Origin of the sequence: Isoptericola variabilis (assembly GCF_050311655.1) — a bacterium.
Taxonomy (GTDB): Bacteria; Actinomycetota; Actinomycetes; order Actinomycetales; family Cellulomonadaceae; genus Isoptericola; species Isoptericola variabilis.
In genome coordinates this window covers 251,252-308,922 of the sequence record NZ_JBNOZM010000007.1, presented here as the reverse complement: position 1 = coordinate 308,922, position 57,671 = coordinate 251,252, and the positions used below count along the sequence as shown (strand labels likewise).

Annotated in this window: 46 protein-coding genes (2 of these 46 running past the window's edge); 22 read left to right on the top strand and 24 right to left on the bottom strand. The window is 73.9% G+C overall.

Annotated features, from left to right (window positions below; genetic code table 11):
• The 7 genes from ACQP60_RS16795 to ACQP60_RS16765 all read right to left on the bottom strand — a co-directional run.
• Window positions 1–301, bottom strand: the 5' portion of a protein-coding gene (locus ACQP60_RS16795) for a hypothetical protein (protein ID WP_429734930.1). 107 nt of this gene lie to the left of the window's left edge; the window shows 301 of its 408 coding nt (coding positions 1–301); its start codon is at window positions 299–301; the stop codon falls past the left edge of the window.
• Between the two features lie 822 nt (window positions 302–1,123).
• Window positions 1,124–1,849, bottom strand: a complete 726-nt coding sequence (locus ACQP60_RS16790) for a ZIP family metal transporter (protein WP_429734928.1) — start codon at window positions 1,847–1,849, stop codon at window positions 1,124–1,126.
• Window positions 1,850–1,866: 17 nt separating this feature from the next.
• The gene (locus ACQP60_RS16785) at window positions 1,867–2,460 is read right to left on the bottom strand and encodes a DNA-3-methyladenine glycosylase I (protein ID WP_429734926.1); all 594 of its coding nucleotides are present in this window, start codon (window positions 2,458–2,460) and stop codon (window positions 1,867–1,869) included.
• Window positions 2,461–2,524: 64 nt separating this feature from the next.
• Complete coding sequence (locus ACQP60_RS16780) at window positions 2,525–3,409, bottom strand: carbohydrate ABC transporter permease (protein ID WP_429734924.1); 885 nt, start codon at window positions 3,407–3,409, stop codon at window positions 2,525–2,527.
• Window positions 3,406–4,338: a carbohydrate ABC transporter permease gene (locus ACQP60_RS16775; RefSeq protein WP_429734921.1), complete on the bottom strand. Its 933-nt coding sequence runs from the start codon at window positions 4,336–4,338 to the stop codon at window positions 3,406–3,408. Before ACQP60_RS16775 ends, ACQP60_RS16780 begins: the two co-directional genes overlap by 4 nt.
• Before the next feature lie 7 nt (window positions 4,339–4,345).
• Window positions 4,346–5,638, bottom strand: coding sequence for an ABC transporter substrate-binding protein (locus ACQP60_RS16770; RefSeq protein ID WP_429734919.1), 1,293 nt, complete (start codon window positions 5,636–5,638; stop codon window positions 4,346–4,348).
• 265 nt (window positions 5,639–5,903) lie between these two features.
• Window positions 5,904–6,392 (bottom strand): excalibur calcium-binding domain-containing protein, encoded by a 489-nt coding sequence (locus ACQP60_RS16765; RefSeq protein ID WP_429734917.1) that lies wholly within the window; start codon window positions 6,390–6,392, stop codon window positions 5,904–5,906.
• 307 nt (window positions 6,393–6,699) lie between these two features.
• Here ACQP60_RS16765 and ACQP60_RS16760 point away from each other — a divergent pair, with 307 nt between their 5' ends.
• The 9 genes from ACQP60_RS16760 to ACQP60_RS16720 all read left to right on the top strand — a co-directional run bounded on the left by ACQP60_RS16760 (window position 6,700) and on the right by ACQP60_RS16720 (window position 22,783).
• On the top strand, window positions 6,700–7,722 hold the full coding sequence (locus ACQP60_RS16760) for a LacI family DNA-binding transcriptional regulator (RefSeq protein ID WP_429734914.1): 1,023 nt from the start codon (window positions 6,700–6,702) through the stop codon (window positions 7,720–7,722).
• 98 nt (window positions 7,723–7,820) lie between these two features.
• A complete protein-coding gene (locus ACQP60_RS16755) occupies window positions 7,821–9,095 on the top strand; it encodes a sugar ABC transporter substrate-binding protein (RefSeq protein WP_429734910.1) in 1,275 nt (424 codons plus the stop codon).
• Window positions 9,096–9,170: 75 nt separating this feature from the next.
• Window positions 9,171–10,148, top strand: a complete 978-nt coding sequence (locus ACQP60_RS16750) for a carbohydrate ABC transporter permease (RefSeq protein ID WP_429734908.1) — start codon at window positions 9,171–9,173, stop codon at window positions 10,146–10,148.
• Entirely contained in the window at window positions 10,145–10,981 is an 837-nt protein-coding gene (locus ACQP60_RS16745; protein ID WP_429734905.1) for a carbohydrate ABC transporter permease, read from the top strand. Before ACQP60_RS16750 ends, ACQP60_RS16745 begins: the two co-directional genes overlap by 4 nt.
• Window positions 10,982–10,994: 13 nt before the next feature.
• Window positions 10,995–12,995, top strand: a complete 2,001-nt coding sequence (locus ACQP60_RS16740; protein ID WP_429734903.1) for a glycoside hydrolase family 127 protein — start codon at window positions 10,995–10,997, stop codon at window positions 12,993–12,995.
• A 19-nt stretch (window positions 12,996–13,014) separates the two neighbouring features.
• Window positions 13,015–15,084 carry a glycoside hydrolase family 31 protein gene (locus ACQP60_RS16735; protein WP_429734901.1) on the top strand — a complete coding sequence of 690 codons (2,070 nt, stop codon included), beginning with the start codon at window positions 13,015–13,017 and terminating at the stop codon, window positions 15,082–15,084.
• A 166-nt stretch (window positions 15,085–15,250) separates the two neighbouring features.
• Window positions 15,251–17,923, top strand: a complete 2,673-nt coding sequence (locus ACQP60_RS16730) for a LamG-like jellyroll fold domain-containing protein (protein ID WP_429734899.1) — start codon at window positions 15,251–15,253, stop codon at window positions 17,921–17,923.
• Window positions 17,924–18,002: 79 nt separating this feature from the next.
• Complete coding sequence (locus ACQP60_RS16725; RefSeq protein WP_429734897.1) at window positions 18,003–21,938, top strand: LamG-like jellyroll fold domain-containing protein; 3,936 nt, start codon at window positions 18,003–18,005, stop codon at window positions 21,936–21,938.
• Window positions 21,939–22,012: 74 nt separating this feature from the next.
• Window positions 22,013–22,783, top strand: a complete 771-nt coding sequence (locus ACQP60_RS16720) for an alpha/beta fold hydrolase (protein ID WP_429734895.1) — start codon at window positions 22,013–22,015, stop codon at window positions 22,781–22,783.
• Between the two features lie 21 nt (window positions 22,784–22,804).
• Here ACQP60_RS16720 and ACQP60_RS16715 read toward each other — a convergent pair whose 3' ends face one another.
• Window positions 22,805–24,010 (bottom strand): beta-ketoacyl-[acyl-carrier-protein] synthase family protein, encoded by a 1,206-nt coding sequence (locus tag ACQP60_RS16715; protein WP_429734893.1) that lies wholly within the window; start codon window positions 24,008–24,010, stop codon window positions 22,805–22,807.
• A gap of 167 nt (window positions 24,011–24,177) precedes the next feature.
• On the opposite strand from ACQP60_RS16715, the gene ACQP60_RS16710 reads away from it, so the two are divergent.
• Window positions 24,178–25,665 (top strand): APC family permease, encoded by a 1,488-nt coding sequence (locus tag ACQP60_RS16710; RefSeq protein ID WP_429734890.1) that lies wholly within the window; start codon window positions 24,178–24,180, stop codon window positions 25,663–25,665.
• A 68-nt stretch (window positions 25,666–25,733) separates the two neighbouring features.
• Here the strand turns inward: ACQP60_RS16710 and ACQP60_RS16705 are convergent, their stop codons facing one another.
• From ACQP60_RS16705 to ACQP60_RS16695, 3 genes are all read right to left on the bottom strand, one after another.
• A complete protein-coding gene (locus ACQP60_RS16705) occupies window positions 25,734–26,258 on the bottom strand; it encodes an O-acetyl-ADP-ribose deacetylase (protein WP_429734888.1) in 525 nt (174 codons plus the stop codon).
• A 26-nt stretch (window positions 26,259–26,284) separates the two neighbouring features.
• Window positions 26,285–26,533, bottom strand: a complete 249-nt coding sequence (locus ACQP60_RS16700; RefSeq protein WP_429734886.1) for a PspC domain-containing protein — start codon at window positions 26,531–26,533, stop codon at window positions 26,285–26,287.
• An 88-nt stretch (window positions 26,534–26,621) separates the two neighbouring features.
• Entirely contained in the window at window positions 26,622–27,542 is a 921-nt protein-coding gene (locus tag ACQP60_RS16695; RefSeq protein WP_429734884.1) for an aminoglycoside phosphotransferase family protein, read from the bottom strand.
• Window positions 27,543–27,594: 52 nt separating this feature from the next.
• Between ACQP60_RS16695 and ACQP60_RS16690 the strand changes: the two genes are divergently transcribed.
• Entirely contained in the window at window positions 27,595–28,482 is an 888-nt protein-coding gene (locus ACQP60_RS16690) for an endo alpha-1,4 polygalactosaminidase (RefSeq protein WP_429734882.1), read from the top strand.
• A gap of 10 nt (window positions 28,483–28,492) precedes the next feature.
• Here the strand turns inward: ACQP60_RS16690 and hrpA are convergent, their stop codons facing one another.
• Together hrpA and ACQP60_RS16680 are read right to left on the bottom strand one after the other, a co-directional pair.
• Complete coding sequence (gene hrpA / locus ACQP60_RS16685) at window positions 28,493–32,821, bottom strand: ATP-dependent RNA helicase HrpA (protein WP_429734880.1); 4,329 nt, start codon at window positions 32,819–32,821, stop codon at window positions 28,493–28,495.
• 161 nt (window positions 32,822–32,982) lie between these two features.
• Window positions 32,983–33,576 carry a VanZ family protein gene (locus tag ACQP60_RS16680; RefSeq protein ID WP_429734878.1) on the bottom strand — a complete coding sequence of 198 codons (594 nt, stop codon included), beginning with the start codon at window positions 33,574–33,576 and terminating at the stop codon, window positions 32,983–32,985.
• A gap of 189 nt (window positions 33,577–33,765) precedes the next feature.
• On the opposite strand from ACQP60_RS16680, the gene ACQP60_RS16675 reads away from it, so the two are divergent.
• Together ACQP60_RS16675 and ACQP60_RS16670 are read left to right on the top strand one after the other, a co-directional pair.
• Window positions 33,766–36,135 carry an Ig-like domain-containing protein gene (locus tag ACQP60_RS16675; protein ID WP_429734876.1) on the top strand — a complete coding sequence of 790 codons (2,370 nt, stop codon included), beginning with the start codon at window positions 33,766–33,768 and terminating at the stop codon, window positions 36,133–36,135.
• The gene (locus tag ACQP60_RS16670) at window positions 36,132–37,100 is read left to right on the top strand and encodes a DUF4436 family protein (protein WP_429734874.1); all 969 of its coding nucleotides are present in this window, start codon (window positions 36,132–36,134) and stop codon (window positions 37,098–37,100) included. Before ACQP60_RS16675 ends, ACQP60_RS16670 begins: the two co-directional genes overlap by 4 nt.
• A gap of 130 nt (window positions 37,101–37,230) precedes the next feature.
• Here ACQP60_RS16670 and ACQP60_RS16665 read toward each other — a convergent pair whose 3' ends face one another.
• Together ACQP60_RS16665 and ACQP60_RS16660 are read right to left on the bottom strand one after the other, a co-directional pair.
• Complete coding sequence (locus tag ACQP60_RS16665; RefSeq protein ID WP_429734872.1) at window positions 37,231–38,166, bottom strand: aldo/keto reductase; 936 nt, start codon at window positions 38,164–38,166, stop codon at window positions 37,231–37,233.
• A gap of 46 nt (window positions 38,167–38,212) precedes the next feature.
• A complete protein-coding gene (locus ACQP60_RS16660) occupies window positions 38,213–39,073 on the bottom strand; it encodes an aldo/keto reductase (protein ID WP_429734870.1) in 861 nt (286 codons plus the stop codon).
• 111 nt (window positions 39,074–39,184) lie between these two features.
• Here ACQP60_RS16660 and ACQP60_RS16655 point away from each other — a divergent pair, with 111 nt between their 5' ends.
• Window positions 39,185–40,081, top strand: a complete 897-nt coding sequence (locus ACQP60_RS16655; RefSeq protein ID WP_429734868.1) for a LysR family transcriptional regulator — start codon at window positions 39,185–39,187, stop codon at window positions 40,079–40,081.
• A gap of 18 nt (window positions 40,082–40,099) precedes the next feature.
• Here ACQP60_RS16655 and ACQP60_RS16650 read toward each other — a convergent pair whose 3' ends face one another.
• On the bottom strand, window positions 40,100–40,888 hold the full coding sequence (locus ACQP60_RS16650) for a class I SAM-dependent methyltransferase (RefSeq protein WP_429734865.1): 789 nt from the start codon (window positions 40,886–40,888) through the stop codon (window positions 40,100–40,102).
• Between the two features lie 94 nt (window positions 40,889–40,982).
• Here ACQP60_RS16650 and ACQP60_RS16645 point away from each other — a divergent pair, with 94 nt between their 5' ends.
• Entirely contained in the window at window positions 40,983–41,924 is a 942-nt protein-coding gene (locus ACQP60_RS16645; protein ID WP_429734863.1) for a D-2-hydroxyacid dehydrogenase family protein, read from the top strand.
• Window positions 41,925–41,934: 10 nt separating this feature from the next.
• On the opposite strand, the gene ACQP60_RS16640 is transcribed toward ACQP60_RS16645, so the two are convergent.
• Together ACQP60_RS16640 and ACQP60_RS16635 are read right to left on the bottom strand one after the other, a co-directional pair.
• Window positions 41,935–42,402 carry a DUF4190 domain-containing protein gene (locus tag ACQP60_RS16640; protein WP_429734861.1) on the bottom strand — a complete coding sequence of 156 codons (468 nt, stop codon included), beginning with the start codon at window positions 42,400–42,402 and terminating at the stop codon, window positions 41,935–41,937.
• Between the two features lie 43 nt (window positions 42,403–42,445).
• On the bottom strand, window positions 42,446–43,396 hold the full coding sequence (locus ACQP60_RS16635; RefSeq protein WP_429734859.1) for a helix-turn-helix transcriptional regulator: 951 nt from the start codon (window positions 43,394–43,396) through the stop codon (window positions 42,446–42,448).
• A gap of 124 nt (window positions 43,397–43,520) precedes the next feature.
• On the opposite strand from ACQP60_RS16635, the gene ACQP60_RS16630 reads away from it, so the two are divergent.
• Window positions 43,521–44,645 (top strand): epoxide hydrolase family protein, encoded by a 1,125-nt coding sequence (locus tag ACQP60_RS16630; RefSeq protein ID WP_429734857.1) that lies wholly within the window; start codon window positions 43,521–43,523, stop codon window positions 44,643–44,645.
• A gap of 104 nt (window positions 44,646–44,749) precedes the next feature.
• On the top strand, window positions 44,750–45,598 hold the full coding sequence (locus ACQP60_RS16625; RefSeq protein WP_429734855.1) for a siderophore-interacting protein: 849 nt from the start codon (window positions 44,750–44,752) through the stop codon (window positions 45,596–45,598).
• A gap of 18 nt (window positions 45,599–45,616) precedes the next feature.
• On the opposite strand, the gene ACQP60_RS16620 is transcribed toward ACQP60_RS16625, so the two are convergent.
• Window positions 45,617–46,093 carry a hypothetical protein gene (locus ACQP60_RS16620; protein WP_429734853.1) on the bottom strand — a complete coding sequence of 159 codons (477 nt, stop codon included), beginning with the start codon at window positions 46,091–46,093 and terminating at the stop codon, window positions 45,617–45,619.
• Between the two features lie 116 nt (window positions 46,094–46,209).
• Between ACQP60_RS16620 and ACQP60_RS16615 the strand changes: the two genes are divergently transcribed.
• Complete coding sequence (locus ACQP60_RS16615) at window positions 46,210–47,475, top strand: amidohydrolase (RefSeq protein WP_429734851.1); 1,266 nt, start codon at window positions 46,210–46,212, stop codon at window positions 47,473–47,475.
• Window positions 47,476–47,505: 30 nt separating this feature from the next.
• On the opposite strand, the gene ACQP60_RS16610 is transcribed toward ACQP60_RS16615, so the two are convergent.
• Window positions 47,506–48,264: an IclR family transcriptional regulator gene (locus ACQP60_RS16610; RefSeq protein WP_429734849.1), complete on the bottom strand. Its 759-nt coding sequence runs from the start codon at window positions 48,262–48,264 to the stop codon at window positions 47,506–47,508.
• Between the two features lie 98 nt (window positions 48,265–48,362).
• Here ACQP60_RS16610 and hutH point away from each other — a divergent pair, with 98 nt between their 5' ends.
• From hutH to hutI, 3 genes are read left to right on the top strand one after another with little or no spacing between them, the layout of a single operon-like run.
• Window positions 48,363–49,979: a histidine ammonia-lyase gene (gene hutH / locus ACQP60_RS16605; protein ID WP_429734847.1), complete on the top strand. Its 1,617-nt coding sequence runs from the start codon at window positions 48,363–48,365 to the stop codon at window positions 49,977–49,979.
• A gap of 44 nt (window positions 49,980–50,023) precedes the next feature.
• Window positions 50,024–51,709, top strand: a complete 1,686-nt coding sequence (hutU, locus tag ACQP60_RS16600; RefSeq protein WP_429734845.1) for a urocanate hydratase — start codon at window positions 50,024–50,026, stop codon at window positions 51,707–51,709.
• Window position 51,710: 1 nt separating this feature from the next.
• Window positions 51,711–52,958, top strand: coding sequence for an imidazolonepropionase (gene hutI / locus ACQP60_RS16595; protein ID WP_429734843.1), 1,248 nt, complete (start codon window positions 51,711–51,713; stop codon window positions 52,956–52,958).
• Window positions 52,959–52,969: 11 nt separating this feature from the next.
• Here hutI and ACQP60_RS16590 read toward each other — a convergent pair whose 3' ends face one another.
• The gene (locus tag ACQP60_RS16590) at window positions 52,970–53,917 is read right to left on the bottom strand and encodes an arginase family protein (protein ID WP_429734839.1); all 948 of its coding nucleotides are present in this window, start codon (window positions 53,915–53,917) and stop codon (window positions 52,970–52,972) included.
• 420 nt (window positions 53,918–54,337) lie between these two features.
• Between ACQP60_RS16590 and ACQP60_RS16585 the strand changes: the two genes are divergently transcribed.
• Window positions 54,338–55,789, top strand: a complete 1,452-nt coding sequence (locus ACQP60_RS16585; protein WP_429734837.1) for a dicarboxylate/amino acid:cation symporter — start codon at window positions 54,338–54,340, stop codon at window positions 55,787–55,789.
• A 69-nt stretch (window positions 55,790–55,858) separates the two neighbouring features.
• Here ACQP60_RS16585 and ACQP60_RS16580 read toward each other — a convergent pair whose 3' ends face one another.
• From ACQP60_RS16580 to ACQP60_RS16570, 3 genes are all read right to left on the bottom strand, one after another.
• Window positions 55,859–56,350, bottom strand: coding sequence for a hypothetical protein (locus ACQP60_RS16580; protein ID WP_429734835.1), 492 nt, complete (start codon window positions 56,348–56,350; stop codon window positions 55,859–55,861).
• Window positions 56,351–56,423: 73 nt separating this feature from the next.
• A complete protein-coding gene (locus tag ACQP60_RS16575) occupies window positions 56,424–57,122 on the bottom strand; it encodes a response regulator (RefSeq protein WP_429734833.1) in 699 nt (232 codons plus the stop codon).
• On the bottom strand, window positions 57,119–57,671 hold the final stretch of the coding sequence (locus tag ACQP60_RS16570; protein WP_429734831.1) for an ATP-binding protein. The gene runs 1,940 nt beyond the window's last position; only the last 553 of its 2,493 coding nucleotides appear in the window; its start codon lies off the right edge, out of view; it ends in the stop codon at window positions 57,119–57,121. The genes ACQP60_RS16575 and ACQP60_RS16570 overlap by 4 nt, the downstream gene beginning before the upstream one ends.

The window sequence follows — 57,671 nt, the reverse complement described above, 5'->3', positions numbered from 1 at the left end:
GGACACATTCCACGCCGTGCGCGCTGAGGATCGCGAGGTATGGCGGCACACGATCGAGGAGGTGGGTAGCCGACTCCTTGAACCACGCCGTGGCGCGCGGGTGCGCGGTCTCGTTGTAGACGGACGGGTCGGTGTCCATCGGATCGGGGTAGGCAGCGTTGTACCAGTCGTTCCCTGCCCGCCACGTCGCGTGTTCCTCGGGCGTCAGGAGCCCGGCACGTCCGAGCAGGTTGGTGAGCCCGAAGACGCCGGTGTGTACACCGCGCTTGCCGGGGAGTGGCGACTGGAAGCGGACGAACATGACCGCAATCCCACCACGAGCTGCGCCTCGCTGAGCTCCCGTCAGTCCTGTCGGCATGGCCCGCCTGCGGCGGGTTTCGAAACGTCCAGAACCGGATTCTGGCGCAGCGCTGATTCGACTCGACGGCGGGGCGTAGCCCTGACACCGCTCGAGTCAGCTCTGCTGGAGTACATCTGCGCGGGTACCTGGCCAGGGTCTGAGGAAGCCAGGGCGCAACTCGCGCACGCGCGTTGGGGTGGCAAGGACCACGACGGTGACGCGTGCTTCCGCATCGATGTCCCTGCCGGGGCAGACGTGCCGAGGATCCCGTCGCACGCAGCCGGTCCGATCGAAGCTCTCTCTGTCATCGACGGGGACGAGCACCTGGGACTGCTCGAGCTGTGGGTCCACGACGGCCGACTCCACTCGCTGGACTACAGCACCTTCAGCGACACGGCCGGCGAGACACTGCCCGAAGTTCACCTGCTCGACGCAAGCACCGCCCACGACGGCATGAGCCGCCGCCGCGATATCCGCCGAAGGGCATACCGTCAGACATCACGATCTACGGCTGTAGTACTAGGTTTCTAAACATCCAGAACCGGTTATTGACGCGCCTCAGAATCGGTGGTTTCTGAGCGCCGCGACCCTGGAGCCGTGCCGTGCGCCAGCCCCGCAACCCTTGGTCAAGGGTCGTGTTACATAGCCGGAGGTTCGTGCAATCTAGGTTGCATCTCGGCACCAGGGCCGCCCGGAGCCGCGCGGCCTCGGTGCGGAACTCGTCAGCGAACTCCGGGCAGTGCGCCGCGGGGGTGATCATCGCCGCCGAGCCTAGGCAGGCGCCTAGCCCAGCGCCGACAGCCCGAAGGCGGTGGCGAAACCGAGCACGGTGACGAGCCCGGTGACCGGGCCGCCGAACTCGGTGGCCTCGGGGATCATCGTGTCGACCAGCATGGTGAGCAGGGCGCCCGCGGCGAAGGCCTGCACGACGGCGATGGTCGCCGGGTCCGCGGACCCCAGCGCGGCGTATCCCACCCCGGCAGCGACGGCGGAGACCAGGGTGGTGCCGCCCCACAGCAGCGCCAGCCGCGCGGTCGACGCGCCGGCCTGGCGGAGCCCGACCGTGGCGGACATCGCCTCGGGCAGGTTGGAGATGAACACGGCGGCGAGCACCGCGACGCTCACCCCGCCGCCGCCCACCAGCGTGGAGCCCAGCACCACCGACTCGGGGATGCCGTCCAGCACCGTGCCCAGCGCGATCGCGCCGCCCGACCCCTCCGACTGCGCCCCGGTGGACCGCTTGCGATCGCGTCCTCCGCGCCGGTCGATGAGCAGGTCGCCGACGAAGAACGTCAGCGCGCCGGCGGCCAGCCCCGCGAGCAGCACCCAGCCGCTCGCCGACCGCGACGCGTCCTCCACCAGGTCGTACGCGACGGCGCTGATGAGCACCCCCGCGCCGAATGCCATGATGAGGCCGGTCAGCCGCCGGCTCGGCGTCCGCCACAGCACCAGCGCGGCACCGATCAGCAGCGACGAGCTGCCCAGCAGGCCCCACCAGAACCCGGTCACGGGGACAGTCGACCAGGTCAGGCGGGAGGCTGCTCGCCGAGCGCCCCGCCGGTGACCACCGGGCACGTGGCGAGATGGTCGTCCACCAGCCCGCAGGCCTGCATGGCCGCGTACGCCGTCGTCGGGCCGAAGAAGCGAAAGCCCTCCTTCTTCAGCGCCTTGGCGAGGGCCACCGACTTGGGGGTGCTGGCAGGCACGGTGTCCCAGGCGCCCAGCCGGCGCTCGCGGGGCGGGGGAGCGAACGACCAGAACAGCTCGTCGAGCGTGCGGCCGGCGTCGTGCATGGCGAGCACGGCCCGGGCGTTGCCGATCGTGGCCTCGATCTTCTGCCGGTTGCGGATGATCCGGGCGTCGCCGAGCAGCCGCTCGACGTCGTCGGGCCCGAGCGCCGCCACCTTCTCCGGCTCGAACCCGGCGAACACCTCCCGGAACGCGGGGCGCTTGCGCAGCACGGTGATCCACGACAGCCCGGACTGGAACCCCTCCAGCGCGATCCGCTCCAGCAGCGCGGCCTCGCCGTGCACGGGCACGCCCCACTCGGTGTCGTGGTACTCCTCGTACAGGGGGTCGCCGTCGCCGAAGCACCGGGCGGCGGTGGTGGTCGTCGTCATGCCCCCAGCCTGCCCGGTCCTGCCGACACGCGAGGCCCGTCGTCCACAGGCCCGCGCGGCCGGTTCAGCCCTTCACCGACCCGGACATCAGCCCGCCCATGAAGTACCGGCCCAGCAGCACGTACACGAGCAGCGTGGGCAGCGACGCGAACAGCGCGCCCGCCATGGAGACGCCGTAGTCCTGCAGCAGCGCGCCGTTCGCCAGGTTGTTCAGCGCGAGGGTGACCGGCCCGTTCTGGCTGGAGGAGAAGAAGACGGCGAACAGGAAGTCGTTCCACGCCGAGGTGAACTGCCAGATGAGCACGACGACGAAGCTCGGCACGGAGATCGGCAGCACGATCCAGGCGTACGTGCGCAGCATCCCCGCGCCGTCGACCCGCGCGGCCTCGATGAGCTCCTGCGGCACGGTCATGTAGTAGTTGCGGAAGATGAGCGTCGTGATGGGGATGCCGTAGACGACGTGCAGCAGGATCAGCGACGGCACGCCGCTCGGCACTCCCAGCCCGAGCACGAGCTGGTTCAGCGGGATCATCACCGCCTGGTACGGGATGAACATGCCGAACAGGATCAGCGTGAACACGAGGTCGGCACCGGGGAACCGCCACCGTGACAGCACGAAACCGTTGAGCGACCCGAGGAACGCCGAGATCAGCGCGGCCGGCACCACCATCTGCACGGTGCGCGCGATGGCGGGCGAGAGGGTGCTCCACGCCGTCTCCCAGTTGGCCGTGGTCCACACCTGCGGCAGGTTCCACGCGCGGGTGGGGGCGGCGTCGCCGGGTCCCTTGAAGCTGGTCACGAGCAGCACGTACACCGGCACCAGCACCACGAGCACGAAGAGGAGCAGCACCAGGTAGCGCAGCGTGCGGCCCACGGTGAACCTGCCGCGCGGCGCGGCGCGACGGCCCAGGTCGATGGGGCGCCCGGCCTCCTCGACGACGGCGGTCATCGCTTGTCCTGCCGGTGCGTGTGGACCAGGTAGGGCACGATGACGATCGCCACGATCACCAGGAGGATCGTGCCGACGGCGGCCGCGTTCGCGTAGTCGAAGGCCGACTTGAACACGTACATGTCCACGGCGGGGACCTTGGTCTGGTAGTTCGCCGGCTTGGAGATCGACATGATGAGGTCGAACGCCTTGAGCGACATGTGGCCGATGATGATCAGCGCCGAGAGCGCGATCGGCGACAGCTGCGGGAATAGCACGTGCCGGTACAGCTTCCACTCACTGGCGCCGTCCACCCGCGCGGCCTCCCGCAGCTCCACGGGGATGCCGCGGAAGCCGGCGAGGAACAGCGCCATCACGTAGCCGGAGAGCTGCCAGATCGCCGGGATCGCGATGGCCACGATGCCCACCGACACGTTGTTCCACCAGTTGTTCTGCAGCGCGTCCAGCCCGATCATCTGGAACAGCCGGTTGAGGCCCGACGCCTGCTCGTCCTGGTTGGAGTTGAGCAGCCACCGCCACACCACGCCCGACGCGATGAACGAGACCGCCATCGGGAACAGGTAGATCGACCGGAAGAAGCCCTCTCCCCGCAGCGGCTTGTCGAGCAGCCAGGCCCACAGGAAGCCGATGATCATCGTGCCCACCAGGAACACCACGGTGTACAGCACGAGGTTGGTCAGCGAGTGCTGGAACTCCTCGCTGCCCAGCAGGTCGAGGTAGTTGCGCAGCCCGACGCCCGTCGTCGGCGCCTGGCCCGTCGCCTGCGCGGCCGTGTGGTTGTCGGTGGCGGACTGGCGGGCGTTCGCCACGATGAGGCCGTAGACGAACACCCCGACCAGGATCAGCGAGGGCAGCAGCAGGAGCAGGGGCGCGCCGGCGCGGCGGACCGCCCGGCGCGCCCCCGCGCGCCTGCGCGTGGCGGTGGCCATCGGCGCCTCAGCCAGCGTTCGCGGCGGCCAGCTCCGACTGGAACGCCGCCAGGTCGGAGGCCCCCGAGGTGAACTTGCTGGTGGCGTCGGTGATCGCGGTGAGCGTCGCCACCGGGACGGCGGCCCCGTGCGCCAGCGAGGACACGATCGTGTCGCTCTTGAACGCCTCGGCCGCGGACTGCTGGTACTCGCCGAAGGTCGACATCTCGACGTCCGTGCGGGCCGGGATCGAGCCCTTGGCCTTGTTGAACGCCTCCTGGCCCTCGGCCGAGCCCACCGTCTCCAGCCACGCCTTCGCGCCACCGGGGTGCGGGGCGCCCACGGGCAGCGTGAACGAGTCGGCGAGGAAGTCGAACACGCCGTCCGTGCCCGGCACGGCGAAGGCCGAGTAGTCGGTGCCCAGCTCCTGCTTCTGCTCCTCGTACGACGCCTCCGCCCAGTCGCCCATCACGGTGAACGCGGCCTTGCCGTCGATGACGAGCTGCTGCGACTCCGGCCAGTCCAGGCCGTCACGGTCGGTGTTCGTGTAGCCCATGAGCGTCTGGAAGTCCTCCAGCGCCGCCGTGACCTCGGGTCCCTTCCAGTCGGTCGACCCGTCCCACAGCCCGGAGTAGCCCTCCGCGCCCAGGTCGGACAGCAGCACCGTCTCGAGCAGCTGCACCTGCGTCCACGCCTGCGCGACGGCGAGCGGCGTGACGCCAGCCTTCTTGAGCTTCGCCAGGTCGTCCATCCACGCCGAGAGGTCCGAGTACGTGGCGTCGGGGTCGATCCCCGCGTCGGTGAGCACCTGCCGGTTGGACCACACCACGTTGGCCCGGTGGATGTTCGACGGGATCGAGTAGATCTCGCCGTCGTCGGCCGTCAGCCGGTCCATGAGATCGGGCGGGAAGACGTCGGTCAGCCCGAACTCGTCGTAGAGGTCGGAGACGGGCTCGATCTGCGCGGCGTCGATGTAGTCCTGCAGCTCCGCGCCCGCGTGGGCCTGGAACGTGTCCGGCGGGTCCTGCGCCTGCAGGCGCGTCTGCAGCAGGTCCTTGGCCTGCGACCCCGCGCCGCCGGCCACGGCCCCGTTGACGAACTTCACGTCCGGGTGCTGCTCGTCGAACACCTTGACCAGCGCGTCCAGGCCGGCCTTCTCCGACCCGGCCGCCCACCAGGTGAAGACCTCCACCTCGTCCGCGCCGCCGCTGCCGCTGCCGCCGCTCTCCGGCTCACCGCCGTTGCTGCCGCAGGCGGCCAACGCCAACGCCGCCACGGCCGCGACCGCGGCGACCGCCGACGTCCTGGGAGCTCCTCGCATCTGCCTCACCCCTACGCCCTCGGGCCGGTGGGGGGTCGGTGCGCGCGGCGCGCGGCACCGGCCTGGCGCCTCCTTGCGCCCCGGTCTCGCTCTCATCGCACGACCGGCGACGTCACGGTGTCAAGGCGCGCGGGGAACCTTCGCCCGAATCGTGACCGGATGTCACCCCGAGCGCCCCGCAGTCCTGCAGGGACTCTGCCGGCGTCGTACCCGGTGAGGCATCCCCGCTCGGAAGCATCACCGGGTACGACGCGGGCGCATGGCCTCACTCACAGCCGACGCCGTCGCCGTCGCGATCCAGATGGCCTCCGTAACCAGGGTCTCCCACGAAGACCGGCGCGGCACCGGCAGCTCGCGCGGCGTCGCAGTTCTCGTAGTACACGGGCTGCGGCTCGGGCTCGGCCTCCGTCGTGCCCTCGTCGGGTGCGTCCGGCTCGACGACGGCGGCCGGGGCGGTGTCGGCGTCCTTGCCCGGAGGGCCCTGCTTGCCCTCGGGGCCCGCCTTGCCGCGCGGTCCGGCCGGCCCCTGCGGGCCGGGCTCGCCCTGCGGCCCTGGGGGGCCGGTGGGTCCGGCTGGTCCTTGCAGCGTCACAGCGTTCTCCAACGCGTCGATCCGCGCGCCCTGCGACGCGAGGGTGGTGCCCTCGACGATGGCGAACAGCGCCAGGAGCGCGATGATCGCGATCGCCGTCCGGCTGGTCCTCCGGCGTGGCCGGGGAGGCGCGTCCGTCGCCTCCAGGGGTGGTGCGTCCATGTCACCCTCCGCTTGTCTGCACGTGGGCGCCGCCCGGTCGTGCGCGGGCGGTGGCGTCGACCTCGTCGTCGACGTGCCAGGAAAGAGCGGGTGCGGGGCCCGCCGGGCACGTCGTGGTCGGGTGAACTCCTCGACGACACCGTCCCGGCCCACTCGTGAGCGAATCGGTTCGACGAGGCATGCGTTTGCGCGACCGGACGCGGCAGAAACTTGCGCCCCGTGCCCTCTTGCGCTGTCGCGCCAGCGCACGCTACCGTCGAACCGGTTCGCAAGGATGTGGACGGTCCGAGGACGATCAGGAGGCACGGTGGCCACCATCGGAGACGTCGCGCGTGTCGCGGGGGTCTCGCGCAGCACGGCGTCGTACGCGCTGTCCGGCAAGCGCGCGATCTCGGCCGACGTGCGACGCCGCGTCCAGGACGCCGTCCTCGAGCTCGGCTACACCCCGAACGCCGGGGCGCGGGCGCTGGCCACCTCCCAGACGCGCGTGATCGGGCTGCTCGCGCAGTTCCTCGAGGACGAGTTCGCGCCGGCGATGCTGCAGTACATGCTGGGCGTCTCCAACACGGCCCGCGAGCTCGGCTACGACATCCTGCTCGCCACGGAGTCGGACGGGCGCAACGCGCTGCGGCGGATGACCGACTCGCGCATGGTCGACGGGATCGTGCTGCTCAACGTCGCCGAGCACGACGACCGCCTGCCGATCCTGCGCGACGCGCCCCAGCCCGGGGCGCTGGTGGGCCTGCCGGCCGACTGCACGGGCGTCGACGTCTTCGACCTCGACTTCGAGGAGGCCGGCCGCCTCATGGTCGATCACCTCCAGCGCCTGGGGCACCGCGAGCTGGTGCTCGTCTCCCAGCCGGAGCACGTGGTCGAGCGGGGCGGCGCCTACGTGTGGCGCCTGCAGAACGCCGCCCTCGAGGCGGCCCGGGTGCGCGGGGTGACGCTGCACGCCGTCTTCGCGCCGTCGAGCCAGCCCGACGTCGGACGGGAGCTGCACGCGCTGCTCGACGCCCACCCGGCCGCCACCGGACTGCTCATCAACAACGAGGCGGCCGCGGCCGCGCTCCCCACCGTGCTGCACGAGCGGGGGCTCTCCGCGCCGACCGACCTGTCCGTCGTCGGGCGCTACTCGGACGAGTTCGCCCGCACGTTCTCCCTGCCGTACTCGTCGATCGAGAGCGCGCCCGACCGCCTCGGCCGCATGGCCGTGCGCGAGCTGGTGCGCCGGATCGAGGGGCAGGCGGGGCCCGCCGAGCCGCACGTCGTGCGGTTCGTCTCGCCCGAGCTCGTCGACCGGGGCAGCACGGCCGCCCCCCGCCAGGGCTGACCACCGCACCGCACGACCCCATCGCCGACGTTCAACGTCGAACCGGTTCGACGAATGTCGAACCCGTCGACCGAGGCACCGTTCAAGGAGGAACCGCCATGCACCACCTCACCCGCACCGCCCCGCGCAGGACCGTCGCCCTGGCGGCGCTGACCGCTCTCGCGGCCGCGGGCTCGCTCGCCGCCTGCTCGTCGCCCGACTCGCCCGGCACCGGGGCGTCGGGCGGGAGCGACGACACCTACACCTGGTGGGACCCGTACCCCCAGCACGACGAGAAGTCCGACTGGGCCCAGCGCGTCCAGGCGTGCGGCGAGGAGGCGGGCGTCACCATCGAGCGCACCGCCTACGACACCACCGCGCTGACCAACCAGGCGCTGCTGTCGGCGCAGGAGGGCACGTCGCCCGACGTCATCCTGCTCGACAACCCGGCCGTCTCGACCCTCGCGGACACCGGCATGCTCACCACTGTCGACGAGTTCGGGCTGGACACGTCCGCGATCGACCAGAACCTGCTCGACGCCGGCGTCGTCGACGGCGCGGCGTACGGCATCCCCATCGGCGCCAACACGCTGTCGCTCTACTACAACGCCGACGTGCTCAAGGACGCCGGGGTGGACCCGGCGTCGGTCACGGACTGGGACTCGCTGACGGCGGCGCTGAAGAAGGTCACGGACGCGGGCCACAAGGGCATCACGTTCGCCGGTATCGGCACCGAGGAGGGCTCGTTCCAGTTCCTCCCCTGGTTCTGGGGCGCGGGCGCCGACCTCACGGACCTCGACTCGCCCGAGGCGGTCGAGGCGCTCGAGCTGTGGAAGGGCTGGCTGGACGAGGGCTACGCGCCGAACTCGGTCATCCAGAACTCGCAGAACACCACGTGGGAGGAGTTCCTCACGGGCGACTTCGGCTTCGTGGAGAACGGCACCTGGCAGGTGAACAGCGCCGCGGAGGCCGACTTCGAGACGGGCATCGTGCAGCTCCCGGCCAAGGACGGCGGCGTCGCGCCGGCGCCGACGGGCGGCGAGTTCATCGTGGCCCCGGTCCAGCAGGACACGGAGCGCTACGAGACGACGCGCCAGATCGTCGAGTGCATGACGACGCCCGAGGGCTTCGTCGAGACGGCCAACACCTTCGCCTACTACATCCCGCCGACGGCGGACGGGCAGAAGGCGCTGCTCGAGGAGAAGCCCGAGCTCGAGCCGTGGGTCGAGGCCGTGCAGAACGCCAAGGGCCGCACCAGCGACGGCCTCGGCACGGACTACCCGATCATCTCCGAGGCCCTGTGGACGGCGGTGCAGAACGCCCTGTCCGGCTCGGCCACGCCGGCCGAGGCGCTCAAGACGGCGCAGGCGGACGCCGAGTCCGGCACCAAGTGACGCGGGCTCGCCCGTGACCCCATCCGCCCGACGCGCTCGCGGCATGTGAGCGCACACACGGACGAAGGACGCACCATGACCACCACCCCGACCGCGGTCGGGACGCGCGGAGCGCCGCCTGGCGCGGCGGGCTCACGGCCCGCCGCGCCCACGGGGCGGCGACGTCGCGGCCCCACCGCGAGCCAGTGGGCCGCCGTCGGCTTCGCCGCGCCGCTCCTGGTCTACCTCCTGCTCTTCTACGCCTACCCGCTGTGGCGCAACGTCGACCTGTCGCTCCACGACTACACGATCCGTGCGTTCGTGCAGGGGAACGCCGAGTTCGTCGGGTTCGAGAACTACGCCGAGGTGTTCTCCTCGTCGACGTTCCCGACGGCCCTGACCAACACGGTGCTGTTCACGGTGGGCTCGATCGTGCTCCAGTTCGCGATCGGCCTGGCGCTGGCGGTCTTCTTCCGGTCGAGCTTCCGGCTGTCGGGCGCGCTGCGGGCGATGTTCCTCGTGCCGTGGCTGCTGCCGCTGATCGTCTCCGCCTCCACGTGGGCGTGGATGCTCAACAGCGACAACGGCATCGTGAACTCGGTGCTCGGCGCCTTCGGCGCGGAGCAGATCAACTGGCTCACCTCGCCCGACACGGCGCTGCTGTCGGTGACGATCGCGAACATCTGGCTCGGCATCCCGTTCAACCTCGTCATCCTCTACTCGGGCCTGCAGAACATCCCCGGCGACGTCTACGAGGCGGCGTCGCTCGACGGCGCCGGCGCGTGGCGGCAGTTCTGGAGCATCACGTTCCCGCTGCTGCGCCCCGTCTCCCTCATCACGATCCTGCTGGGGCTCATCTACACGCTCAAGGTCGTCGACGTCATCTGGATCATGACGACCGGCGGGCCGGGCGACGCGTCCACGACGTTCGCCGTCTGGTCCTACCGCGAGGCGTTCGGCACCGGCCAGCCCGACTTCTCCCCGGCCGCGGCGGTGGGCAACGTGCTCATCCTCGTCGCGCTCGTCTTCGGGTTCCTGCACCTGCAGCTCCAGCGCCGACAGGAGGACTCATGAGCGCCACCATCCGCAGCAACACCCGCAGGACCTGGTGGAAGACGGCCCTCGGCGTCCTCTTCACCGCGGTCATGCTGTTCCCCGTCTACTGGATGGTGAACGTCTCCCTCACGCGGACCGGCGACCTGCGCTCCGACCCGCCGCACTGGTTCCCCTGGGAGCCGACGTTCGAGGGCTACTCCGCCGTCCTGGACCAGCAGCTCCCCGCGCTGGGCACGAGCCTGCTCGTGGGCCTCGGCTGCGTGGTGCTCACCGTCGTCATCGCGGCGCCGGCGGGCTACGCGCTGGGGCTGCTGCACCTGCGCGGCGGCCGCACGCTCAACTTCCTGCTGCTGGTGGCGCAGATGATCCCCGCCGTCGTCATGGCGATGGGCTTTTACGCGATCTACAACAAGCTCGGCCTGCTCAACACGGTCGGCGGGCTGATCGTCGCGGACTCCACGATCGCCGTGCCGTTCGGGGTGCTGCTGTTCACCGCGTTCATGGCGGGCATCCCGCGCGAGCTGCTGCAGGCCGCCCGGGTGGACGGCGCGGGCGCGTGGCGCTCGTTCTGGTCCGTCGTCGTGCCGCTGAGCCGCAACTCCACGATCACCGTGTCGCTGTTCGCGTTCCTGTGGGCCTGGTCGGACTTCATCTTCGCCTCGACCCTCAACCGGAACGGCGACCTCGTCCCGATCACGCTCGGGATCTACCACTACATCGGCAACAACACCACGCAGTGGAACGCGATCATGGCCACCGCCGTCGTCGCGTCCGTGCCGGCGGCGGTCCTCCTCGTCGTCGCGCAGCGCTACGTGGCCGCGGGCGTCACCGCGGGCGCCGTCAAGGACTGACGAGAGAAGCCAGATGACCTCCACCCCTCTGACCGTCGACCCCGCCGCGCGCCCGGTCGACGCGCCCGGACCGCGCCGCGGCCTCGGCGTCGGCGAGCTCCGGCTCGACGGCGGCTTCTGGGGACGCCTCCAGGAGACCAACGCGCGCGCCACCTTCCAGCACTGCCTGGACTGGATGGAGCGGCTGGGCTGGCTCGCCAACTTTGACCGGGTCGCCGACGGCACCACCGGTCCCGACCGCCCCGGCTGGCAGTTCTCCGACTCGGAGGTCTACAAGCTGCTCGAGGCCCTCGCCTGGGAGCACGGCCGCACCGGCGACCCCTCCGTGGACGCGACGTTTCGCAAGCTCGTCGACCGGGTCGCGGCCGCGCAGGACGACGACGGCTACCTCAACACCTGCTTCGGGCACCCCGGGCGGCCGGCGCGGTACACCGACCTGTCGTCCGGTCACGAGCTGTACTGCACCGGCCACCTGCTCCAGGCGGCCGTCGCGCGGGTCCGCACCGTGGGGCCGGACGACCGCCTCGTCGAGGTCGCGCGCCGCGCGGCGGACCACGTGTGCCGGGAGTTCGGTGGCGGCGGGAGCGACGGGATCTGCGGACACCCGGAGATCGAGGTGGGCCTGGCGGAGCTGGGCCGCGCCCTGGCCGAGCCGCGGTACACGGAGCAGGCGCGCCTGTTCGTCGAGCGGCGCGGGCACGGGACGCTCGCCCCCGTCGCGCTGCTCGGCCCGGCGTACTTCCAGGACGACGTGCCGGTGCGCGAGGCCGACGTCTGGCGCGGGCACGCCGTGCGAGCCCTGTACCTCGCGGCCGGCGCCGTGGACGTCGCGGTCGACACGCACGACGACGACCTGCGTGCCGCCGTCGAGCGCCAGTGGGCGCGCTCGGTGGAGCGCCGCACCTACCTCACCGGCGGCATGGGCTCGCGGCACCAGGACGAGGGGTTCGGCGACGACTGGGAGCTGCCGCCGGACCGCGCGTACTGCGAGACGTGCGCGGGCGTCGCGTCGGTCATGGTGTCGTGGCGGCTGCTGCTCGCCACCGGCGACGTGCGGTACGCGGACCTCGTCGAGCGCACGCTCTACAACGTCGTCGCCACGTCCCCGCGCGCCGACGGCCGCGCCTTCTTCTACGCGAACCCGCTGCAGCAGCGCGAGCCGGGCGCGGACGTGCTGCCCGACGCCGTGAACCCGCGCGCCGAGGGCGGCGTCCGCGCGCCGTGGTTCGACGTCTCCTGCTGCCCCACCAACGTGGCGCGCACCCTCGCGTCCTGGCAGGCGTACGCCGCGTTCGTCGACGACGGCGCCGTCGTGACCCTCGCCCAGTACGCGGCGGGCGACCTGCGGGTCGAGGTCGCGGGCGGCGAGCTCGTGCTGCGCGTCGACACGGCCTACCCGCACGACGGCGAGGTGCGGGTCGAGGTGCGATCGGCGCCGCACGGTCCGGAGCCCGTCGGGGGGTCGCGCGCGGTCACGCTGCGCCTGCGCGTGCCGCACTGGGCGTCGCAGGAGGGCGGCGCGGGCGCGACGGTCACCGGACCGGACGGCGTGGTGCGCCCCGCCGCGCCCGGCTGGGTCGACGTCGCGGTGCGCGAGGGCGACGTCGTGGTGCTGGGCCTGCCCGTCGCGCCGCGCTTCTCGTGGCCCGACCCGCGGATCGACGCCGCCCGCGGCACCGTCGCCGTCGAGCGCGGACCGCTGGTGCTCGCGCTGGAGTCCGTCGACCTGCCGGACGGCGTCGCGCTGGAGCAGGTGCGGGTCGACCCGGCCGTCCCGGCACGCGTCCCGGACGACGTCGAGCACCGGGACGGCGCCGTCGTGACGGCGCGCGTCGAGCCCCTGCCGGAGGTCGCGCCGGGGAGGCCCCCGTTCGGGCCGGACGGGGCGCCGCCGGAGTCTGAGGGTCCGCCCGAGCCCGCGGGGTCCGCACCGGTCGACCTCCCGCTGATCCCCTACCACCGCTGGGCCGAGCGCGGTCCGTCCACCATGCGCGTCTTCGTCCCGACCGTCTGAACCTGCCAAGGAGATCCCGGTGAACCAGCCGAGCAGCGACATCCGCGCCGACGGCGCCCGCCTGACCTGGCGCGGCGGCGGCGAGACGCTCGTCGTCGAGCCGTGGGGCCGCGACAGCGTGCGCGTGCGCGCCACGGTGATGGGCGACGTCGACGACGCGGACTGGGCGCTCCTGCCGCCCGACCCGGCCGCGCACGCCGGCGCGAGCGTCGAGGTCCGGGACGACGGTGCCACGCTGCGGCACGGGGCGATCCGCGTCGAGCTCACGACGTCCCGGTGGTTCCACGAGCCGGTCGGGTACGAGGTGTCCCGCTGCGAGCTGGCGTTCCACGACGCCGACGGGCGGCTGCTGTTCCGCGAGCTGGGCCGTGGAGGGTCGCTCGACCTCCGGGCGCGGCACTTCCGGCCCCGGCCGGGCGACGACGGCCACGTGCTCACGGCGTCGTTCGAGGCGGACCCGGGCGAGCGCCTCGCCGGGATGGGGCAGTACCAGCAGCACGTGCTGGACCTCAAGGGCTCCACGTTCGAGCTCGCGCACCGCAACTCGCAGGCCAGCGTGCCGTTCGTCGTGTCGAGCGCGGGCTACGGCTTCCTCTGGCACGACCCGTCGATCGGGCGCGCCACGTTCGCCCGCAACCGGACGGAGTGGCACGCGGAGTCCACGCGCCAGCTCGACTACTGGGTCACCGCCGGGGCGACGCCGTCCGCCATCGCCCGCAACTACGCCGACGCCACCGGGCACGCCCCGATGATGCCGGAGCGCGGTCTCGGCTTCTGGCAGTGCAAGCTGCGGTACTGGAACCAGGAGCAGCTCTTGGAGGTGGCGCGCGAGCACCGGCGTCGGGGCCTGCCGCTCGACGTCATCGTGGCGGACTTCTTCCACTGGCCGCACATGGGCGACTACCGGTTCGAGGACGAGTTCTGGCCCGACCCGGCGGCGATGGTGGACGAGCTGCGCGAGCTCGGCGTCGAGCTCATGGTGTCGGTCTGGCCGCAGGTCTCCCTGGAGTCGGAGAACTTCGCCCACCTGCGCCGGAACAACCTCCTGGTCCGGTCGGACCGGGGCGTCGACGTCCAGATGTCGTTCGAGGGCCCGAGCGTCTTCCTCGACGTCACCCACCCCGAGGCGCGGACCTGGCTCGCCGAGACGCTCGCGCGGAACTACGGCGCGCACGGCGTGCGCACGTACTGGCTGGACGAGGCCGAGCCCGAGTTCGGCGTCTACGACCACGACGCCTACCGCACCCACCTCGGCCCGTACGCGCGGGTGGGCAACGTGTACCCGCAGGCGTTCGCCCGGGCGGTGTTCGAGGGGCAGACGGCGGCCGGCGAGCAGGAGGTCGTGAACCTCGTGCGCTGCGCCTGGGCGGGCAGCCAGCGGTACGGCGCGCTCGTCTGGTCGGGGGACATCTCCTCCACGTGGGAGGACCTCGCGCGGCAGATCACGGCCGGCATCCACATGGGCGTGGCGGGGATCCCCTGGTTCACCACGGACATCGGCGGCTTCCACGCCGGCGACGGCGCGGACCCGGCGTTCCACGAGCTGCTGGTGCGCTGGTTCCAGGTGGGCGCGTTCAGCCCGGTGATGCGGCTGCACGGCGACCGGCTGCCGTACGAGGAGGTCACGGCCGCCGACGGCTCCCGGCGCCTGCGCTCCGGCGGGCCCAACGAGCTGTGGTCCTTCGGCGACGACGTGTACCGGGTGCTCGAGCGGTACGTGCACCTGCGCGAGGCCCTCCGTCCCTACCTCCGGGAGGTGATGCGCGCCGCGCACACCGACGGCCAGCCCGTGATGCGCGGGCTGTTCCACGACTTCCCCGACGACCCGCGAGCGTGGGACGTCGACGACCAGTACCTGCTGGGGCCCGACGTCCTCGTCGCCCCGGTCATCGCCGCGGGCGCGCGCGAGCGCGACGTCTACCTGCCCGCGGGCGCCCGGTGGACCGACGCCGCCACCGGCGAGGTGCACGACGGCGGCCGGACCGTCCGCGCGGACGCCCCGCTCGACGTCGTGCCCGTGTACCTGCGCGACGGTGCGCTGCCCGAGGTCGTCGGACGGACGACCGGCGACGTCACCTGGAGGGGGTGAGCACAGCACGACGTCCTGGTCCCGCCGGGGCGAGACCCACCAAGAAAGGCACCACCACGTCCGCGGTGGGCACGTCGTCGTGCCCGCCGCCCGCACGAGGAGAAGGAAGATGCGTCTTGGCAGGAAGAGAACGACCCCGACGACGGCCCGGCGCCGGGTCGTCGCGATGACCGCGGCGACCGCCGTCGCCGCGCTCGGGCTCGGCGGCGCTGCGGCCGCCACCACCGCGACGGCCGCCGCGCCGTCGGGGCCCGGCCCCGACTCCACGCTGGTGGTCGAGGCCGACCAGCCGTTCCGCGAGGTCTCGCACGTCGCCACGGGGTCGTTGTACGGGATCGCCGACGAGGGCGTGCCGTCCGACGACCTCATCGCGCCGATCAAGCCGAACACGTTCGTGCAGATGCCGCCGGGCGGCCGCCAGCAGCCGACGGGCGACACCCTCGACGTGTGGCGGACGGCGGCGCGGCACGACGCGGGGATCGTCGTGCGGATCGTCGACTACTACCCGGGGTGGCCGTACCAGTTCAGCTGGGAGAACACCGCCGACCGGAAGGCCTGGGAGGACGTCATCCGGGACGTCGTGGCCGACGTCAAGGCGTCGGGGGCGACCAACGTCGTCGCCTACGCCCCGTGGAACGAGTCGGACAACACCTGGCTCGAGGAGAACGGCACCTTCGAGGAGCTGTGGGAGTTCAGCTACCGCGTGCTGCGCGAGGAGCTGGGCCCCGACGTCCCCATCCAGGGGCCGAGCTTCTCGGACAACATCTCCGACATGCGGCAGTTCCTCGAGTTCGCCAAGGAGACGAACACCGTCCCCGACGTGCTGGAGTGGCACGAGCTGATCCGCTCCTCCAAGATCCAGGGCGACGTCGAGTCGGTGCGCGCCATGCTCGACGAGCTGGGCCTGCCCGACCTGCCCATCGACATCGCCGAGTACGCGGCCCCGTCCCAGGTGGGCCTGCCCGGCCCGCTCGTCGGGTACGTCTCCAAGTTCGAGCGCTTCGGCATCGACCGTGCCGAGCTCGCGTTCTGGAACCAGTCCGGCACCCTCGGCGACCTGCTGGTGAGCCGGGGCGGCGCCCCGAACGGCGCGTACTGGCTGTACACCTGGTACGCCGCCATGTCCGGGCAGATGGTCACCACCACGCCGCCGTCGAACGAGAGCCCGCTGGACGGGGCGGCGTCGGTGAACGACGCGAAGGACGAGGTGCGCGTCATCGCGGGCGGCAACAGCGGCCCGACGTCGATCGTCGTGAACGGGCTCGACGAGCTCGCGCTCGGCGACGAGGTGAACGTGCGGCTCGAGACCACGCCGTCCTACGGCCGCACCACGCCCACCGCGGCGCCGATCACGATCTCCGACACCACGTACACCGTGGGCGACGACGGGTCGATCACCGTGCCCGTCGTGATGAACCCGGCGTACGGGTACCACGTCGTCGTGTCGGCGGCGGGCGAGGAGTCGAGCCTGGCCGGCACGTACACGCTCGACAACGTGCACTCCGGCCTCCCGCTCGGGACGTCGGACGGTGCGGCCGTGCAGGCCGCGGCGGGCGAGGGGCGCACCTGGGAGGTGCGCGACGCCGGCTCCGGCCTGTCCACCGTGACGGACCTCGCGAGCGGGCTGGTGCTCGCCGCGCCGGAGGGCACGGACGGCAACGGCGCGCCCGTGGTCGTCGAGGAGGCGGACGGGAGCGACGGGCAGCTCTGGCAGCTCGTGCCGGACGGCGAGGGGCACGTGCGGCTCGCCAACTACGGGACCGGGCTGACCCTGGGTGTGGACGGGATGAGCACCGACGCCGGAGCCGCCGCCGTCCAGTGGACCGACGGCTCCCCGTCGGCGAGCTGCAGCCCCGACGGGCCGCGGGCGCCCGGGAAGGTCGGGACGGCGCTCGACATGTGCGGCACGTCCTCGTACGTCACCCTGCCGGACGGCGTCGTCGACGGGCTCGACGGCGACTGGTCGTTCACCGCATGGGTGAAGCCGGCCGCGCTGCCCACGTGGGCCCGCGTGTTCGACATCGGGTCCGGCTCGGGCTCGAGCATGTTCCTCACGCTCAACGCCGGCAGCGGGCCGCGGTTCGCCATCACGACCAGCGGCGCCGGGGGCGAGCAGCGCCTCGACCACCCCGGGCAGAACCTTCCGCTCGACACGTGGTCGCAGGTGACGGTCACGGTGTCCGGCACCACCGGCACGCTGTACGTGAACGGCAAGGCGGTCGCCACCAACGACGGGATCACGATCTCGCCGTCCGACCTGGGCGCCTCGAACGGCCGCAACTGGATCGGGAAGTCGCAGTACGGCTCCGACCCGGCCTTCGACGGCGCGCTGGACGACGTCGCGATCCACTCCCGCGCGCTGTCCGCCGCCGAGGTGGCCGACCTCGCCGCCGGGCAGCCGTCGGCCGGGGACGTGGCGCACTACGCCTTCGACGAGCCCGACGGCGGCACCGCCGTGGTCGACTCCTCCGGCAGCGGCCGGGACGCCGCGCTCACCGTCGGGAAGGGGGCCGGCGACACCACGACCGCGACCGACGAGGAGACCGCCGACCGGTTCTGGGCCCTGACCCCGGCCAGCCCGCTGGGCGTCGAGGTCGCGACCGAGTGCCGCGGGGCGCAGGCGTTCGTCGTCGTCGAGGCGACCGACCTCGCCAGCACGCGCACCGACGTCACCGTGGCCGCCCTCGGCGAGTCGCGGGCGCGCGACGTGCTGAAGCCGGGCGCGACCTGGCGGCTGCCGTTCGCCGCGGACGCCCGCGCCGTCGACGCCGGCGAGGTGACCGTCACCGCCGGCGGCGTCTCCACGACGCACCCGTACGACGCCGCCAGCTGCGGCTGACACGCGGCCGAGGCGGAGCGGTCGCTCGCTCCGCCTCGGCCGGCACCCTTCGACATCCCCTCACGGAAGGCACTCGACGATGAGTACGACACCTTCACCACGCACGCAGAGAAAGGCCCGGCGCCGCACGGCCGCCGCGCTCTCGACGGCCCTGGCGCTCGCGGGCACCTCGCTGGCCGTGGGCGTCCCGGCGGCGGCCGCGGAGCCGCCCGCCCCCGACCTGCACTGGACGATGGACGACATCGACGGTTCCACCGTCCCCGACTCGTCGGGGAACGGGCTCGACGGCACGATCCGCGGCGCCACGACCGTGGTCGACGCCGAGGGCGGCACGCAGGCGCTCGAGCTGCCCGGCGGCGCCGGCGGCGGCTACGTGACGATCCCGCGCGGCGCGCTGGACGGGGCCACCGACCTCACCGTGTCCGCGCGCGTGCGCTGGGACGGCGAGGGCGGGGCCTGGCAGCGGGTCTACGACCTCGGCACCGACACCACCCGCTACCTGTTCACCACGCCGTCCAACGGCGACGGGAACCTCCGCACCGCCGTCACGACGGGCGGCGGGGGCGGCGAGGCGACGGTGACCGGCCACGGTCCGCTGCAGGCCGGGGACTGGGTCACCCTCACCACCGCGCTCGACACGTCGGCGGGGCGGGTGACGACGTACCTGGACGGCGTCGCCGTCGCGTCGGCACCCACCTCGATCAGCGCCGGCCAGCTCCTGGCCGACGGCGCGACGTCGGCCGGGTTCCTCGGGAAGTCGTTCTACCCGGACCCGCTGTTCGACGGCGCCGTCGACGACTTCCGCATCTACCGCACCGCGCTCGCTGCGGACCAGGTGGCCGAGCTCGTGGGAGAGTCCCCGACCATGACCGCCCTCAGCACCGACTCGTTCGAGGTCCGCACGACGGTGCAGGCCGCGCCCGACCTGCCCGCCGCCGTCCGCGCGTCCTTCTCGGACGGCTACGACCGCGACGTGCCGATCGTCTGGGACGACGTCGACCCGGCGCAGTACGCCCGGCCCGGAGAGTTCACGGTGTCGGGGAAGGCGGTGCCGGGCGACGCCGACGGCGTCGCCGTGACCGCCACCGTGACGGTGCACCGCGGTGAGCTGACCGTCGACCTGGGCACGGACACCGGCGACTTCCACGGTGGCGCGTCCGGCACCCTGTACGGCCTGTACGGCGAGGGGCTGCCCAGCGACAACCTCATCGAGGGCATGGGCCTGCGCACCGTGTCCACCAAGGCCCAGGACGGGCCCCAGCACCCGGGCGCCGACGCGCTGGAGGTGGTGCGGCCGCTCGCGGACGCGACCGACGGCGACGTGTACGTGTACATGACGGACATCCACCGCGGGTTCCCGTACCAGTGGCCGGGGGACACCCCGGAGGAGAAGCTCGACACCTTCGTCGACAAGATCGCCACCCAGGTGGACCAGGTGCTCCAGCTCCCCCAGGAGTACCAGGACAACGTGGTCTTCGTGCCGTTCAACGAGCCCGAGGGCAACATGTTCGGCACCGGCGAGTGGAGCTACGACGGCACGTCGTGGCTCGACGACCCCACGGACTACCTCGCCGCCTGGGACCGCGTGCACGCCGTCATCAGGGACCGCATGCCCGACGCGCGGATCGCCGGGCCCAACACCAGCGTGCTGTACAGCCAGGTGAAGGGCTTCCTCGAGCACACCGTCGAGGCGGGCACCGTGCCCGACGTGATCACCTGGCACGAGCTGTCCCACCCCGAGAAGATCCGCACCTCGGTCGCGACGTACCGCGAGTGGGAGGCGGACGTGTTCGCCGGGACGGACCTCGAGGGCACCGAGCTGCCGATCAACATCAACGAGTACGCGTTCAACTACCACACCTCGGTGCCCGGTCAGATGATCCAGTGGATCTCGGCGATCGAGGACTCGAAGGTCGACGCCGACATCGCGTACTGGAACATCGACGGCAACCTGTCCGACTCCGCGGTGCAGTCCGACCGTGGCAACGGGCAGTGGTGGCTGTTCAACGCGTACTCGCGGATGAGCGGGCACACCGTCGAGGTCACGCCGCCGTTCCCGGGCCAGAACTACACCCTGCAGGGCGTGTCGAGCCTCGACGAGGAGCGGAAGGTCTCGCGCACCATCGTCGGCGGGGCCGACGGCGCCGCGCCGGTGGACCTGGTGAACGTGCCCGCCGCCGTGTTCGGCGACGAGGTCCGGGTGACCGTCCGCGAGATCCCGTGGACCGGCCAGCTCGGCGACTCCGCCCAGCCGCGGCACCTCGCGGAGACCACCGCGTCCGTCGTCGACGGGAAGGTGTCGGTCGAGTTCGACGGCGAGACGCTGCCGCTGCTGCGGGAGTCCTCCGCGTACGAGATCGTCGTGACGCCGGCCGGCGTCGGGACGTCCACGAGCGCCGCGCCCACGCTGTGGGACGGCAGCTACGAGGCCGAGGACGCCACCTACACGGGCTCCGGCTACTCGAAGAACGGCCCCGAGGGCTCGCCCGCGGACGTCGGCAAGTTCTACACCTCCGGCGGCTACGACGTCGGCGGCCTGCGCACCGGCTCCGACGGGGTGCTGGACTTCGAGGTGACCGTGCCGCAGGACGGCACCTACGACCTGTCCGTCTTCGCCAACAGCCTGAACACGTTCGACAAGGTGGCCGAGCAGGGCCCGACGAACGTCTTCGTGCGGGTCGACGGCGCGGCCGAGCAGGAGCTGTTCCTGCCGCTCGGCTACAAGTGGGTGGTCTGGGACCACGCCGACACGACCGTCGAGCTCACCGCCGGCACCCACACGATCTCCCTCGCCGCGCAGGGGCTCGACGGCGGCGCGACGCAGGGCGACGCCATCGTCGACCGCCTCACCCTGTCCCTGCCGAACCCGGACGCCGCCACGTCGGTGTACGAGGCGGAGCACGCGACGCTCGACGGCGGCCGGACGGTGTTCGCCGCGGACGACCTGCCCGACGGCGTCGCGTTCGGCGACGTCTCCGGCGCGGGAGCCGTGGCTCTCGCCGAGGGCGAGAGCGCGACGTTCTGGGTCTACGGGGCGACCGACGCCGAGGCGACCCTCGGCGCCGACCTGCTCGGCGCCGGCTCCGGCACGCTCGCGGTCAACGGCCGTGACGTGCTCGAGCTCGGGGACGCGCAGCAGGTCGCCGCGCACCTGCGGGGCGGCGTCAACAAGGTCGTCGTGACCGGCGGCGCGGACGGACTGGTCCTCGACCGGCTGACCGTCGCGGCCGGGACCGGCGCGCTCGCGGCCACCGCGTACCAGGCGGAGGACGCCGAGCTCGCCGGCTCGGCGGCCGTCACCGACCTCTCCCTCGCCGAGGGCGGCAAGGCCGTGACGGACGTGGGCGGGGAGCCCGGCAACGGGAACACGCTGACGTTCCGGGTCGACGCCGCCGAGGCGGGCCCGCACGCCGTGGTGCTCCGGTACTCGAACCCGGAGCAGTCGCCCGCCTCGCACTACAACCCCGACCCGCTCGCCCGCCGGGCGGACGTGTCGGTCAACGGCGGCACCGGCGTGCCCGTCCTGTTCCCGCACACGTTCCACGCGAACAACTTCTGGGAGAAGACGGTGGTGCTCGACCTCGACGAGGGCGAGAACACGATCGCCCTCTCGTCGCACGAGGCGCCGAACTTCGACGGCGAGACGTACGCGTCCGACGTGTGGCCGGACTTCCCGATGCGCTCGGCGTGGGCGCCGCTCGTCGACCGGATCACCGTCTCGCCGCTCAGCGCCGCGCTCTCGTCGGCGACGAGCCCGGTCTCCGTCGAGGTGGCGACCGGGTGCCGCGGGGCCAAGCCGTTCGTCGAGGTCACCGTGACCAACGACTCCGACGAGCGCACCGACGTCACCGTAACCGCCCTGGGGGAGTCGCGGGTGCGTGACGTGCTGAAGCCGGGTGCAACCTGGCGGCTGCCGTTCGCCGCGGACGGCCGGACCCTCGAGGCGGGGGAGGCGACCGTCACCGCCGGCGGCGTCCCGTCGACGCACGCGTACGACGCGGAGTCGTGCCGCTGACGGTCTGACCGGCCGACCTGGTGACCGCGGGAGCCTGGCGCCACCCGACCCGGGGTGGCGCTAGGCTCCCGGCCGTGACCTCAGCGCTGACGATCCACACCGCGGGCGACGCGGACTCTCCCACCGTCGTGGTGCTCCACGGCCTGTCCGACGCGGGCGACAACTTCCCCGACCTGGTCGAGCGCTGGCAGCAGGACTGGCGCATCGTCGCGCCGAGCATGCGCGGCCACGGCACGTCGCCGCGGTTCCGGGACGACGAGCTGGACGCCACGGCCGACCTGATGCTCGCGGACGTGCTCGCCGTCCTCGACGAGCAGCCGGAGCCCGTCGTGCTGCTGGGGCACTCGATGGGCGGCGCGCTCGCGCTGCGCGCCGCCGTCGCCCGCCCGGGGGCGGTGCGGGCGCTGGTGCTGGAGGACCCGCCGCGGGCGGACGGCGGCCCCAGCCCGGCCGAGCACGCCACCGGGTTCCTCACGTTCGTCGACGGCGTGAGCGCGCGCATCGCCCGCGGCGAGCTCGAGGAGCTCGTCACGGAGAGCACGTGGAGCCGGCCCGAGGCCGAGGCGTGGGCGCGGTGCAAGCCGCAGGTGCAGCGCGACTACCTGCGCGACGGGCTGCACCTCGGCCCCGACAGCTGGGCCGACCTCGTGGCCCGGCTGACGGTGCCGACGCTGCTGGTGCTGCCCGACCGGGACAGCGTCGGCCCGTCCCCCGCCGAGCCCGGGCCGGAGAACCCGCTGCTGCGCACCGTCGTCGTCTCCGACGCCGGCCACTGCGTGCGCCGCGACCAGCCCGAGGCCTACTTCGCGGCGGTCGAGGACTTCCTCGCCTCCGTGCTCTCCTGACCTGCCCGCCGGAGATCTCCGTCAGTCCCGCGACAGCACCAGCGCGGCGCTGTGCCCCCCGAAGCCGAATGCGTCGACGAGCGCGTGCCGCGCCGTCGTCGGGCGGGGCGCGGTGACGACGTCGAGGTCGACGTCCGGGTCGAGCGCGTCGAGGTTGAGCGTGGGCGGCACGACGCCGTCACGGAGGGCCAGCAGCGCGACCAGCGCGCCGAGCGCTCCGGACGCGCCGAGCAGGTGACCGGTCGACGCCTTCGTCGCGGTCACCGGCGGCGGGCTGTCGAGGGCGGTGCGCAGCGCCCGGGCCTCGGTGACGTCGCCGGCCGGGGTGGACGTCGCGTGGGCGTGCACCATCCCGATGTCGCCGGGCTCGAGGCCGGCGTCGCGCAGCGCGAGCGTGATGGTCCGGGCCTGGTTGACCGGGTCGCCGCCGACGATGTCGTACGCGTCGGAGGTGAGGGACGTGCCGTCGACCGAGCCCAGGACCGTCGCGCCCCGGGCGCGGGCGTGCTCCTCGGACTCGAGCACGAGGAGCACGGCACCCTCGCCCATGACGAAGCCGTCGCGCCCGACGTCGAAGGGGCGCGAGGCGCGCTGCGGCTCGTCGTTGCGGGTCGACAGGGCGCGCACGCGGCCGAACCCGGTGAGGGACAGCGGCACGATGCTGGCCTCCGCCCCGCCGCACACGACGACGTCGGCCGCCCCGGAGCGGATCAGGTCGCGGCCCTGCCCGATCGCCTCCGCCCCCGCAGCGCACGCGCTCACGGGCGCGCGGGCCCCGGCCTTGGCCCCCAGGTCGAGGGACAGGTACGCCGCCGGGCCGTTCGCCATCGCCATCGTGATCGTGTACGGGGACACGCCGCGGTAGCCGGCCGACCCCAGGGTGTCCTGCATGGCGACGGTCGTGGCGATGCCGCCGTGCGCGGTGCCCACGGCCACGCCGAGCCGCGTGGGGTCCACGTCCGACAGCCCCGCCGACGCCCAGGCCTCCCGCCCGGCGACCAGCGTCAGCTGCTCGACCCGGTCGCGGGCGCGTCGTTCGGGCACGCTCAGCCCGTCCGCGAACGCGTCGTCCGCCCGCGCGGCGATACGCACGGGCAGCATGCCGGCCCAGTCCTCCGTGATCGCGCCGGCCCCGTTCACGCCCGCCCGGAGGGCCGACCACGTCTCGTCGACCGTGCCGCCGACAGGCGTGACCGCCCCTGCACCCGTGACCACCGTCCGTCGCACCCGCCTGCTCCTCGTCAGTCCGGTTGCCCCCTGCACCCGCACCGTGCGAGACCTCGTTGCGGGCCCACTCTGCCCTGCCTGCCCGCGCGCCGCCCTGCACGTCCCGCCTCGGCGCGGTTCCATGAGGTGGTGCCAACGACGGTCCACCGAGGATCCAGGAGGTCGCGATGAGCCAGACGATCGACCAGGCCGGCGGCGGGGCGGGCGGCGCCGCCCCCGAACCGGGCCTCAAGCGGGTGATGGGGCGCAAGCTCCTGCTGCTCTTCATCGTCGGGGACATCCTCGGCACGGGCGTCTACGCGCTCACGGGCCAGGTCGCGGGCGAGGTCGGGGGCGCGGCGTGGGCGCCGTTCCTCATCGCGTTCGTCGTGGCGACGATCACCGCGTTCTCGTACCTGGAGCTGGTGACGAAGTACCCGCAGGCCGCGGGCGCCGCGCTGTACACGCACAAGGCGTTCGGCATCCACTTCGTCACGTTCATCATCGCGTTCATGGTGATGTGCTCGGGCATCACGTCGGCGTCGACGGCGTCGAACGCGTTCGCGGGCTTCCTCAACGACGGCTTCGGCCTGGGTCTCGGGACCAACGGGCTGCTGTGGATCGCGCTCGGGTTCATGACGCTGGTGGCGCTGGTGAACTTCCGCGGCGTCGGTGAGAGCGTCAAGGCGAACGTGGTGCTGACGCTCGTGGAGCTGTCGGGTCTGCTGCTCGTCATCTTCGTGGGCATGTGGGGGATGACCCAGGGACGGGCCGACTTCTCCCGGGTGGTCGTGTTCGAGAGCCCGGACGACAAGGGCGTGTTCCTCGCGGTCACCGCTGCCACCACGCTCGCGTTCTTCGCGATGGTGGGCTTCGAGGACTCCGTGAACATGGCGGAGGAGTGCCAGGACCCGGTGCGGGACTTCCCGCGCACGATGCTCACCGGCCTGTCGATCACCGGCCTCATCTACGTGCTGGTCGCGATCACCGCCGTCGCCCTCGTGCCCGTCGGTGATCTCACCGACGCCGAGAAGGGTTCCGCACTGACGCAGGTCGTCGCGGCCGGTGCCCCCGGCCTGCCGTTCGACACGATCTTCCCGTTCATCGGGATGTTCGCCGTCGCGAACTCGGCGCTCATCAACATGCTCATGGCGTCTCGCCTGCTCTACGGCCTCGCCAACCAGGGCGTGCTGCCGCGCAGCTTCGGCAAGGTGCACCGCACGCGCCAGACGCCGTGGGTCTCGATCGTCGTGACCACGCTGATCTCGTTCGGCCTCATCGTCTACGTGGTCAACGCCAGCGCGACGGAGGAGGGCTCCAACGCCATCGCCCTGCTGGGCGGCACGACGTCGCTGCTGCTCCTGGTCGTGTTCGCGGTCGTGAACGTGGCCCTGCTGGTGCTGCGCAAGCAGCCCGTGAAGCACCCGCACTTCCGGACGAAGACGTGGCTCGCCGTGCTCGGGGCGCTCACGTGCGCGTACCTCGCCGGCCCGTGGGCGCGCAGCGCCGAGCAGCAGGAGCAGTACCTCATCGCGGGCGGGCTGCTGGCCGTCGGCATCGTGCTCTCGTTCATCACCTGGCTGTACAACCGCACCGTGCGGCACGAGCCCACCGAGTTCGAGCACATCGAGGACATCGACGAGGACAAGCCGCAGGCGGGCTACCCGAAGCGCTGAGCTCCAGTGGCCGTGCCAGGTCGCCACAAGGGTGTGGACAACCGCCTGTGGACAACCGTTCCCGCAGGTCAGGCCGACGCGAGGGCCTGTTCGAAGGCGGCCAGCACGGGCGCGTTGAAGAGCACGAAGCGGACCTCGTCGATCGCCGCCGGGTTGGCGTCGTCCCACGACCGCACGGCCTCGAGGGCGGCGCGCGCGACGTCGTCGGGCGACCAGCCGTACACGCCGGCGCCCACGGCGGGGAAGGCCACGGTGCGGGCGCGCAGGTCCGCCGCGACGTCCAACGACCGGCTGAAGCAGGAGGCCAACAGCGCGGGGTCGGTCTGGCCGGCGTGCCGGTTCGGGCCGACGGTGTGGATCACCCATGCGGCGGGCAGGTCGAAGCCGGGGGTCGCGACGGCGTCGCCGACGGGCAGGCCGTCGGGCAGGGTGCTGCGCCGCAGCTCGCGGCAGGCCTCCAGCAGGCGCGGGCCCGCCGCGGCGTGGATGGCGCCGTCGACCCCGCCGCCGCCCAGCAGCGACGAGTTCGCGGCGTTGACGATCGCGTCCGTGGCGACGGTCGTGAGGTCGCCACGCTCGATGATGAGCTCCACGGTTCCTCCTGGGGAGTCGTGGGAGGTCAGGCCGTGCGCAGGGCCTTGTCCTCGTCGGGCATGAGGATCCACAGCACGATGTAGGCGAGCACCTGCGGGCCGGGGATGAGGATCGACGCCACGGAGAGCACGCGGACGAGGCCGCGGCTCCAGCCGAGGTAGTCGGCGAGGCCGGCGCAGACGCCACCGAGCACGCGGCCGTGCGTGGGGCGGAACAGCTTGCGCTTTGGCGCGGGGGAGGGCTGGACGTACGGGGTCGAGGTCGGTGTGGTCATGCTTCGACGGTACGAGCGGCGTCGCGCGCTCGGTATCGGGTGGTCCCCCCGTTCGACCCTGAGGAACCCTGACGCGGAGCCGTCGCGCTCAGTCCGCGACGGCGGCCGCGACGCGCCGCTGGGAAGCGCGGGCGAAGGCGGGCCAGCGGTCCCAGTAGTACGGCAGGGCGATGACGGCCTGCACCAGCGTCCACCCGCGCCCGCGCTCCCAGGCGCCGTCGTCGAGGTCGCCGCCCGGGCCGGCGCCGGCCGCCTCGCGGAACGCGTCGCGGTCACGACCGGCGAAGAGCCACCAGGCGGGCGGGAGGTCGGCCGCCGGGTCGCCGACGCCGAGCGCGCCCCAGTCGATGACGGCGGTGAGCCGCCCGCCGTCGGCGAGCAGGTTGCCCGGCATGAGGTCGCCGTGCAGCCACGCGCCCGGCACGGGATCGGACGCCGCCTCCAGCGCGCGGTCCCACGCCTTGAGCACGGCGGGGCCGTCGACGCGGTCACCGGCCTCGGCGGTGGCGCGGCGGACGTCGTCGTCCAGGCGGGCCAGCGGGACGCCGCGGCCGGTGCCCTCCTTGAGCGGCCCGCCCGTCGGGTCGACGGCGCGCAGCGCGGCGACGAACGCGCCCAGGTCGGCGGCCGCGACGGCGGGGTCCAGGTTTGCGGCGGCCTTCGGGTCGAGCGGGTCGGCCACGGCGGCGCCGGGCACCCACGGCACCACCGACCAGTGGAACGGGTAGGCGTCGTCGGGCCGGCCGACGGCGAGGGGTGCGGGCACCGTCAGCGGCACGTGCGGGGCGAGCCGGGGTAGCCACCGCGCGTCCGCGAGCGCGTGCTCGCCGGCCCAGGCGACCTTCGGCATCCGGGCCACGAGGTCGGCACCGAGCCGGAACAGCAGGTGGTCGGTGCCCGACTCCCGCACCGGCGTCACCGGCAGTGAGCTCCACTCCGGGTGCTGCGCCGCGACCAGGCGGCGGACGTCGTCGGCGGTGACCTGGACCTCGTCGTCGTGCAGCGGCATGGCGCCGACCGTAGACGCGCGCCGCACGCCGCGGCCAGGTGATACTCGGGCGGTGGCACGGAGAACGGATCGGTGGACGACGGCGTTGCTCGCGTCCGCCCTCGTGCTCGCGACGGCGGGGGCGTGCGCCCCGGGGTCGGCGTCGTCGTCGGCGTCCTCGGTCGCGGCGCCGGGACCGTCGCGGGAGGACGCGCTGCCGCCGACGAGCGGGACCTTCGACTATCAGCTCGGCGGCGCGTACGACGAGGTGGGCACGGGGAGCGGGCCGACGGCGATCGACGTCGTCGTGCGCGACGCGACGGCCGACCCGCTGCCCGGCGCGTACTCCGTCTGCTACGTCAACGGCTTCCAGACGCAGCCCGACCAGGCGGACCTGTGGGCGGGCCGCGAGGACCTGCTGCTGCACGACGCCGACGGCGGGCTCGTCGTCGACCCGGACTGGCCGGACGAGCACGTGCTGGACCCGTCGACCGCTGAGCAGCGCGCCGGGATCCTCGAGGTGCTGGGGCCGGTGGTGACGGGGTGCGCGGACGCCGGGTTCGACGCCGTCGAGCTGGACAACCTCGACACGTGGACCCGGTTCGACGCGATCGACGAGGCCGGGGCGCACGCGCTGGCCCGCGCGTACGTGGACCTGGCGCACGACGCCGGGCTCGCCGTCGCGCAGAAGAACGCCGCGGAGATCACCCGCGTGGCCCGTGAGGAGCTCGGGTTCGACCTGGCCGTCACCGAGGAGTGCGCCGCGTGGGACGAGTGCGCCGCGTACACCGACGTCTACGGCGACCACGTGCTGCAGGTCGAGTACCCCGACGCGCTCGACGACGCCGGCCTGACCTTCGACGACGTGTGCTCCCGCGACGACCGCGCGCCGCTGACGATCCTGCGCGACCGAGACCTCGTCGCCGCCGGCGAGGACGGCTACGTCTACGACGCCTGCTGAGGAGGCCGGGTCACCAGCCGTTCGGGCTGAGCACCTTGCGGATGCGCTTCTCGCTGACGGCGCCGTCGGTGCCGAGCTGCTGCGCGAACAGCGAGACGCGCAGCTCCTCGATCAGCCAGCGCACGTCGGCCAGCTCCGCCGCCCGCGCCGGGTCGGCGGGCCCGGCGGCGTACTGGGCGCGCGCCTTGTCGTAGGCCTCGGTGACGTCGTGCACGCGCCAGGCGAGCTCGGCGTCGCGCGCCGGGTTGGTCTGCGCCTTCTCCAGCCGGTACGACGCCGCGCGCAGGTAGCGCACCAGGTGCGGCACGCGCCGCGGCGGCGTCGCGGACACGAACCCGTCGTGGACGAGGCCCGCGACGTGGTCGCGGATGTCCTGCAGCGTGCCCAGCAGCGCCAGCGACGACGACGCCCGCACCTCGCCCTCGACCGTCCGCCACGCGGCGAGCGCGGCGACGACGTGCCCGACGATCCGGTGCACCTCGTCCTCCAGGTGCCGGCGGACGAATTCCCGCGCCGCTGTGTACGACTTGGCGTCCCGGATCTGTACAGCGACCGGTCCGCCGGTCGGGGTGCCCGAAGCCTTCTTGGCGTCGGGGCTGGTCAAGGCGATGACGGCGGCGAGCTGCAGGTCGGCCACCAGGGCCTCGGTGTTCCGGTACGGCGCGGCCGCGAGCGTCAGCGACTGCTTCGACGTCCACCGCGACGTGATGCGGCCCGTCTGCAGCGCCGTCTCCGCCAGCAGCAGGCGGCGTACCCCGCGCGCGTGCGCGGCGTCGCGGCCGGACGCGTCGGCGAGCACCCGCAGCGCGACCGCCGGCTGGCGCCTCGCGTCCTCCTCCTCGACGAGCGCGGGGTACCCGCGCACGACGACTCCGCCGCCCAGGTCGGTCGACACGCTCTCCGGGAGCGCGCCGTCGGGCAGGCCCTCCGGCCAGGTCGTCAGGCCCGTCTGCTCGGGGACGACGGCGCTGGCGCCGCCGGTCGCGGACGGCGCCGGTCGGGCGGGGGCAGGTCGGCCCGGCGTCGGCGCGGCCTCCGCGGGGGCCGGCGCGCCGGACTGCCGCCGCGCCTCCTCGAGCGCCAGCCCGACGGCGCCCTTGACGGCCGCGCGGACGGCGGCCTCGGCCTGCGCGGCGAGCCGCTTCTGGAGCGACAGCAGGTCCTTGGACTCGTCGAGCGGCGCCGGGGTGGGGCGCCGTTCCCTGCCCTTGCGGCCCTTGCCCTTCCGGGCGCCCTGGTCACGTGCGGGGGCGGCGTCCTCGACCCGGAACGTCATGCGCAGGTGCGCGGGCAGCCGCTCGACGCGCTCGGCGTCCCACACGTCGTCGGGGATCACGACGTCGCGCAAGGCGCGGACGGCGCGCGAGAACGCGACGTGGAACGGCTCCGCCATGTCGCCGGCGCGGGTCATGTCCTCCCACGACGGCGTGTTCTCGCGCAGCCAGCCGGCGACGGCGCGGCCGACGTCGGGCGCGGGCACGAGCTGCACGCGCACGGCCTTGGGCAGGGACTTGATGGTGGCCACGCACAGCTCGTCGAGCAGGCCCGGCACCATCCAGTCGAAGCCCTCCGGAGCCACCCGGTTGAGGATCGACAGCGGGATGTGCACGGTGACGCCGTCGGCCGCCGCGCCGGGCTGGAACTGGTACGTCAGCGGCAGCGTGACCTCGCCCTGCGTCCAGGTCTCCGGGAACTCGGAGGTGTCCACGGCGTCGGCGTCCACGAGCTGGTCGAGCGTGAACGTCAGCAGGTCCGGCGTCTCGCGCTGCGCCCGCTTCCACCACCGGTCGAAGTGGGCGGCGCTGACGACGTCGTCGGGCACCCGCTCGTCGTAGAAGGCGAACAGGTCGTCCTCGGAGGCGACGAGCCCGCGCTGCCGCGAGCGCGCCTCGAGCTCCTCCGCCTCGGCGAGCAGGCGCCGGTTCTCGGCGAAGAACTTGTGGTGCGTGGTCCACTGCCCCTCGACGAGGGCGTGCCGCACGAACATCTCGCGCGCCGCCTCCGGGTCGACCTTGGCGTAGAGCACGGGGCGGTCGGCGACGATCGGCACGCCGTACAGCAGCACCTTCTCCGTGGCCATGGCGGCGCCCTGCTTGGTGGACCAGTGCGGGTCGGAGTACGTGTGCTTGGCGAGCGGGCCCGCGAGCTCCTCGGCCCACTCGGGCTTGATGCGGGCGACGTCGCGCGCCCACAGGCGGGACGTCTCGACGAGCTCGCCGGCCATGATCCACTCCGGCGGCTTCTTGCTCAGCGGCGAGCCGGGGAAGATCGCGAACCGCGCGCCGCGGGCACCGACGTACTCGTTGCGGGCACGCTTGGCGGCCTGCCGCAGCGCGCGGGCGCGGGCCTCGCCGCGCAGGTGCGCCACCGACGACGCCTTGATCTCGCCCGTGTCCTGCATGCCGATCTGGCTGAGCAGCCCGGCCAGCAGCGAGCGGTGGATGGTGTCGTCGTCCCAGGTGAGGCGGTAGTCGGGCTCGGCCTCGACCGGCTCGACCGACGACGGCGTCCGGGGCTTGAACGACATGTCGATGCCGAGCGGCTTGGCCATCTCGCGCAGCTGCGCGACGACGTCCTGCCACTCGCGGATGCGCAGGAAGTTGAGGTACTCCGCCTTGCACATCCGGCGGAACGCGGACGAGCCCATCTCGTGCTGCTGGCCGCGCACGTACTCCCACAGGTTGAGGGCCGTGAGGAAGTCCGACGTCTGGTCGGTGAACCGCGCGTGCAGCTGGTCGGCCTGGGCCCGGGATTCGGCGGGGCGCTCGCGCGGGTCCTGGATGGACAGCAGCGCGGCGACGATCGCGACCTCGCGCGCGACGCCGCGCTTCGAGCCCTCGATGATCATGCGCGCCAGGCGCGGGTCCATCGGGAGCTGCGCGAGCGTACGGCCGACGTCGGTGAGCCGTGTCGCGCCGTCCTTCGTCTCGAGCGCGCCCAGCTCGGTCAGCAGCTGCACGCCGTCGCGCACGGCCCGGGTGTCCGGGGGCTCGACGAACGGGAAGCGCGCGACGTCGTCGGGCGTGGACACGACGCCGACGGAGATCATCTGGAGCAGCACGGACGCGAGCGACGTGCGCAGGATCTCCGGCTCGGTGAACTCGGGCCGGCCGAGGAAGTCCTCCTCGGAGTAGAGGCGGATCGCGACGCCGTCGGCCACACGGCCCGAGCGCCCGGAGCGCTGGTTCGCCGACGCCTGGCTGATCGGCTCGATCGGCAGCCGCTGCACCTTGGTGGCCTTGGAGTAGCGCGAGATGCGCGCCGTGCCCGGGTCGACGACGTAGTGGATGCCCGGCACCGTCAGCGACGTCTCCGCGACGTTCGTCGACAGCACGATCCGCCGGCCCGGGTGCGACTGGAAGACGCGGTGCTGCTCCGCCGCCGACAGCCGCGAGTACAGCGGCAGGATCTCCACGAAGTCCGGCCGCTTGGCGTCCCGCACGCGGTCCTTGAGGTGCCCCTCCAGCGCGTCCGCGGCGTCGTGGATCTCCCGCTCGCCGGACAGGAACACGAGGATGTCGCCGGGGCCCTCGCGCATCAGCTCGTCGCAGGCCTCGACGATGCCCGTGACCAGGTACTTCTCGGTGTCGTCGGAGCGCGCCTTCGATTTCTTCGGCTGGTCCGGGTCCGTGTCCGGGGAGAGCGGGCGCCAGCGGATCTCGACCGGGTACGTGCGGCCGGAGACCTCGACGACGGGCGCGTGGTCGGGCAGGACGTCGACGACGGCGTCGGGCGCCCCGCCGATCTCGGCGAGGTGCGACGGCGAGAAGTGTGCCGCGAACCGCTCGGAGTCGATGGTCGCGGACGTGATGACGAGCTTGAGGTCCGGCCGGCGCGGCAGCAGCCGGGACAGGTAGCCGAGCAGGAAGTCGATGTTGAGCGACCGCTCGTGCGCCTCGTCGATGACGATCGTGTCGTAGGCGAGCAGGTCCGGGTCCCGCTGGATCTGGGCGAGCAGGATGCCGTCGGTCATCACCTTGACGAGCGTGTCGTCGCTGGACTGGTCGGTGAACCGCACCTGGTAGCCGACGACGCCGCCCAGCTCGGTGCCGAGCTCCTCGGCGACGCGCTCGGCGACGCTGCGCGCCGCGATCCGGCGCGGCTGCGTGTGCCCGATCTGGCCCTTCCGGCCGCGGCCGAGCTCCAGCAGGATCTTCGGGAGCTGCGTCGTCTTGCCGGAGCCCGTCTCGCCGGCGACGACGACCACCTGGTGGTCGCGGATCGCGGCGGCGATGTCCTCCCGGCGCGCCGAGACCGGCAGCTGCTCGGGGTAGACGATCGGCGGCACCTCGACGGCGGCGCGCAGCGCGGCGGCCCTCTCCAGCTGCTCGCGGCTCACCCGGCGCGGGCCCGCCTGCCCGCGACCGCGCCCTCGGCCCCGGCCGCGACCTCGGCCGCGGCCGCGGCCGTGCCCCCGGTCCTGGGGTCGACGCGCACCGCCGTCGTCCGACGACGACTGCGGTGCGGGGCTGGGCTCGGTGCTCACGACGTCCCATTCTCTCAACCTCGGCAAGGTGATTCGTGCCCGGGCGCCGGGCCGTCGCCACAGCCCACGACGACGTCGCCCGGCGGCGGCCCGGTGAGACGCACGGGCGACGCGACGAAGAGCCCTGCCGCGAGCAGCGCGAGCGCCGTCCCGGCGGCGCACCACCGGGTCACGACCGTGGTCGCCCCGGCCCGGAGCCTCCGGCGCGCGAGGACGACGAGGCCGAGCCCGGCCAGCCCGCCCGCGGTGTTGACGACGACGTCGGTGACGTCGGAGCTCCCGACGGCCAGCACGTACTGCGCGGCCTCGAGCAGCGCGCTCGCGCCGGCGAGCGTGCCCGCGACGCGCCACCACGGCCACGACGGCACGAGCAGCCCGAGGTACACGCCGAAGGGCAGGAAGATCATGAGGTTCAGGACGAGCTCGACGGGCTCGCTGGCGCCCGCGTGGGCGGTAGCCGCGAACGGCACGAGCTTGACGACGCGCCGGCCCGCGTCGCCCACCTGGGGAACGTCGAGCTTCCACAGGACGACCCAGACGACCAGGGCGAGGTACGCCGTGAACAGCAGGGGCACGATGGGCCGCGGACGCGGCGCGGGGACGGTCATCGCTCCAGCCCACACGCCGTCATGTTGCGAGAGCGTATGCGGAACGCGGGACGGTGCTCGCCGGGCCGGTTCGCCGGAGCTGCTCGACGCGGGCCGCTAAGACGTCTATCTCATGCGCTCCGGCGTGCCCGTGGTTAGCCTCACGAGGGACGTCGCGGGGGGCGGCGTCCAGAGGTCAGGCGAGGTCCGGTGGCGACATACTCCTACCGCAGCGGGGCGCGACGCCCGGGGGACGTGCGGCGGCGCCCCGCCGCGTCGCGTGCCGGGGTGCGCCGCGGGGCGGTCGTCGTCATCGCGCTCGCGCTCTGCCTGGTCGGTGCGGCGCCGCTGCCCGCGCCCTCGGGCCCGACGGCGCAGGCGGCGCCCTCCCGCTGCGAGCCGACCGCGGAGTACAACACCTGCCTGGAGCTCACCTACACCGGGCAGGACGAGTCGTTCATGATCCCGGCGGGAGTCACGACGATCCGGGTCGACCTCAACGGCGCCCACGGCGGGCGGTACTCCGGCACGGCCTACGGCAAGGGCGGCCGCACCGAGGGGACGCTGACGGTGACACCGGGCGCCACGTACTCCGTCCGCGTGGGGCAGCAGGGTTCCGGCCGGTCGCGGAGCACCACCTTCGGGGGCGGCGGCGCCGGCGGCGGCTGCGACGGCGGGTACTGCGGCAGCAGCGGTGGCGGCGGGACGTTCCTCTACGAGGGCCCTGCGACGGGCCCCGCGCGGGACACCATGGTGGCCGTCGCCGGAGGCGGTGGCGGAGGCCGCGGCAACGCCGCGGGCGGCGGCATGGGCGGCGGGGCGACGAGCGAGTCCGGCGGCTTCACGGGGGTGCCGTCAGCGGGCGCCGGGTCGGCGTCGCAGACGGCTCCGGGAGCCGGAGGGTCCGGACCGGCGGGGTACGTGGCGGGCACCGCCGGCCAGGGGTTCCAGGGCGGGAACGCCGGCAGCAGCTTCAACGGCGGCGGCGGCGGAGGGGGCGGCTGGTACGGCGGCGGCGGTGGTGCCGGCGGCCCGTCGGACCCCAACCCGCTCAACGACAACCTGGGCGGCGACGGGTCCGGTGGGTCCGGGTACCTCGGTCCCCTGAGCGGCACGACCGCACAGGGGGCGACCATCGCCCCGGGGAACGGGCTGGCGCGCGTGTACTACGACCTGCCCGCCGCCGTCATCGAGGTACCGGCGGACGGGACGCGGGACACCGACGCCACGCCGGCGATCTCCGGCACGGCCGGCCCGGGCAACGTCGTCACGGTCACCGACGGCCCGGGCGGTGCGACGGTCTGCACCGCGACCGTCTCCGCCGAGGGCACCTGGTCGTGCACCGCCACGGCCCTGGCCGACGGCGCGCACGACCTCGTCGCGACCCAGACGAACGCCGCCGGCGACCCGTTCCCCGCGAGCGAGGCGGTCACCTACACGGTCGACACGACCCCGCCCGCGACGCCGCGGATCACCGGGCCGGCGACCACCACGGACACCGGCGCCGCCGTGACCGGGCGAGGCGAGGCCGGCAGCCTGCTCACCGTGCGCACGGCGTCGGGCGACGTCGTCTGCGGGCCGCTGACCGTGCCCGCCGGCGGCGACTGGACCTGCAGGCCCGAACCCCGGCTCACGACGGGGCCGAACCCGCTCGTGCCCGCCGCGGCCGACGACCTGGGCAACACCGCCACCGGCGCGGAGTACGTCGTGACGGTCGAGGCACCGACGCCCACACCCACGCCGACCCCGGCGCCCACGCCCACGCCCACCCCGACCCCGACGCCCGCACCGACGTCGGACCCCCTGCCCACGTCGGCGCCCCCGCCCGCTCCGGGCGCGGCCGGCCCGCCGGAGGTCGCGCCGCCCGCCGCGCAGCAGGGCACGCCGCCCGCGCCGTCGGGCACGGCGGGCGATCCCGGCGATCGGGCCGTGCCCGAGGCGCCGGACGACGAGGCCGAGCAGGAGGCCGAGCAGGAGGAGAGCGACGACGAGCCGGCGGCCCCGGCGGCCGAGCCGCCCGCTGCCGTCGTCGTGGACCGCCCCCTCACCTTCGACGTGCAGATGCGCGCCGGCGAGATCCGTCGCGGCGAGGTCGGCCGCTTCGACGCCACGCTCGGCCCCAACCCCACGGACGAGACCGTCACTTTGACCCTCTCCGGCCAGGTGGGCAAGGGATTCGTCTACCGGTCGGTGCGGGTGGACCCGGAGGCGCCGTGCGACGTCGCGCGCGCCACGTTCTCCTGCACCGTCACGCTCGCGCCCGGGGAGTCGGCGCAGGTGACCATCCGGCTCCTCGCGGACGCGCTCACCGCGCCCGAGCTCGCGCGCCAGCAGCTGGCCGTCGCCGCCGGAGGCCCGGGTTCCGGGGAGGGCGGCACCTCGGAGGCTGCGGCCGCGCTCGCCACCAGCACCACCGTCACCACGCGCGTCGCCGACGACGAGCCGACCGACACGCAGGCGCTGGCCGCGGCGATCACCGACCAGCCCGGCTCGTTCCTGGTGCTGCTCACGCTGCTGCTCTACGCGCTCGCCGCCACCGTCGCCCAGCGGCGACCCGGCCGACCCACGGAGGAACCATGACGCAACAGGTCGAGGAGATGCTGGCCGAGGACGACGCCCCGCCGGCGCCACCCCGCAAGCGGCGCAACCCCGCCCCGCGCATCCTCGCGGTGGTGGTGGGGCTCCTGGTCGTCTACTACGTGGTGATCGCGCTGTCGGGCACGCTGAACAGCTCGACGGGGGTCGCGATCAGCGGGCAGCAGGAGGTGGCGGGGGAGGACTACCTGACCCTGCAGATGAAGACGCAGGACGTCAGCCTCACGAACCGGTACGTCGAGGCCACCGTGCTGCCCATCCCGCACGGCGAGTACGTGGGCGACCGTGCCGGCGAGATGTCGCAGAACCTGCGCATCGAGATCGTGTCCGCCGGGCAGACCACGTCGGTCGTCACCTACCCTGGGGAGTCGATCGTCGACCCGACGACGGTGACGCTCGCCCTCGACCGCGGCGACACCTTCTACCCGTGGGACCGGCCGTTCTCGAACTTCCAGGTGAGCGTGCGGAACGACGAGACCGGGGCGGACGTGCCGTTCGAGCTGACCATCGAGAACTCCGCCCGGCCGTGGGTGCTCACCGCCACCGTCGGCGAACCGACGACGCAGGACGGCGTGTCGGTGCTCCCGGTGACGCTCGACGGCAACCGGGACGCCCTCAGCGTCACCCTGGTCGTCTTCTACCTCCTGGCGATCCTGCTGACCACGCTCATGGCCGTCGTCACGATCGGCAGCGCCATCCTCAAGAAGAAGCTCGAGTTCGCCAACGTCATCTGGCTGTCGGCCACCATGCTGTCGTTCCCGGCGTTGCGGTCCGCGATGCCGGGCGCGCCGCCGATCGGCACGGCCCTGGACTTCGTCGTCCTGTTCCCGTGCATCTGCATCGTCGCCGGCATGCTCGTGTGGACCGGCGCCCACCTGCTGTGGCGGGAGTCGAAGGTGCTGCGCTCGCGCGACCTCGACGACGAGGAGACCGAGGCTGCTGCCGGCTGACGCCCGGCGGGGCCTGCCGAGCGACGCCGGCCTCCAGGGCGCCGAGACCTGGCTCGCGATCGGGTGGCTGCACCGGCCGGAACCCGCGATCGGTGATCGGCGGTGGTGGCGGGTCCCGGCCGGTCGGCGCTCAGGGCACGCGGTACCCGGCGGCGCGGAACAGCTCGTACCACTCGGCCCGCGTGAGCGGGAGGTCCGAGCCCTGGGCGGCGCCCGCGACGCGCTCCGGCGTCGTCGTCCCCAGCACCACCTGCATCCCGGCCGGGTGGCGCGTGATCCACGCGACCGCGACCGCGATGGGCGGCACGTCGTACTTCGCCGCGAGGCGGTCGATCACCGCGTTGAGCTCGGGGTAGTCGTCCGAGCCGAGGAACACGCCGGTGAAGAAGCCGGCCTGGAACGGCGACCAGGCCTGCACGGTGATGTCGTGCAGGCGGCAGTAGTCGAGGATGCCGCCGCCGTCGAGGGTGAGCGACTGGTCCTCGCCGGCCATGTTGGCCGCGACGCCCTGCGCCACGATCGGCGCGTGCGTGATCGACAGCTGCAGCTGGTTGGCGACGATCGGCTGCCGCACCGACTTCTTGAGCAGCTCGATCTGGCCGGGCGTGTGGTTGGAGACGCCGAAGGCGCGGACCTTGCCCGACGACTCGAGGTGGTCGAACGCGCGCGCCACCTCGTCCGGCTCCACGAGCGCGTCGGGGCGGTGCAGCAGGAGCACGTCGAGGTAGTCGGTGCCGAGCGCCTGGAGGGAGCCCTCGACCGACTCGACGAGGTGCTCGTACGAGTAGTCGAAGTACGGACCCTCGCGCACGATGCCGGCCTTGGACTGGATGGTGAGCTGCTCGCGCTCCGACGGCGTGAGCTGCATGGCCTCGGCGAAACGGCGCTCGCAGCCGTGCAGGTCGTCGCCGTACACGTCGGCGTGGTCGACGAAGTCGATGCCGGCGTCACGACCGGTGCGGACCAGCTCGCGGACGGCGTCGTCGTCCAGCTGCTGGATGCGCATGAGGCCGAGCACGACGTTCGGGACCTGGCGGCCGGTGGTGCCCAGGGGGACGGTTCGCATGATGGATCCTCCTCGATCGGGGGAGAGCTGGGTCGGTGGTGGGTGGTCAGGAGCCGGAGAGCTCGGCGAGCTCGTCGGCGGTGAGGACGAGGTCGACGGCACGCGCGGAGTCCTCGATGCTCGCCGGTCGCGACGCCCCCGGGATGGGGACGACGACGGGCGCGAGCGCGAGCTCCCACGCAAGCGTGACCTGCTGCGGGCTCACGCCGTGGGCCTCGGCGACGCGGCCGAACGCGGCGTGCGCGGTGCCCACCTCGCCCGCCCGGCGGATCCCGCCGAGCGGGGACCAGGGCAGGAACGCGACGCCGAGCGACGCGCAGTGCTCCAGCTCGACGAGGCTGGAGCGGAACGCGGGTGAGAACTGGTTCTGCACGGACGCGAGCCGCCCGCCGAGCACCTCGTTCGCCTCGTCGATCTGCGCGACGCTCGCGTTCGAGATGCCGGCCTGGACGATGAGGCCCTCGTCGAGCAGCTCGGCCAGCGCGCCGACCGACTCGGCGTACGGCACGGCGGGGTCCGGGCGGTGGAACTGGTAGAGCCCGATCGCCTCGACGCCGAGGCGGCGGGCGGACTCCTTGGCGGCCTTCTTCAGGTGCTCGGGGCGGCCGTCCTGCGTCCACGAGCCGTCGCCGGGGCGCAGGTGGCCGCCCTTGGTGGCGACGAGCACGGCGGACGCGTCTCCGCCCCAGGAGCGCAGCGCGCGGGCGATCAGCTCCTCGTTGTGCCCGACCTCGTCGGCGTGCAGGTGATAGGCGTCGGCAGTGTCGACGAGGGTGACCCCCGCGTCGAGCGCCGCGTGGACGGTGGCGATCGAGCGCTCCTCGTCGGGGCGGCCCTCGATGGACATCGGCATGCCGCCGAGCCCGATCGCGCTGACGGGCTGGCTTCCGATCGTGCGAGCTTCCACGGCTCTCCTCATGTCGTCGGCGGCTTGTGTCGTCGGTCACCCGACGATAGGAAGGGACCGTTGATGAGTCCAACAACTGGACGTCATAGGTTTCAGCACCGGGAGCGATCAATGGAGCTGCGGCAGATGGAGTACCTCGTCGCGGTGGCGGAGGAGGGCCACTTCACGCACGCCGCGGCGCTCTGCGGCGTCACGCAGTCCGGCCTGTCCGCCGCGATCCGCAACCTCGAGCGCGAGCTCGGGGCCGCCCTGTTCCTGCGCACCACGCGGCAGGTCGCGCTCACGGACGCCGGGCGGGCGCTGCTGCCGTTCGCGCGGCGGATGCTCGCCCAGGCAGCCGCGGGCCGGGACGCCGTCGTGCAGGCGAGCCACCAGCTCTCCGGGCGGCTGCGGCTCGGCGCCGAGCAGTGCCTCGGCGTGGTCGACGTCGCGCCCCTGCTCGAGCGGTTCCGGCTGCGCTACCCGCTCGTGGACGTCCAGTTCACCCAGGCCGGCTCGCGCGAGCTCACCGCGCAGGTGCGCGGCGGCGACCTGGACGTCGCCTTCGTGGCCGCCACCGAGCACCTCGGCGCGCTGCGCCGCCTCGAGCTCGGCCGCCGCCCGATCGTGCTGCTCACCCACGCCACCGACCCGCTCGCGGGGGCGCCCGCGGTCGCCTGGGAGGACCTCGTCGACCGCGACTTCGTCGACTTCCGCGAGCAGTGGGCCATCCGGCGGCTCGCCGACGACGCGTTCGCCGGGCGGCACCTCGAGCGCCGGGTGCGGATGAGCGTCGACGACGTGCACACCCTGCTCGACTTCGTGCAGCGCGGCCTCGGCATCGCCGTCGTGCCGCAGCACGTCGCCGCCAAGCCGCAGGCCGCCGGGCTGGCCGTGCTGGAGCTCCCCGCCCGCGGGACGCCCGAGTGGGTGGTCGCCGCGATCGCGTCGCCGACGGCCGAGCCCACCGCGGCGCGCCTGCTCGAGCTGGTGGGGGAGGCCAACCTCGCCGTGGCGCAACCGGCCTGACGGCGTGCAGCCGACCGGTCAGGCCCTGCGGGCGTAGCAGCGGAAGCGGAGCTGCGTGACATCGACCGGGCCCGCACGGTGCAGCTCCGCGAGCGGCGCGGGGTGCTCGGCGGGGTCGAAGCCGGGCACCGTCCACGGCGTGAGTGCGAGGTAGGTGACCACCGCCTCGACGTCCGCGAAGCGGAGCCGCCCGCGCCACTCCTCGGCGACGTCGACCGTCAGCCCTGCCCGCTCGAGGTCCGGGCGCGCGCGGTCGAGCCGGACGTCCGGGTAGGGCGCGTCGACGCCGAACCGGTCGCGCAGCTCGAACGTGTCGCGCCCGTCCACCTGCTGGGTGAGGAACGTGCCGCCCGGGGCCAGGACGCGCGCCACCTCGGCTGCGTCGTACGCCTCGTGCCGCGCCATGACGACGTCCACCGAGCCGTCGGCGAACGGCATCCGCAGGTCCGCCTCGGCGTCGTACGCCAGCACCGGCACCCCGAACGGCGCGAGCCGCTCCCGCGCGACCGGCTCGTTCGGCGCCCAGCCCTCCGTCGCGACGACCGTCGCCCCGGACCCGGCCGGCAGCCGCTCCAGCAGCGCGGACAGCCGCTCGCCCCCACCCGTCCCCAGGTCGACGACCATCCCTCGCCCCGCGCCCCGCATCGCGGCGAGGCTGTCGGCCTCGAAGTCCCACGGCGGGTCGTCGGAGGTCGTCGCACCCTCGAGGACCGTGAAGTCCCAGCCGACCATGGTCGTGCGGCGGTGCAGGTCGGCCAGCCTGGCCACGAGGTCGTGGGCACGGTCGTCGGCACGGTCGTCGGTCATCCCGCGAGGCTAGCCACGCGCGGCCGCGAGCGCGCCGGCATTTCCCGAGTAGCGTCGGCACCGCCCGAGAGCCGGGCCGAACGAGGAGGTCACCGTGCGCATCGCCGTCCTGGACGACTACCAGCGGGTCGCCCACCGTTTCGCCGACTGGGCGAGCCTGGGCGCGGAGGTCGACTTCCTCGACCGTCCGCTGCCCGACGACGACGCGGTGGCCGCGGCGCTCGCGGGCTACGACGTCGTCGTCGCGATGCGCGAGCGCACGCCGTTCACCGCGGCACGGCTGGGGCGGCTGCCCGACCTGCGGCTGCTCGTGACGACCGGGCGGCAGAACGCGGCCATCGACCTGGACGCGGCGCGCGAGCGGGGCGTCGTCGTGTGCGGCACGGAGTCCCCGACGAACGCGACGCCGGAGCTCACCTGGGCGCTGATCCTCGCCGTCCTGCGGCACGTGCCCGCCGAGGACCGCGCGATGCGCGACGGCGGGTGGCAGCACACCGTCGGCGGCGACCTGGAGGGCCGGCGGCTGGGGATCGTCGGGCTCGGGCGGCTCGGCACGCGCGTGGCGCGGGTCGGGCAGGCGTTCGGGATGGACGTCGTCGCTTGGAGCCAGCACCTCGACCCGGCCGCGGCCGAGGAAGCCGGGGTGCGCGCCGTCGCGAAGGACGAGCTGTTCGCGACGTCGGACGTCGTCACCGTGCACTACAAGCTGAGCGACCGCAGCCGCGGCATCGTGGGCGCCGCCGACCTGGACCGGATGAAGCCCACCGCCGTGCTCGTCAACACCTCGCGCGGCCCGCTCGTGGACACCGACGCGCTGCTCGCCGCGCTGCACGACGGCCGCCTCGGCGGGGCCGGCATCGACGTGTACGACGTCGAGCCGCTGCCCGCCGACCACCCGCTGCGCTCCGCGCCGCGCACCGTGCTCACGCCGCACCTCGGCTACGTCACCGAGGCGACGTACCGGACGTTCTACGGCCAGGCCGTCGAGGACGTCGCCGCGTGGGCCGCGGGTGCGCCGGTGCGGGTCCTGGCCTGACCGGACGAGGTCAGACCGACATCCCGTACCCGTCGACCGTCGTGGTCGTGGCGAACGACGCGAACAGGCCACCGAACACCGCGAGCACGATGAACAGCACGTACAGCACCCAGAGTGCGGTGAACGCGATGGACAGCCACAGCCCCCACTTGCCGAGGGCGTTCGGGTAGCCCACCTTCTTCGACTCGGACAGCGCCATCGCGGACACCACGATGCCGGCGGGCGCGATGACGAACGCCAGCACGAAGCCGACGATGCCCATCGTCTTGCCGGGCGGCTCCGGGGCGTAGGCGGGGTACGCCGGGTACGGCGCCTGGGGGTACTGGCCCTGGGCGTACTGGCCCTGGTACGCGCCCTGCGCGGCGGGGTACCCCTGCTGCGGGTACGACGGCTGCGGGGAGGGCTGCTCGGCGTAGCCGGGCTGGGGCTGCTGGCTCGGCTCCTGGTACGGCTGACCGGGCTGGTACGGATCGCTCACCGGCACAGTGTGACGCACCCCGGGGTGCAGGTCGAGCATGCCGTCAGCCCGGGACGGCGCGGGCGTAGCGCGCGGCCAGCACGCGCAGGTGCTCGACCAGCTCGGGCGGCTCCGTGACGTGGAAGTCGAGGCCGAGGAGGCCGATCCAGACGGCGACGACCTCGGCGCTGTCGCCGCCGGTGACGAGCACGGACCGTCCGTCGGGCAGCGGCTGGACGGTGCCGACCGCCGGGTTGATCCGGGCCAGGACCTCCTGCGCGGGCGCGTCGACCACGACGCGCGCGTGGAACGCCCACCCCGTGCGCGCCACCTCCTGCACGACGAACGTGGTGAGGTCGCCCGGGAACTCGACGGGGGTGAACCGCCGCCCGCCGGGGGTGCGCAGGCGCAGCCAGTCCACGCGGTACGGCGCCCAGGTGCCGGTGGCCGGGTCGCGGGCCACGAGGAACCACCGGTGCTGCCACGCGACCAGGTGGTGCGGCTCGAGCTCCAGCGGCTCGCCCTGGTAGTCGCAGCGCACGCCCACGTGGTCGCGGATCGCCGCGGCCAGCGCGGTGAGCTCCTCCGGGTCCACCTCGGGCTCGTCGGTATAGGGGCCGGTGTTCGCCGGCCCCGCCGTCGAGGCGGTGCGCAGCGCCGACACCCGGCGTCGCAGGCGGTCCGGCAGCACCTGCTCCAGCTTGGTGAGAGCGGACTGCCCGGACTCCTCGAAGCCGGCGGTGCCGGTGGCGGCGCGCAGGCCGACGGCGACCGCGACCGCCTCGCCGTCGTCGAGCAGGAGCGGGGGCAGCCGCGCGCCCGCGCCGAGTCGGTAGCGACCGCCCGGGCCGCGCACCGCGTGGACGGGATAGCCCAGCTCACGCAGCCGAGCGACGTCGTTGCGCACGGTGCGGTCGGTGACGTCGAGGCGGTCGGCGAGCTCGGCGCCGGACCAGTCGGGGCGGGACTGGAGCAGCCCCAGCAGGGCGAGCAGCCGCGCGGACGTGGAGCCCATCGAGACCTCCGAGAAACTCGTCGGAACCCGTCCAGAATAGAGGAAAGAACTGTTCCTGAACCGTTCCTATCGTGGTTGTCAGGAGCTGGGGCACGGGCCCGGCTCACGATCTGGGAGACCCGCCATGAACGCCACGACCCGCCTCGAGCTCCGCCCCTTCACCGTCGCCGTGCCGCAGGCCGACCTGGACGACCTGCACCAGCGCCTCGAGCGCACCCGCTTCGCGCCCGCCGCCCCCGGCGACTCGTGGGAGTACGGCACCCCCGAGTCGTACCTGCGCGACATGGTCGAGCGCTGGAAGGCCTTCGACTGGCGCGCCGTCGAGGCCCGGCTCAACGCGTACCCGCAGTTCACGACCGACATCGACGGGCAGACGATCCACTTCCTGCACGTGCGCTCGCGGCACGACGGCGCGACGCCGCTGCTGCTCGCCCACACCTACCCCGGGTCGGTGCTCGACTACCTCGACATGATCGACGCGCTCGTCGACCCGGTGGCCCACGGCGGGCGCGCCGAGGACGCGTTCGACGTCGTCGTGCCGTCCATGCCGGGCTTCGGGTTCTCGACGCCGCTGGTGGGCGAGTGGACGATGGCGCGCGTCGCGCGCACCTACGACGCCCTCATGCGGGGGCTCGGCTACGCGTCGTACGGCATCCACGGCAGCGACGGCGGGGCCATGGTGGCGCGCGAGCTCGCCGTCCTCGACCCCGAGGGCTTCCTCGGGGCGCACGTGCTGCAGCTGTTCTCGTTCCCGTCCGGCGCCGAGGGGGAGATGGACGGGTTCGGCGAGAAGGAGTACGCGGCGCTCGGCCACCTGCAGTGGTTCCAGTCCGTCGGGGCGTACAACGTCATGAACGCGTCGCGTCCGCAGACGATGGCGGCCGGCCTGGCCGACTCGCCCGTCGCGACGCTCGCGTACCACGAGCTCTTCGAGAGCTTCGGCAACGGGACGTCGCTGGTCCGGCCGGAGCAGGTGCTGGCCCAGGCCACGCTGTACTGGCTGACCAACACCTACGCGACCGCCGCGCGGTACCACTACGCGGAGCAGCGCTCCGGCGCCGAGCCGGTGGTCAGCACGGGGCGGATCGGCGTCGCCGTCTTCAAGGACGACTTCCAGACCCTCCGCGCGTTCGCCGAGCGCGACAACGCGCGCATCGAGCACTGGTCGGAGTTCCCGCGCGGCGGCCACTACGCCGCGCTGGAGGTGCCCGACGACGTCGTCGCCGACGTGCGGGTGTTCTTCGGCTGAGCCATTTCGGCCGTCACTTCGGCAAGCGGTGGATCTGTTCGGCAGGGGAGGGTGCCGAACAGATCCACTCCGTGCCGAACGGATCGTCGTGGTGGAATCGAGGCGTGTTCTCGCGACCCCGCACCCCGTTCGACCTGGTCCCCCGACGCGTGCGCGTGCACGCGGTCACCGAGCTCACCGGCACGCTGCGCCGCACCACGTTCCGCGACGTCGACGGCGCGGACCCGGGCGCCCCGACGTCGCTCGCGGCGCTGCGGGCGCCCGGCCCGGAGGACCACGTCAAGGTCTTCCTGCCCGACCCGGCCACCGGGGAGCTGCACGCCCCCACCCTGGCCGCGGACGGCGGGCTCCAACGCCCGACCGGCGTCGTCTCCATCTCCCGGGACCTCACCGTGCGCGCCGTGCGGACGGTCGACGGGGTGGCCGAGGTCGACGTCGACTGGGTGCTGCACGGCGACGAAGGGCCGGCGTCCGCGTGGGCGTCGCGGGCGGCCGAGGGTGACGAGGTCGTGCTCGCCGGCCCGCGCGGCAGCGTCGGGGTGCCGGACGGCATCGGCCGGCTGACGCTGGCCGGCGACGAGACCGGGCTGCCGGCCCTCTCCCGCTGGGCGGCCGCCCTCGGCGACGGCGTGCCGGTGACGGCGATCGTCGAGATCGGCGACGACGTCGACGAGGCGTACGTCGAGGACGAGCTGGGCGGCGCGACCGTCGAGATCCTCTACCGCACCGACGGCCCTGGGCAGCTCGCGGAGGCGGTGCGCTCGCTGGGCGGGCTGGAGGCCGACGAGCTGTTCGTCGGCCTCGGCGAGGCCGACGACCTCGTGCCCGTGCGCCGCCACCTCCGGCGCGAGCTGGGCCTGCCCGCCGAGCAGGTGCACGTCTCCGGGTACTGGCGGCGCGGCACGGTCAACCTCGACCACCACCTGCCGATCGACCCGAGCGACCCCGACTGAGCCCCGGGCGCCGCCGCGTCAGGCGGCGGCGCTCTCCGTCTCGCCGCGCAGGGCGTCGATCTGCTCCTGGAGCGTGGACAGCAGGTCCGCGACCTGCGCGGCGCCGTTCTCCCGCGCCTCGTCGGTCACGTGCTTCACCTCGGCCGACGCCGCCTCGAGCGCCACCTGCGCGTCCTCGAGCGCGACGACCGCGCCGTCCTGGGACTGCTCGGCCCGCGCGAGGGCGTCGCGCGCCTCGTCGGTCGCGGCCTGGGCGGAGGCCATCGCGTTCGTGACGTCGGTACGGAGCTCGTCGGGGATGCCGGTCACCTGCTCCTCGATGCGCTGCAGGTCGGAGTCAATGGCCTCGGCCTGGCTCTGCGCGTCGGCGATGAACTGTTCGACGTCGGCGGGGGCGGAACACGCGCCGAGCATCATCGCGAGGGCCAGGAGGCTGGCCGCGGCGAGACGGGTCGTCGTCTTGCCCTTCGTGGTGCTCGTCGTCGCTGACGTCATGGCCACGATTCTGCCCTGCCAACCTGAACATTCCCTTATGGGGCCGTGGAGATCTTGCACACAGCGACCGCCCGGCTGCCCAGGACGGCGACGCCCCGCGGCGGCAGGATGACGCCATGAGCGCGCTGACGACGGCCGAGCTGACCGCGATCTACACCGACCTGCACGCCCACCCGGAGCTCGGTTTCGCCGAGCACCGCACGGCCCGGATCGTGGCCGACCGGCTCCGCGGCTGGGGCTACGACGTGCACGAGGGGATCGGCGGGACGGGCGTCGCCGCCGTCCTGGCGAACGGCACGGGGCCGCGCGTGCTGCTGCGCGCGGACATGGACGGGCTGCCGGTCACCGAGCGGACCGACCTGCCGTACGCGTCGACACAGGTCACGACGGCCGCCGACGGTCAGGAGACCGGCGTCATGCACGCCTGCGGCCACGACGTGCACGTCACCTGCCTGCTCGGCGCCGCAGCCGAGCTCGCCGCGCGCCGGGACGCCTGGTCGGGCACGCTCCTGCTCGTCTTCCAGCCGGCGGAGGAGCTGGGCAACGGCGCGCGGGCCATGCTCGACGACGGCCTGTACGCGACCGTCGGCGGCGCGCCGGACGTCGTGCTCGGCCAGCACGTCATGCCCACGCCCGCCGGCGTGGTGAGCGTGACGCCGGGCGTGGCGATGTCGGCCACGGACTCGCTGCGGATCACCCTGCACGGGCGTGGGGGCCACGGGTCGATGCCGGAGACCACCGTGGACCCCGTGCTCATGGCCGCGGCCACGGTGCAGCGGCTGCAAGGCGTCGTGTCCCGCGAGGTCGCGGCGGGCGACTCGGCGGTCGTGACCGTCGGCGCGATTCGCGCCGGGACCCAGCCGAACATCATCCCCGACCGCGCCGAGCTGCTGGTCAACGTCCGGACCTTCACGGAGCCGGTGCGCGAGCGCGTGCTCGCCGCGATCCGCCGCATCGTCGAGGCGGAGGCCGCCGCCTCGGGCGCCACCGAGGCGCCTGAGGTCGAGACGATCACCACCTTCGCGGCCATGGTCAACGACCCGGACGCGACCGAGCGCACCCGCCCGGTGCTGGCCGCCGCGCTCGAAGGGCAGCGGGCGCTCATCGAGTCGGCCGGCGGCCGGCCCGCCGTCCTGACCCTGCCGCCGATGGCGGCGTCGGAGGACGTCGGCGAGCTCGCGACGGATGCCGGCGTGCCGCTCGTGTACTGGTTCCTCGGCGGCTTCGACCCGGCCCGGTTCGCCGGCGTCGACCTGACGACGGGCCGGCTCCCCGAGGGCGTCGCGTCGAACCACTCACCGTTCTTCGCCCCGACGCCGCAGCCGACCCTCGACCTCGGCGTCGCGACGCTCGTCGCCGCCGCGCGGGAGTGGCTCGACTGAGCCCGGAACGCTCGATGCGGAGGGGGCGGGTCAGCGCGCGCCGAGGCGGCGGCTGATCTCGGCGGCGGCACGACCGGCCGCGGCGGCGAGCTCGTCGCGGCGGGCGGCGTCGACGTCGTCGGACCAGAACGTCAGCGCGACGCCCGCGACCGGGTGGCCGGTGTGGTCCAGCGCGGCGTGGGCGACCGACGCGAGGCCGGTCGTGACCTCGCCGTCCTCGGTGGCGTGCCCGCGACGGCGGGTGTCGCGCAGCACCTCCCGCAGGTCGCGCAGGGTGCGCGGGCCGACGCCGGTGCGGTCGGCGAGCGCCGCGGCCGACGGGAACAGCGCCCGCACCTGCGGGGCGGGCAGCCGCGCCAGCACCGCCCGGCCGCTGGCGGTGAGGTGGCTGGGGAGGCGCACGTCGACGTCGGTCACGAGGCTGGGTCGGTGCGGCGCGCGCTGTTCCACGAGGTACAGCACCTCGCGACCGTGCAGGACGGCGAGGTGCGCGCTCTCGCCCGTCGTCTCGACCAGCCGCGCGATCACGGGCCGGGCCAGCCGGGCGAGCGGCGCCTGCCGCGCGTACGCCGAGCCGAGGGACAGCGCCGCCGTCCCCAGCCCGTAGCGGTGCTCCTCGGGGAGATGGGTCACGAACCCCTCGTCCACCAGCACGGACAGCAGGTGGTAGACGGTGGACCGCGGCAGGCCCAGGTGCTGCGCGATCGCGGCCGCCGGTACCGGGCCGGCCTGCGCGGCGAGGTGCGTCAGCACCCGCAGCGTGCTGCGCGCCGCGGGGACGTCCGCCATCGGGCCTCCTCCACGAGCGGGCCATGGTGTCTGGGATCCCAGACTGAACCTCCCCGGGACCCGTGTCCAGCGCGCCGCGGACGGTGTGTGCTGGCGGCATGACCGTCACCACCACCCGCGCCGTCGCCGAGAACCGTGTCGTCGAGATCGGCGGCGACCCGCTGACCGTCGACGCCGTCGTCGCCGTCGCCCGCCACGGCGCGCAGGTCCACCTCACCGACCGCGCCCTGGCGGGGATGGCCGCGAGCCGCGCGGTCGTCGAGGACCTCGCCGACGACGCCCGCCCGCACTACGGCGTCTCCACCGGCTTCGGCGCCCTCGCGCGCCGCCACATCCCCACGGACAAGCGCGCGCAGCTGCAGCTCGGGCTGGTGCGCTCGCACGCCGCGGGCACCGGGCCCGAGGTGGAGCGCGAGGTGGTGCGGGCGCTGCAGCTGCTGCGGCTCGCCACGCTCGCGACCGGCCGCACGGGCGCGCGACCGGTGGTCGCGGAGACGTACGCCGCGATGCTCAACGCCGGCATCACGCCCGTCGTGCACGAGTACGGGTCGCTCGGGTGCTCCGGCGACCTCGCGCCGCTGGCCCACGTGGCGCTCGCCGCGCTCGGGGAGGGGCCGGTGCGCGTCGCGACGCCGGAGGGTGCCGACGGCGAGCTCGTCGACGCCGCGGAGGCGCTCGCGGCGGCCGGCATCGCGCCGCTGGAGCTGCGCGAGAAGGAGGGCCTGGCCCTCATCAACGGCACCGACGGGATGCTCGGGATGCTGTGCCTCGCGATCCATGATCTGCGTGACCTGCTCCGCACCGCGGACGTCGCCGCGGCGTCGAGCGTGGAGGCCCTGCTCGGCTCGGACGCGCCGTTCGCGGAGGACCTGGTGGGGATGCGGCCGCACCCGGGGCAGGCGGCGTCGGCCGCGAACCTGCGGGCGCTGCTCGCCGGGTCGCCGGTCGTGGCGAGCCACCGGACCTTCGACGCCGACGGCCGTCCCGAGTGCACCCGCGTGCAGGACGCGTACTCGCTGCGCTGCGCGCCGCAGGTGCACGGCGCGGCGCGGGACACCGTCGAGCACGCGGAGGCGGTCGCGGGGCGCGAGCTCGCCTCCGCGATCGACAACCCCGTGGTCACGGTGGACGGCCGGGTCGAGTCGAACGGGAACTTCCACGGGGCGCCCGTCGCGTACGTGCTGGACTTCCTCGCGATCGCCGTCGCCGACGTCGCCAGCATGAGCGAGCGGCGCACGGACCGCTTCCTCGACGTCGCGCGCAACGAGGGCCTGCCGGCGTTCCTCGCCGACGACCCGGGCGTCGACTCCGGCCTGATGATCGCGCAGTACACGGCCGCCGGGATCGTCTCGGAGCTCAAGCGGCTGGCCGCGCCGGCGAGCGTCGACTCCATCCCGTCGTCGGCGATGCAGGAGGACCACGTGTCCATGGGCTGGGCCGGGGCGCGCAAGCTGCGCCGCGCCGTCGACGGCCTGGGCCGCGTGCTCGCCGTCGAGCTCATGACCGCCGCCCGCGCCCTCGACCTGCGCTGCGCCCCCAGCTCGGCCCTCGCGCCCGCCGCGGGCACCGGGGCCGTGCACGCGCTGCTGCGGTCCGCCGTGCCCGGCCCCGGGCCCGACCGGTTCCTCGCCCCCGAGATCGACGCCGTGACGCGGCTCGTCTCGGGCGGCGCGGTCGTCGCGGCCGCGAGCGCCGCCGTCGGCCCGCTCCGCTGACCCGCTCCACCGACCCTCCGATCGACCTCCCGAAGGAGACGACGATGTCCCACGAGCTCGGCACTCCGGTCCCCGTGCGTGCGCCGCGCGGCACGACGCTCACCGCCCGCAGCTGGCAGACCGAGGCGCCGCTGCGGATGCTCATGAACAACCTCGACCCCGAGGTGGCGGAGCGCCCCGACGACCTGGTCGTCTACGGCGGCACCGGCCGTGCGGCGCGCGACTGGCCGAGCTACCACGCCATCGTGCGCACCCTCACGACGCTGGCCGACGACGAGACGCTGCTCGTCCAGTCCGGCAAGCCCGTGGGCGTGCTGCGCACGCACGAGTGGGCGCCGCGCGTCCTCATCGCGAACAGCAACCTCGTGGGTGACTGGGCCACCTGGCCGGAGTTCCGGAGGCTCGAGGCGCAGGGCCTCACGATGTACGGGCAGATGACGGCCGGGTCGTGGATCTACATCGGCGCGCAGGGCATCCTCCAGGGCACGTACGAGACGCTCGCCGCGGTGGCCGCGAAGCGGTTCGGCGGCACGCTCGCCGGGACGCTCACGCTCACCGGCGGGTGCGGCGGCATGGGCGGCGCGCAGCCGCTCGCCGTGGCGCTGAACGGCGGCGTGTGCCTGGTGGTCGACGTCGACCGGTCGCGCCTGGAGCGGCGCGTGCGCGAGCGCTACCTCGACGAGGTGGCGGACGACCTGGACGACGCCGTCCGCCGCGTCGAGGCGGCGAAGGCGGAGCGCCGCGCGCTGTCGGTCGGCGTCGAGGGGAACAGCGCGGAGGTCGTGCCGGAGCTGCTGCGCCGCGGCGTCGCCGTGGACGTGGTCACCGACCAGACGTCCGCGCACGACCCGCTGTCGTACCTGCCCGTCGGCGTCTCGGTGGACGAGTGGCACGACTACGCCGCCGCCAAGCCCGAGGAGTTCACCGACCGGGCGCGCGAGTCGATGGCCCGGCACGTGGAGGGCATGGTCGGCTTCCTCGACGCGGGCGCCGAGGTGTTCGACTACGGCAACTCGATCCGCGACGAGGCCCGCCGCGGCGGCTTCGACCGCGCCTTCGACTTCCCGGGCTTCGTGCCGGCGTACATCCGGCCGCTGTTCGCCGAGGGTAAGGGCCCGTTCCGCTGGGCGGCGCTGTCCGGAGACCCGCGCGACATCGCCGCCACCGACAAGGCCGTCCTCGACCTCTTCCCCGACGACGACCACCTGCACCGCTGGATCCGCGCGGCCCAGGAGCGCGTCGCGTTCCAGGGCCTGCCCGCCCGCATCTGCTGGCTCGGGCACGGCGAGCGCGACCGCGCGGGGCTGGCGTTCAACGACCTCGTCGCCTCCGGGGAGGTGAGCGCGCCCGTCGTCATCGGGCGCGACCACCTCGACGCCGGGTCCGTCGCCTCCCCGTACCGGGAGACGGAGGGCATGGCCGACGGCTCCGACGCCATCGCCGACTGGCCGCTGCTCAACGCGCTCACCGCCGCGTCGTCGGGCGCCACGTGGGTGTCGCTGCACCACGGCGGCGGCGTCGGCATGGGGCGGTCCATCCACGCCGGGCAGGTGTCCGTCGCGGACGGCACCGACCTCGCGGCGCGGAAGCTCGCGCGCGTGCTGTCCAACGACCCGGGGCTCGGCGTCCTGCGCCACGTCGACGCCGGGTACGACGACGCCGCGGCCGCCGCCGCGCGGGGCGGGCTGCGCGTGCCCATGCTGGAGACGGACCCCGACGCGGAGGTGTGACGTGCGCGAGGTGGAGCACCCGGGCGGGTCGCACCCGGCCACGCTGATCCTGGGGATCGGCGAGCTCACGACGAACGACCCTGCCCTCGGGGACGGCGACCCGACGGGCCTCATGCACGACGCCGCGCTGCTGCTCGACGGCGGGCGCGTGGTCTGGGCGGGCCCCGAGCGCGACGTCGCGTCCGGGGTCGAGGAGGCGCTGGGCCGCGCGCCGGACCGCGTCGTCGGGGTCGACGGACGCGCGGTGATCCCCGGGTTCGTGGACTCGCACAGCCACCTGGTGTTCGCCGGCGACCGGTCGGCCGAGTTCGAGGCGCGCATGGCCGGGCGCCCCTACGCCGCGGGCGGGATCCGCACCACGGTGGCCGCGACGCGGGCGGCGTCGGACGACGCGCTGAGGGCGGGCCTGCGCCGGCACGTCGACCAGGCGCTGGCGCAGGGCACCACGACGCTCGAGACCAAGAGCGGCTACGGGCTGAGCGTCGCCGACGAGGAGCGGGCCGTCCGCCTCGCCCGGGAGGTCACCGACGAGGTGACGTTCCTCGGCGCGCACGTGGTGCCGCCCGAGTTCTCCGGCGCCGCCGACGCCTACGTCGACCTCGTCGTCGGCGACATGCTCGCCGCCTGCGCGCCGCACGCCCGCTGGGTGGACGTGTTCTGCGAGACGGGCGCGTTCACCCCGGAGCAGTCGCGCCGCGTGCTGGAGGCGGGCGCGGCCGCCGGGCTGGGCGTGCGCGTGCACGCGAACCAGCTCGGGCCGGGGGAGGGCGTGCGCCTCGCCGTCGACCTCGGCGCCGCCGCCGTCGACCACTGTACCTACCTGTCCGACGACGACGTCGCGGCGCTCGCGGCGTCGTGGGGTGGGGGAGCACAGGGGACCGTCGCGACGCTGCTGCCGGGCGTCGAGTTCTCCACCCGCCAGCCGTACCCCGACGCGCGCCGCCTCCTCGACGCGGGCGCCGTCGTCGCGCTGGCCAGCGACTGCAACCCCGGCTCGTCGTACACGAGCTCCATGCCGCTCATGGTGGCGCTCGCGGTCCGCGAGATCGGCATGACCGTCGCCGAGGCCGTCTGGGCCGCGACGGGAGGCGGCGCCCGTGCGCTGCGTCGTGACGACGTCGGGCACCTCGCGCCCGGCGCGCGCGCCGACGTCGTCGTCCTCGACGCCCCGAGCCGCACGCACCTCGCCTACCGCCCCGGCGTCCCGCTCGTGCACGCGGTCTGGAAGGACGGCCATCCCGCGAGGTAGTGCCCGGGTCACTACCTCGCGCGGAGGGTGAGGCCGGCGAGGACCTCCAGCACGCAGAGGGCGGCGAGGCGGACGGTGCGGCCGTCGGGGGCGTCGGCGGTGGCGTCGACCTCGGCGAGGTCGACGGAGCGGACGCGCGGGTCGGTGGCCGCCGCGCGGACCAGGGCCCGCAGCTCCCAGGCGGCGAGGCCGCCCGGAACGGACGCGGGGCAGGCGGGGGCGACGGCGCGGTCGCAGACGTCCACGTCGACGTCCAGGTGCACCGGCCCGCCCGCGGCGCCCGCGACGTCGAGGGCCTCGCGGACGACGTCGCCCAGCCCGGCGGGGCCGTTCCCGCGGGCACGCAGGTCGTCGAGCGTCACGACCGTGATGCCCAGGTCGCGCGCCCGGCGCGCGTAGGCGGCGGAGTTCGCGAAGTCCGCGATGCCGATCTGCACGACGCGCGCCGGGTCCAGCCCGGCCTCGACCAGGCGCCGCACGGGCGAGCCGTTGGAGACGCCGTCGCGCAGGTCGTAGTGCGCGTCGAAGGTGACCAGCCCCGCGGTCGCGACGTCGTCCCCCCAGGCGCCGAGGGCCACCGGGACGGTGAGCGCGTTGTCCCCGCCCAGCGCGACGACGGCGCGCGCCCCCGCCAGGGCCTCCCCGACGGCGGCGCGAGCGCGGGCCTCGCCCTCCGGGCCGTCCGGCTCGTGCACGTCGCCGTGGTCGACGACGGCGAGCTCGCCGAGGTCGACCGGCGCGCCGTCCGCGCCGCGGATCAGGGCCGGGCTGTAGCGCCGCAGCGCGTCGCGCACCGCGGCGGGTGTCGCGTGCGCGCCCGTGGTCGACAGCGACGTGCGCCACGTGGGGACGCCGAGCAGGGCCAGGTCGGCGCGCGTTCCGGCGGTGGCGTCGGCGGGGCCGGGCCAGGCGCCGGCGCGGGGCCAGAGGGGGTCGCGGGGCAGGGGAGCGGAGGTCACCTGCCGACCGTACGACCTCCATGAGGTGCCTCACACACCCGGGGGATCCCCTGGGCATCGTGGTATCCCACTGCTACTGTCTGGCATTCGTGGGTTCGATACCTACGTTCGATCATGTCGATCATTCGACCGGCTGATCCCCGATTCCCCCACCGAGCATGGAGTTCCCGTGGCCGTCAGCGTTCCTGTGAGGCACCCCCTCATCGCGCGCCTCGACGTCGACTTCCGTCGCGTCGCCAGCGCGCTGTGTCGCTGACCCTCCGGCCCACCGTCGACGACGTCGTCGACGGCCGGAGCCCGCGCCGCCGCTGACCGGTCCGCGCGAGGCCTCCCGCTCGTCCCCGCACTCCCCCGGGCGCTGTGCGCCCACCCTCTGCTGTCCCGGTGCTGCCCCGCGGCACCTCGGCGAAAGGTTCATCTGTGTCTTCCGCAACCAAGGTCCCCGGCGCGCCGCCGCGCGAGCGCAAGGGGCTGCGCTTCCCGTCGTTCTCGGTCCAGATCCTGCTGGGCCTCGCGCTCGGCGTGCTGCTCGGCTGGCTGGCGCTGGCCCTCGGCCCGCAGGCCGACGGCGAGACGCCCAACGGCCTGACCACGACGCTCGACACCATCGGCTCGTCGTTCGTCACCCTGCTCAAGGCGATCGTGCCGCCGCTGATCTTCACGGCGATCGTCGCGTCGATCGCGAACCTGCGCTCCGTCACCAACGCGGCCCGCCTCGCCGGTCAGACGCTGCTCTGGTTCGCCATCACCGCCGCGATCTCCGTGGCGATCGGCATCGGGCTGGGCCTCGTGTTCCAGCCGGGCCACAACACGACCCTCACGGTCGCCGACGGCGAGGGCGCGCCGTCCAGCACCGGCACGTGGCTCGACTTCCTCAACGGCCTCATCCCGACCAACGTGCTCGGCCTGGGGGCGTCGACCGACCTCGAGACCGGCGACACGAGCATCAGCTTCAACGTGCTGCAGATCCTGGTGGTCGCTCTGGTCATCGGCATCGCCGCGCTGAAGTCGGGCGCCAAGGCCGACCCGTTCCTCGCGTTCAACAAGTCCGCGCTCGCCATCGTGCAGAAGGTGCTGTGGTGGATCATCCGCCTCGCGCCGCTGGGCACGATGGGCCTCATCGGCAACGCCGTCGCCACCTACGGCTGGGAGTCGCTGCGCTCGCTCGCCTCCTTCTCCGTGGCGATCTACGTGGGCCTGGCGCTGGTCCTGTTCGTCGTCTACCCGGTGCTGCTCAAGGTCAACGGCCTCGGCGTCGTCGCCTGGTTCAGGGGCGCATGGCCGGCGATCCAGCTCGCGTTCGTCTCCCGCTCGTCGGTGGGCACCATGCCCGTGACGCAGCGCGTCACCGAGCGCAACCTCGGCGTGCCGAGCGAGTACGCGTCGTTCGCGGTGCCGCTGGGCTCGACGACGAAGATGGACGGTTGCGCCTCGATCTACCCGGCGATCTCCGCGATCTTCGTGGCGCAGATCTTCGGCATCGACCTGTCGCTGACCGACTACCTGCTCATCGCCTTCGTGTCCGTGGTGGGCTCCGCCGCCACCGCGGGTCTCACCGGCGCGATGGTCATGCTGACCCTCACGCTGTCCACGCTGGGCCTGCCGCTGGCCGGCGTGGGCCTGCTCCTCGCCGTCGACCCGATCCTCGACATGGGCCGCACCGCGGTGAACGTCGCGGGGCAGACGCTGGTCCCGACCATCGTCGCCAAGCGCGAGGGCATCCTCGACCTCGAGCAGTACCGCGCCGCGTCGTCGGAGCACCTGTTCGACGAGGACGAGGCTCAGGACGGTGCGCAGGACGACGCCGCCCAGGCCGAGCCCGCGGCCGACGACGCCGGCCGCGAGCCGGTGGGTGCCGGCGCGAAGGCCTGACGCCCCGCAGCGCGTGACGGAGGCCCGGTGGGGACGACCCGCCGGGCCTCCGGTGCGTTCCGGGGCCGTTCACCGGGCGAGGGCGGCGGCCTCGACCAGCCCGGCGCAGGGGACGGCGAGGACGTCGCCGCGACGGAGGTCGCGCGGCAGCCAGGCGGTGGGGCCGCCTCGGCCGGGCGCCGGGTGCAGCGTGAACCGGCGCTCCGGAGCCTGCGACGCCCGCCCGACGAGCCGCGCTCGCTCCACGAGCGCCGCGCAGCCGCCGAGGTCGGCGTCGAGCCAGGCCTGCCGGGCGTCGTCCCCGAGCCGCGGGACGGCGTCGACCACGCGCGTCAGGACGACCGTCCGGGGTGCGTCGTCGCCCCAGTACCGGTCGACGCGCGCGACGTCCGCGCCGACCGGGACGTAGACGCGCGGGGTCGGGTAGTGCTCGGCGAGCCGGGCCAGGCTGGTCCGGTCGACGAGCACGTCGTCGGCCGCGAGCTCGGTGCCCTCGGGCCACCCCTCGAGCGCCGCGTGCCGGTGCCGGACCAGGGTGGTGAACAGCGTCGTGAGGCTCATGCCTCCGGTCTACTGCGGGGCGGGCCCGGGGGACCCGGACCTCACGGAACGCATACGGGGGTGGGCCCGATCCTCACGACTCCCCGCCGTCCGGGTCGAAGCGGTAGCCCATGCCGGACTCGGTGACGAGGTAGCGCGGGGAGGCGGGGTCGGGCTCGAGCTTCTTGCGCAGCTGCGCCACGTACAGCCGCAGGTACCCGGTGTCGCTCACGTGCTCGGAGCCCCAGATCTCGGTGAGGAGCGTCTGGCGGGTGACGAGCTTGCCGGGGTTGCGCACCAGCCGCTCGAGCATCTGCCACTCGGTGGGCGTGAGGCGCACGTGCTCCGACCGCCCCTCGCGGGCGCGCGTGACGCTGTGTGCGGACAGGTCCACCGTGACGTCGCCGAACCGCACCACCGGGTCGGAGTCCTCGTGCGCCACGCGCCGCGTGAGGGCGCGGATCCGGGCCAGCAGCTCCTCGATGGAGAACGGCTTCGTCACGTAGTCGTCCGCGCCGGCGTCGAGCGCCTCGACCTTGTCCGCCGCGCCCGTGCGCCCGGACACCACGAGGATCGGCGCGTCCGACCAGCCGCGCACGGCGTGGATGACGTCGATCCCCTCCAGCTCCGGCATGCCCAGGTCGATCATGAACACGTCGGGGCGGTGGTCGATGGCGCGGGCGATCGCCTGCGTCCCGGTGGTCGCCGTGACGATCTCGTACCCCTGCGCGGTGAGCGTGATCCGCAGGGCGCGCAGGATCTGCGGGTCGTCGTCGGCGATGAGGATCTTCATGGGGCGGTCGCCTCCGGTCGGTCGGCAGGGAGGGCGACGACCATCGTGAGGCCGCCGCCGGGGGTGTCCTCGGGGGTCAGGGTGCCGCCCATGCCCTCGACGAACCCCTTGGACAGCGCGAGCCCGAGCCCCAGGCCGGTCGTGTTGTCGGTGTCGCCGAGCCGCTGGAACGGCACGAACACGTCCTCGCGCCGGTCGGCGGGGATCCCTGGCCCGTGGTCGACCACCCGGATCTCGACCGTGCCGGCGAACGTGCTGGTGGAGACCCGTACCCGGCGCCCGGCGGGGGAGTGCCGCAGCGCGTTGGCCAGCAGGTTCACGAGCACGCGCTGGAGCAGCACGGAGTCGGCGACGACGCTCGGCGCGGTGAGGTCCAGGTCGAGCTCCACCTCGCCGGGGCCGACGCCGAGCTCGTCGAGGGCGGGCAGCACGACGTCCGCCGTCTCGACGGGTGCCTTGGAGACCGCGAGGACGCCCGCCTCCAGGCGGCTCACGTCGAGCAGGTCGGTGATGAGGGTGGCCAGGGCCGTCAGGCTCTCGTCGGCCGTG

Bases quoted from the DNA above. Each gene is read 5' to 3' on its own strand.
- ACQP60_RS16785 (WP_429734926.1), bottom strand. From the start codon at position 2,460: ATGACGACGACCACCACCGCCGCCCGGTGCTTCGGCGACGGCGACCCC.
- ACQP60_RS16780 (WP_429734924.1), bottom strand. From the start codon at position 3,409: ATGACCGCCGTCGTCGAGGAGGCCGGGCGCCCCATCGACCTGGGCCGT.
- ACQP60_RS16775 (WP_429734921.1), bottom strand. From the start codon at position 4,338: ATGGCCACCGCCACGCGCAGGCGCGCGGGGGCGCGCCGGGCGGTCCGC.
- ACQP60_RS16770 (WP_429734919.1), bottom strand. From the start codon at position 5,638: ATGCGAGGAGCTCCCAGGACGTCGGCGGTCGCCGCGGTCGCGGCCGTG.
- ACQP60_RS16765 (WP_429734917.1), bottom strand. From the start codon at position 6,392: ATGGACGCACCACCCCTGGAGGCGACGGACGCGCCTCCCCGGCCACGC.
- ACQP60_RS16755 (WP_429734910.1), top strand. From the start codon at position 7,821: ATGCACCACCTCACCCGCACCGCCCCGCGCAGGACCGTCGCCCTGGCG.
- ACQP60_RS16750 (WP_429734908.1), top strand. From the start codon at position 9,171: ATGACCACCACCCCGACCGCGGTCGGGACGCGCGGAGCGCCGCCTGGC.
- ACQP60_RS16745 (WP_429734905.1), top strand. From the start codon at position 10,145: ATGAGCGCCACCATCCGCAGCAACACCCGCAGGACCTGGTGGAAGACG.
- ACQP60_RS16740 (WP_429734903.1), top strand. From the start codon at position 10,995: ATGACCTCCACCCCTCTGACCGTCGACCCCGCCGCGCGCCCGGTCGAC.
- ACQP60_RS16730 (WP_429734899.1), top strand. From the start codon at position 15,251: ATGACCGCGGCGACCGCCGTCGCCGCGCTCGGGCTCGGCGGCGCTGCG.
- ACQP60_RS16725 (WP_429734897.1), top strand. From the start codon at position 18,003: ATGAGTACGACACCTTCACCACGCACGCAGAGAAAGGCCCGGCGCCGC.
- ACQP60_RS16710 (WP_429734890.1), top strand. From the start codon at position 24,178: ATGAGCCAGACGATCGACCAGGCCGGCGGCGGGGCGGGCGGCGCCGCC.
- ACQP60_RS16700 (WP_429734886.1), bottom strand. From the start codon at position 26,533: ATGACCACACCGACCTCGACCCCGTACGTCCAGCCCTCCCCCGCGCCA.
- ACQP60_RS16695 (WP_429734884.1), bottom strand. From the start codon at position 27,542: ATGCCGCTGCACGACGACGAGGTCCAGGTCACCGCCGACGACGTCCGC.
- ACQP60_RS16680 (WP_429734878.1), bottom strand. From the start codon at position 33,576: ATGACCGTCCCCGCGCCGCGTCCGCGGCCCATCGTGCCCCTGCTGTTC.
- ACQP60_RS16670 (WP_429734874.1), top strand. From the start codon at position 36,132: ATGACGCAACAGGTCGAGGAGATGCTGGCCGAGGACGACGCCCCGCCG.
- ACQP60_RS16665 (WP_429734872.1), bottom strand. From the start codon at position 38,166: ATGCGAACCGTCCCCCTGGGCACCACCGGCCGCCAGGTCCCGAACGTC.
- ACQP60_RS16655 (WP_429734868.1), top strand. From the start codon at position 39,185: ATGGAGCTGCGGCAGATGGAGTACCTCGTCGCGGTGGCGGAGGAGGGC.
- ACQP60_RS16650 (WP_429734865.1), bottom strand. From the start codon at position 40,888: ATGACCGACGACCGTGCCGACGACCGTGCCCACGACCTCGTGGCCAGG.
- ACQP60_RS16635 (WP_429734859.1), bottom strand. From the start codon at position 43,396: ATGGGCTCCACGTCCGCGCGGCTGCTCGCCCTGCTGGGGCTGCTCCAG.
- ACQP60_RS16630 (WP_429734857.1), top strand. From the start codon at position 43,521: ATGAACGCCACGACCCGCCTCGAGCTCCGCCCCTTCACCGTCGCCGTG.
- ACQP60_RS16620 (WP_429734853.1), bottom strand. From the start codon at position 46,093: ATGACGTCAGCGACGACGAGCACCACGAAGGGCAAGACGACGACCCGT.
- ACQP60_RS16615 (WP_429734851.1), top strand. From the start codon at position 46,210: ATGAGCGCGCTGACGACGGCCGAGCTGACCGCGATCTACACCGACCTG.
- ACQP60_RS16610 (WP_429734849.1), bottom strand. From the start codon at position 48,264: ATGGCGGACGTCCCCGCGGCGCGCAGCACGCTGCGGGTGCTGACGCAC.
- hutH (WP_429734847.1), top strand. From the start codon at position 48,363: ATGACCGTCACCACCACCCGCGCCGTCGCCGAGAACCGTGTCGTCGAG.
- hutU (WP_429734845.1), top strand. From the start codon at position 50,024: ATGTCCCACGAGCTCGGCACTCCGGTCCCCGTGCGTGCGCCGCGCGGC.
- ACQP60_RS16580 (WP_429734835.1), bottom strand. From the start codon at position 56,350: ATGAGCCTCACGACGCTGTTCACCACCCTGGTCCGGCACCGGCACGCG.
- ACQP60_RS16575 (WP_429734833.1), bottom strand. From the start codon at position 57,122: ATGAAGATCCTCATCGCCGACGACGACCCGCAGATCCTGCGCGCCCTG.